Annotated in this window: 55 protein-coding genes (1 of these 55 cut by a window edge); 38 read left to right on the forward strand and 17 right to left on the reverse strand. The window is 66.5% G+C overall.

Going from position 1 to position 56218, the window contains the following annotated elements:
• From tsf to KTR40_RS06560, 5 genes are all read left to right on the forward strand, one after another.
• Window positions 1–47, forward strand: the final stretch of a protein-coding gene (tsf, locus tag KTR40_RS06540) for a translation elongation factor Ts (RefSeq protein ID WP_066274704.1). It extends 790 nt beyond the left edge of the window; 47 of the gene's 837 nt are visible here — the last part of the coding sequence; its start codon lies beyond the left edge, outside the window; it ends in the stop codon at window positions 45–47.
• Between the two features lie 141 nt (window positions 48–188).
• Window positions 189–926 carry a UMP kinase gene (pyrH, locus tag KTR40_RS06545; protein WP_139028662.1) on the forward strand — a complete coding sequence of 246 codons (738 nt, stop codon included), beginning with the start codon at window positions 189–191 and terminating at the stop codon, window positions 924–926.
• A 128-nt stretch (window positions 927–1054) separates the two neighbouring features.
• Complete coding sequence (frr, locus tag KTR40_RS06550; RefSeq protein ID WP_066274709.1) at window positions 1055–1612, forward strand: ribosome recycling factor; 558 nt, start codon at window positions 1055–1057, stop codon at window positions 1610–1612.
• On the forward strand, window positions 1612–2535 hold the full coding sequence (locus KTR40_RS06555) for a phosphatidate cytidylyltransferase (protein ID WP_228405660.1): 924 nt from the start codon (window positions 1612–1614) through the stop codon (window positions 2533–2535). Before frr ends, KTR40_RS06555 begins: the two co-directional genes overlap by 1 nt.
• An 89-nt stretch (window positions 2536–2624) precedes the next feature.
• Window positions 2625–3209, forward strand: a complete 585-nt coding sequence (locus KTR40_RS06560) for a DivIVA domain-containing protein (RefSeq protein ID WP_228405661.1) — start codon at window positions 2625–2627, stop codon at window positions 3207–3209.
• Window positions 3210–3265: 56 nt separating this feature from the next.
• On the opposite strand, the gene KTR40_RS06565 is transcribed toward KTR40_RS06560, so the two are convergent.
• Genes KTR40_RS06565 through KTR40_RS06580 form a run of 4 tightly spaced genes read right to left on the reverse strand, consistent with a single transcriptional unit; the run spans window position 3266 to window position 7057 of the window.
• Complete coding sequence (locus KTR40_RS06565; RefSeq protein WP_139028665.1) at window positions 3266–4732, reverse strand: cation acetate symporter; 1467 nt, start codon at window positions 4730–4732, stop codon at window positions 3266–3268.
• 7 nt (window positions 4733–4739) lie between these two features.
• Window positions 4740–5090, reverse strand: coding sequence for a hypothetical protein (locus KTR40_RS06570; RefSeq protein WP_139028666.1), 351 nt, complete (start codon window positions 5088–5090; stop codon window positions 4740–4742).
• Window positions 5087–5803 (reverse strand): LytTR family DNA-binding domain-containing protein, encoded by a 717-nt coding sequence (locus tag KTR40_RS06575; RefSeq protein WP_139028667.1) that lies wholly within the window; start codon window positions 5801–5803, stop codon window positions 5087–5089. The genes KTR40_RS06570 and KTR40_RS06575 overlap by 4 nt, the downstream gene beginning before the upstream one ends.
• Window positions 5804–5860: 57 nt before the next feature.
• A complete protein-coding gene (locus KTR40_RS06580; protein ID WP_139028668.1) occupies window positions 5861–7057 on the reverse strand; it encodes a sensor histidine kinase in 1197 nt (398 codons plus the stop codon).
• Between the two features lie 181 nt (window positions 7058–7238).
• On the opposite strand from KTR40_RS06580, the gene KTR40_RS06585 reads away from it, so the two are divergent.
• Entirely contained in the window at window positions 7239–7619 is a 381-nt protein-coding gene (locus KTR40_RS06585; RefSeq protein ID WP_139028669.1) for a DUF485 domain-containing protein, read from the forward strand.
• Window positions 7616–9232 (forward strand): cation acetate symporter, encoded by a 1617-nt coding sequence (locus KTR40_RS06590; RefSeq protein ID WP_139028670.1) that lies wholly within the window; start codon window positions 7616–7618, stop codon window positions 9230–9232. The genes KTR40_RS06585 and KTR40_RS06590 overlap by 4 nt, the downstream gene beginning before the upstream one ends.
• Window positions 9233–9372: 140 nt before the next feature.
• On the opposite strand, the gene KTR40_RS06595 is transcribed toward KTR40_RS06590, so the two are convergent.
• Both KTR40_RS06595 and KTR40_RS06600 read right to left on the reverse strand, forming a co-directional pair.
• Window positions 9373–9930 (reverse strand): hypothetical protein, encoded by a 558-nt coding sequence (locus KTR40_RS06595; protein WP_228405662.1) that lies wholly within the window; start codon window positions 9928–9930, stop codon window positions 9373–9375.
• A gap of 161 nt (window positions 9931–10091) precedes the next feature.
• Window positions 10092–10565, reverse strand: coding sequence for an Lrp/AsnC family transcriptional regulator (locus KTR40_RS06600; RefSeq protein ID WP_228405663.1), 474 nt, complete (start codon window positions 10563–10565; stop codon window positions 10092–10094).
• 195 nt (window positions 10566–10760) lie between these two features.
• Here KTR40_RS06600 and pdhA point away from each other — a divergent pair, with 195 nt between their 5' ends.
• The 3 genes from pdhA to KTR40_RS06615 are packed head-to-tail and all read left to right on the forward strand — an operon-like array spanning window position 10761 to window position 14358.
• The gene (gene pdhA, locus KTR40_RS06605; protein ID WP_228405664.1) at window positions 10761–11930 is read left to right on the forward strand and encodes a pyruvate dehydrogenase (acetyl-transferring) E1 component subunit alpha; all 1170 of its coding nucleotides are present in this window, start codon (window positions 10761–10763) and stop codon (window positions 11928–11930) included.
• Window positions 11930–12940 carry an alpha-ketoacid dehydrogenase subunit beta gene (locus KTR40_RS06610; protein WP_139028673.1) on the forward strand — a complete coding sequence of 337 codons (1011 nt, stop codon included), beginning with the start codon at window positions 11930–11932 and terminating at the stop codon, window positions 12938–12940. The genes pdhA and KTR40_RS06610 overlap by 1 nt, the downstream gene beginning before the upstream one ends.
• A gap of 8 nt (window positions 12941–12948) precedes the next feature.
• The gene (locus KTR40_RS06615) at window positions 12949–14358 is read left to right on the forward strand and encodes a 2-oxo acid dehydrogenase subunit E2 (RefSeq protein ID WP_228405665.1); all 1410 of its coding nucleotides are present in this window, start codon (window positions 12949–12951) and stop codon (window positions 14356–14358) included.
• A gap of 60 nt (window positions 14359–14418) precedes the next feature.
• Here KTR40_RS06615 and KTR40_RS06620 read toward each other — a convergent pair whose 3' ends face one another.
• Window positions 14419–15141: a TetR/AcrR family transcriptional regulator gene (locus KTR40_RS06620; RefSeq protein WP_304940893.1), complete on the reverse strand. Its 723-nt coding sequence runs from the start codon at window positions 15139–15141 to the stop codon at window positions 14419–14421.
• Between the two features lie 142 nt (window positions 15142–15283).
• Here KTR40_RS06620 and KTR40_RS06625 point away from each other — a divergent pair, with 142 nt between their 5' ends.
• From KTR40_RS06625 to KTR40_RS06655, 7 genes are read left to right on the forward strand one after another with little or no spacing between them, the layout of a single operon-like run.
• Window positions 15284–16891 carry a carboxyl transferase domain-containing protein gene (locus KTR40_RS06625; RefSeq protein ID WP_139028676.1) on the forward strand — a complete coding sequence of 536 codons (1608 nt, stop codon included), beginning with the start codon at window positions 15284–15286 and terminating at the stop codon, window positions 16889–16891.
• Between the two features lie 8 nt (window positions 16892–16899).
• Window positions 16900–19137, forward strand: a complete 2238-nt coding sequence (locus KTR40_RS06630; RefSeq protein ID WP_228405666.1) for a biotin carboxylase N-terminal domain-containing protein — start codon at window positions 16900–16902, stop codon at window positions 19135–19137.
• Between the two features lie 2 nt (window positions 19138–19139).
• Complete coding sequence (locus tag KTR40_RS06635) at window positions 19140–20315, forward strand: acyl-CoA dehydrogenase family protein (RefSeq protein ID WP_228405667.1); 1176 nt, start codon at window positions 19140–19142, stop codon at window positions 20313–20315.
• Window positions 20316–20364: 49 nt separating this feature from the next.
• The gene (locus KTR40_RS06640; protein ID WP_228405668.1) at window positions 20365–21174 is read left to right on the forward strand and encodes a CoA transferase subunit A; all 810 of its coding nucleotides are present in this window, start codon (window positions 20365–20367) and stop codon (window positions 21172–21174) included.
• A 2-nt stretch (window positions 21175–21176) separates the two neighbouring features.
• On the forward strand, window positions 21177–21944 hold the full coding sequence (locus tag KTR40_RS06645; protein WP_139028680.1) for a CoA transferase subunit B: 768 nt from the start codon (window positions 21177–21179) through the stop codon (window positions 21942–21944).
• Entirely contained in the window at window positions 21941–22483 is a 543-nt protein-coding gene (locus KTR40_RS06650; protein ID WP_228405669.1) for a MaoC family dehydratase, read from the forward strand. Before KTR40_RS06645 ends, KTR40_RS06650 begins: the two co-directional genes overlap by 4 nt.
• Entirely contained in the window at window positions 22480–23319 is an 840-nt protein-coding gene (locus tag KTR40_RS06655; protein WP_139028682.1) for a CoA ester lyase, read from the forward strand. Before KTR40_RS06650 ends, KTR40_RS06655 begins: the two co-directional genes overlap by 4 nt.
• 33 nt (window positions 23320–23352) lie before the next feature.
• Here KTR40_RS06655 and KTR40_RS06660 read toward each other — a convergent pair whose 3' ends face one another.
• Window positions 23353–24822, reverse strand: coding sequence for a lipase maturation factor family protein (locus KTR40_RS06660; RefSeq protein WP_228405670.1), 1470 nt, complete (start codon window positions 24820–24822; stop codon window positions 23353–23355).
• A 50-nt stretch (window positions 24823–24872) separates the two neighbouring features.
• On the opposite strand from KTR40_RS06660, the gene KTR40_RS06665 reads away from it, so the two are divergent.
• From KTR40_RS06665 to KTR40_RS06705, 9 genes are all read left to right on the forward strand, one after another.
• Entirely contained in the window at window positions 24873–25616 is a 744-nt protein-coding gene (locus KTR40_RS06665) for a TSUP family transporter (protein ID WP_228405671.1), read from the forward strand.
• A 121-nt stretch (window positions 25617–25737) separates the two neighbouring features.
• Window positions 25738–26922, forward strand: coding sequence for a 1-deoxy-D-xylulose-5-phosphate reductoisomerase (gene dxr / locus KTR40_RS06670; protein ID WP_228405672.1), 1185 nt, complete (start codon window positions 25738–25740; stop codon window positions 26920–26922).
• 17 nt (window positions 26923–26939) lie between these two features.
• Window positions 26940–28271: an RIP metalloprotease gene (locus KTR40_RS06675; RefSeq protein WP_228405673.1), complete on the forward strand. Its 1332-nt coding sequence runs from the start codon at window positions 26940–26942 to the stop codon at window positions 28269–28271.
• Window positions 28272–28328: 57 nt separating this feature from the next.
• Entirely contained in the window at window positions 28329–29027 is a 699-nt protein-coding gene (locus tag KTR40_RS06680) for a hypothetical protein (RefSeq protein WP_228405674.1), read from the forward strand.
• 68 nt (window positions 29028–29095) lie between these two features.
• Window positions 29096–29785 (forward strand): MarR family transcriptional regulator, encoded by a 690-nt coding sequence (locus KTR40_RS06685; protein ID WP_228405675.1) that lies wholly within the window; start codon window positions 29096–29098, stop codon window positions 29783–29785.
• Window positions 29782–30297, forward strand: coding sequence for a hypothetical protein (locus KTR40_RS06690; RefSeq protein ID WP_228405676.1), 516 nt, complete (start codon window positions 29782–29784; stop codon window positions 30295–30297). The genes KTR40_RS06685 and KTR40_RS06690 overlap by 4 nt, the downstream gene beginning before the upstream one ends.
• Before the next feature lie 77 nt (window positions 30298–30374).
• Entirely contained in the window at window positions 30375–30668 is a 294-nt protein-coding gene (locus KTR40_RS06695; RefSeq protein WP_228405677.1) for a YciI family protein, read from the forward strand.
• A 34-nt stretch (window positions 30669–30702) separates the two neighbouring features.
• Window positions 30703–31869, forward strand: coding sequence for a flavodoxin-dependent (E)-4-hydroxy-3-methylbut-2-enyl-diphosphate synthase (gene ispG, locus KTR40_RS06700; RefSeq protein ID WP_139028691.1), 1167 nt, complete (start codon window positions 30703–30705; stop codon window positions 31867–31869).
• A complete protein-coding gene (locus KTR40_RS06705; protein WP_139028794.1) occupies window positions 31832–32722 on the forward strand; it encodes a DUF4081 domain-containing GNAT family N-acetyltransferase in 891 nt (296 codons plus the stop codon). Before ispG ends, KTR40_RS06705 begins: the two co-directional genes overlap by 38 nt.
• On the opposite strand, the gene KTR40_RS06710 is transcribed toward KTR40_RS06705, so the two are convergent.
• Genes KTR40_RS06710 through KTR40_RS06720 form a run of 3 tightly spaced genes read right to left on the reverse strand, consistent with a single transcriptional unit; the run spans window position 32719 to window position 35011 of the window.
• Window positions 32719–33408 (reverse strand): TetR family transcriptional regulator, encoded by a 690-nt coding sequence (locus tag KTR40_RS06710; RefSeq protein WP_228405678.1) that lies wholly within the window; start codon window positions 33406–33408, stop codon window positions 32719–32721. The two genes, KTR40_RS06705 and KTR40_RS06710, sit on opposite strands and share 4 nt — an antisense overlap.
• Window positions 33405–34148 (reverse strand): ABC transporter permease, encoded by a 744-nt coding sequence (locus KTR40_RS06715; protein WP_228406046.1) that lies wholly within the window; start codon window positions 34146–34148, stop codon window positions 33405–33407. Before KTR40_RS06715 ends, KTR40_RS06710 begins: the two co-directional genes overlap by 4 nt.
• Window positions 34149–34159: 11 nt before the next feature.
• Complete coding sequence (locus tag KTR40_RS06720) at window positions 34160–35011, reverse strand: ABC transporter ATP-binding protein (RefSeq protein ID WP_228405679.1); 852 nt, start codon at window positions 35009–35011, stop codon at window positions 34160–34162.
• Between the two features lie 523 nt (window positions 35012–35534).
• Here KTR40_RS06720 and KTR40_RS06725 point away from each other — a divergent pair.
• Together KTR40_RS06725 and KTR40_RS06730 are read left to right on the forward strand one after the other, a co-directional pair.
• Window positions 35535–37346 (forward strand): proline--tRNA ligase, encoded by a 1812-nt coding sequence (locus KTR40_RS06725; protein ID WP_228405680.1) that lies wholly within the window; start codon window positions 35535–35537, stop codon window positions 37344–37346.
• A gap of 6 nt (window positions 37347–37352) precedes the next feature.
• A complete protein-coding gene (locus KTR40_RS06730) occupies window positions 37353–38156 on the forward strand; it encodes a TSUP family transporter (protein WP_139028695.1) in 804 nt (267 codons plus the stop codon).
• Between the two features lie 67 nt (window positions 38157–38223).
• On the opposite strand, the gene KTR40_RS06735 is transcribed toward KTR40_RS06730, so the two are convergent.
• From KTR40_RS06735 to KTR40_RS06745, 3 genes are all read right to left on the reverse strand, one after another.
• Window positions 38224–39267 (reverse strand): aminoglycoside phosphotransferase family protein, encoded by a 1044-nt coding sequence (locus tag KTR40_RS06735; protein ID WP_228405681.1) that lies wholly within the window; start codon window positions 39265–39267, stop codon window positions 38224–38226.
• Between the two features lie 49 nt (window positions 39268–39316).
• Window positions 39317–40018 carry a VIT1/CCC1 transporter family protein gene (locus tag KTR40_RS06740; RefSeq protein ID WP_139028796.1) on the reverse strand — a complete coding sequence of 234 codons (702 nt, stop codon included), beginning with the start codon at window positions 40016–40018 and terminating at the stop codon, window positions 39317–39319.
• Window positions 40019–40265: 247 nt separating this feature from the next.
• Complete coding sequence (locus tag KTR40_RS06745; RefSeq protein ID WP_228405682.1) at window positions 40266–41603, reverse strand: DUF4439 domain-containing protein; 1338 nt, start codon at window positions 41601–41603, stop codon at window positions 40266–40268.
• Window positions 41604–41707: 104 nt separating this feature from the next.
• Here KTR40_RS06745 and rimP point away from each other — a divergent pair, with 104 nt between their 5' ends.
• From rimP to rbfA, 5 genes are all read left to right on the forward strand, one after another.
• Window positions 41708–42322 (forward strand): ribosome maturation factor RimP, encoded by a 615-nt coding sequence (gene rimP, locus KTR40_RS06750; RefSeq protein ID WP_139028697.1) that lies wholly within the window; start codon window positions 41708–41710, stop codon window positions 42320–42322.
• Entirely contained in the window at window positions 42322–43302 is a 981-nt protein-coding gene (nusA, locus tag KTR40_RS06755; RefSeq protein WP_104997387.1) for a transcription termination factor NusA, read from the forward strand. Before rimP ends, nusA begins: the two co-directional genes overlap by 1 nt.
• Before the next feature lie 181 nt (window positions 43303–43483).
• A complete protein-coding gene (locus KTR40_RS06760; RefSeq protein ID WP_370633190.1) occupies window positions 43484–43825 on the forward strand; it encodes a YlxR family protein in 342 nt (113 codons plus the stop codon).
• Between the two features lie 152 nt (window positions 43826–43977).
• Complete coding sequence (gene infB / locus KTR40_RS06765; RefSeq protein ID WP_228405683.1) at window positions 43978–46920, forward strand: translation initiation factor IF-2; 2943 nt, start codon at window positions 43978–43980, stop codon at window positions 46918–46920.
• Between the two features lie 246 nt (window positions 46921–47166).
• The gene (rbfA, locus tag KTR40_RS06770; RefSeq protein WP_139028700.1) at window positions 47167–47676 is read left to right on the forward strand and encodes a 30S ribosome-binding factor RbfA; all 510 of its coding nucleotides are present in this window, start codon (window positions 47167–47169) and stop codon (window positions 47674–47676) included.
• 73 nt (window positions 47677–47749) lie between these two features.
• On the opposite strand, the gene KTR40_RS06775 is transcribed toward rbfA, so the two are convergent.
• Entirely contained in the window at window positions 47750–48883 is a 1134-nt protein-coding gene (locus tag KTR40_RS06775) for a ScyD/ScyE family protein (RefSeq protein WP_228405684.1), read from the reverse strand.
• Between the two features lie 180 nt (window positions 48884–49063).
• Here KTR40_RS06775 and KTR40_RS06780 point away from each other — a divergent pair, with 180 nt between their 5' ends.
• Together KTR40_RS06780 and trxA are read left to right on the forward strand one after the other, a co-directional pair.
• Window positions 49064–49549: a nucleoside deaminase gene (locus tag KTR40_RS06780; protein WP_139028702.1), complete on the forward strand. Its 486-nt coding sequence runs from the start codon at window positions 49064–49066 to the stop codon at window positions 49547–49549.
• A 2-nt stretch (window positions 49550–49551) separates the two neighbouring features.
• Window positions 49552–49989 (forward strand): thioredoxin, encoded by a 438-nt coding sequence (trxA, locus tag KTR40_RS06785; RefSeq protein WP_139028703.1) that lies wholly within the window; start codon window positions 49552–49554, stop codon window positions 49987–49989.
• A gap of 21 nt (window positions 49990–50010) precedes the next feature.
• Here the strand turns inward: trxA and KTR40_RS06790 are convergent, their stop codons facing one another.
• Window positions 50011–51168, reverse strand: a complete 1158-nt coding sequence (locus KTR40_RS06790; protein ID WP_228405685.1) for a pyridoxal phosphate-dependent aminotransferase — start codon at window positions 51166–51168, stop codon at window positions 50011–50013.
• Window positions 51169–51259: 91 nt separating this feature from the next.
• Between KTR40_RS06790 and truB the strand changes: the two genes are divergently transcribed.
• Genes truB through KTR40_RS06805 form a run of 3 tightly spaced genes read left to right on the forward strand, consistent with a single transcriptional unit; the run spans window position 51260 to window position 53032 of the window.
• Window positions 51260–52198, forward strand: coding sequence for a tRNA pseudouridine(55) synthase TruB (truB, locus tag KTR40_RS06795; RefSeq protein WP_228405686.1), 939 nt, complete (start codon window positions 51260–51262; stop codon window positions 52196–52198).
• Window positions 52199–52200: 2 nt separating this feature from the next.
• A complete protein-coding gene (locus KTR40_RS06800) occupies window positions 52201–52554 on the forward strand; it encodes a hypothetical protein (protein WP_228405687.1) in 354 nt (117 codons plus the stop codon).
• A 19-nt stretch (window positions 52555–52573) separates the two neighbouring features.
• On the forward strand, window positions 52574–53032 hold the full coding sequence (locus KTR40_RS06805; protein WP_228405688.1) for a hypothetical protein: 459 nt from the start codon (window positions 52574–52576) through the stop codon (window positions 53030–53032).
• Window positions 53033–53044: 12 nt separating this feature from the next.
• On the opposite strand, the gene KTR40_RS06810 is transcribed toward KTR40_RS06805, so the two are convergent.
• On the reverse strand, window positions 53045–55675 hold the full coding sequence (locus KTR40_RS06810) for a tetratricopeptide repeat protein (RefSeq protein ID WP_228405689.1): 2631 nt from the start codon (window positions 55673–55675) through the stop codon (window positions 53045–53047).
• Between the last annotated feature and the right edge of the window lie 543 nt (window positions 55676–56218).

A 56218-nucleotide genomic window follows, 5' to 3' on the forward strand; every position in this document is an offset into this window, starting at 1 on the left:
CCGGTGTCAAGGGAACCGCGTTCACGCGTTTCCGCGTCGGCTCCTAGCCGAAACAGCAAGGGGGTGGCCACTTCGGTGGCCGCCCCTTTTGCATGCGCGGGGGATGTCCCATACGGGACAGGTCCCGTATGGGACCTTTGGCCGCGCAGCAGGATAACCTTTTTAGAGTTCACCAACAGGAAGGCATCATGGAAGCCGTCAACACTGTAATCCAGCCAGAGAAAAGTCGACGCCGGGTCCTCCTGAAGCTCTCCGGTGAGGTCTTCGGCGGCGGGAAGCTGGGCGTTGACCCTGAGACCGTCCGCGATGTCGCCAAGCAGATCGCCGCAGCCGTCCCGCAGGTGGAGGTGGCCATCGTGGTTGGCGGTGGCAACTTCTTCCGCGGCGCCGAACTTTCCCAGAGCGGCATGGACCGCTCCCGCGCCGACTACATGGGCATGCTCGGCACCGTGATGAACTGCCTGGCCCTCCAGGACTTCCTGGAACAGGCCGGCGTCGAAACCCGCGTCCAGAGCGCCATCACCATGGGCCAGGTGGCCGAGGCCTATATTCCCCGCCGTGCCATCCGCCACATGGAAAAGGGGCGCGTGGTCATTTTCGGTGCGGGCGCCGGGCTGCCGTACTTCTCTACGGACACCGTCGCGGCGCAGCGGGCCCTGGAGGTCCACGCCGACGTCGTCCTGATGGCCAAGAGCGGCGTGGACGCCGTCTACACGGCGGACCCCAAGAAGGACCCCACAGCCGAGCGGCTGGAAACCCTCAGCTACGATGACGCGCTCCGCCGCGACATCCGCGTCATGGACCAGACGGCCATGACCATGTGCAAGGACAACAACCTTTCCATGGTGGTGTTCGGCATGGAAGGCGAAGGGAACGTCACCCGGGCCATCCTCGGCGAAAAGCTGGGCACGCTGGTCACCACCTAGCTGCGGCTAGGATGATTTCAGGACAGTTCTGTCCGCGCTTCTAGTGGCGGGGACGGACAGCAACAGAGAACCATGTTGTGTGCAGGGACCCGGGTACCCGGACTGCACCGGACCCTTCAGGAGAGACCGTGATCGAAGAAACCTTGCTCGAGGCCGAAGAAAAGATGGACAAGGCAGTAGAGGTAGCCAAGGAAGACTTCGCTTCCGTCCGCACCGGCCGCGCCAACCCGGGCCTGTACAACAAGGTCCTGGTCGAGTACTACGGCTCGCCCACCCCGCTGCAGCAGCTGGCATCCTTCGCCATCCCGGACGCCCGGACCATCCTCATCACCCCGTTCGACAAGACCGCCCTGCGCGACATTGAGCGGGCCCTCAGCGATTCCGAGGTGGGCGCCAACCCCTCCAACGACGGCAACGTCATCCGGATCACCATCCCGGAGCTGACGAAGGAACGCCGCAAGGAATACGTCAAGATCGTCAAGACCAAGGGCGAGGACGCCAAGGTGTCCATCCGCAACATCCGCCGCAAGGCCAAGGAAACCCTGGACAGGCTGGTCAAGGACGGCGAGGCCGGGGAGGACGAGGGCACCCGCGCCGAGAAGGAGCTCGACAGTCTCACCAAGGCCCACGTCGACGGCATCGATGAGCTGCTCAAGCGCAAGGAAGCAGAGCTGCTCGAAGTCTGATGGGCCAGGCAGATCAGGCCCCGGCAGCAAGGGCGCGCACACGGGGGAAGCAGCCCAGGAGCAACCCGACGCCAAAGGCCGGACGTAACCTTCCGGCCGCCGTCGTGGTGGGTTTGGCCATGTTGTTTGCCGTGCTGGGCGGCCTGCTGCTGCTCCCGCTCGGCTTCGTTGCGGTAACCACCACCTTTGCCATCTTCGGGGTGTGGGAGATCTACCGCGCCCTGGAGGCCAACGGGACCAGGATGCCCATCGTGCCGGTGATGACCGGCACGGTGGCCATGCCGTTCGCCGCGTACCTCGGGGGCATTGAAAGCCTCCTGTTTGCCATGCTGATGAGCTCGGTGGCCGTCCTGCTGTGGCGGTCCATCGAGAGTGCCGCCGGCTCGGCCAACAGCATCTTCGCGGGCGTCTTCACCCTGGGCTGGGTGCCGTTCTTCATCAGCTTCGCCGTCCTGCCCCTGCACGCCGCGGGAGGTGCAACGCCGCTGGGGCTGTGGCCGGGCGGAACAATCCCGCAGGGCGCCTGGCAGGTGGCGGTGATGCTCCTGCTGGTGGTCTCCAACGACACCTTCGGCTACCTTGTGGGGGCGTCCCTGGGCAAGCACCCCATGGCGCCCAAGATCAGCCCCAAGAAGTCCTGGGAAGGATTCGCGGGGTCCATTGGCGGGGCCATGCTCATCGGCATCCTTGCCTGCCTGTTCGTGCTCGACAGGCCGTGGTGGGTGGGCATTGTCCTGGCGGTTGGCCTGGTTGCCGCCTCCACGGCGGGGGACCTCGCTGAATCCATGGTCAAGCGCGAACTGGGCATCAAGGACATGAGCAGCATCCTGCCAGGGCACGGCGGAGTCATGGACAGGCTTGACTCGATCGTTTTTGCATCGCCGGCAGCCTTTGTCCTTTACGGACTGGTGGCCGGTGCCTGACACAAACGCCGCCTGAAAGGCGGACCACCCCCAGCACAAATAAGCTGGTGCGGAAGTACTACGGCTGAAGAGCATTGAAGGAAGCAAAAGTGGCATTGGACTTTCATCGGCAGATCCCGGCGTCCTTTGAGCGCGTGCAGCGCGGTGAGTATGGCTACAACGCCAAACAGGTGGACCAGTTCCTGCAACGTGCCAGGGTGTCACTGGAGACTCCGGAATCCGCGGCCCAGCCCGTCAACAGTTCAGATGTCAGGGCTGTCTCCTTCGACCCCGTCAAAGGCGGGTATTCGGCCACGGTGGTGGATGCCGCCCTGGACCGGCTCGAGGACGCCTTCGCCCGGCGGGAGCGGGACGAACTGATCGCAGCCCGCGGGGAAGAGGCCTGGCTGCGCGAGATCGGGAACCTCTCCGGCATCCTCCGCGGGCGCCTGCACCGACCTGATGGCGACCGCTTCCGCCGCCCCACCAAGAAGAAGGCGCGCAGTTACAACACGGCCGACGTCGACCGGCTGTGCCGCGAGCTGATTGCCTACCTTGAGCAGGACAAGCCGCTCAGCGTGGACAGTGTGCGCCGGGCAGTGTTCCGCCCTGCCGTGGGCACGGACGGGTACGAGGAATCGCAGGTGGACGCGTTCCTGGACCGCGTGGTCGAGCTGATGGCTGCCATCGACTGACGCCGCACAGCCGCCCGCGGACATGGCTCCGTTGTCCGCCGGCAGGGGAGCGGAGCTCAGCGTTCGGTGGCGAGCGGGCGCTCCGGCGTGTGCAGCCGGGTCATCACCCTGGCCATGGTTCCCGGAATCCGCCGCACCGTTGCACGGGACACGATGACCATCACCGCGAAGGCCGTGGGCACAGTCCACGCTGCCGGCTGGGCGAGCCAGCCCGGCGTGTTGGCTGCCCCGGCCAGGGCGCCCACGATCATTGCCCCGCCGCACAGGGCCCCGCCGGTCAGCATGCCGGCGATGGCGCCGGCGTCCGTAAGCCCCCGCCACCAGATCCCCAGCAGCAGCACCGGGCACACGGTGGAAGCCGTGAAGGCGAAGACCAGCCCGACGCTCCCGGCCAGGGCGAACGAGTCGGTCATGAACGCAAAGCCCAGGGGGACAACGGCGGAAATGACGGCGGCCAGCCGGAAACTGCCCACGCCCGCGCCCAGGACATCCTGGCTGATGACGCCGGCCAGGGAAACCACCAGCCCGGAGGTAGTGGAAAGGAACGCGGCGAACGCTCCCGCCACCACCAGCGCGGACAGCAGGTCTCCCGCCGTCCCGCCCACCAGTTCCCCCGGCAGCAGCAGCACCATGGCATCCGCCTGCCCGGCCCGGGCCAGGCCGGGCGCGAACATCCGCCCCACGAGCCCGTAGGCGGTGGGAAACAGGTAGAAAACGGACAGCAGGCCCAGGACGATCAGCGTGGTGCGGCGGGCGGACTGGCCGTCCGGGTTGGTGTAGAACCGGACCAGCACGTGCGGCAGCCCCAGGGTTCCAAAAAGCAGGGCCACCAGCAGCGACACGTTCTGGTACAGCCCGGCAGGGGGCACGCCGGTGGGGTTGACCGCAGGTGCCGCCAGCGCAGGGGCCCCGTTGCCCGCGAGCACGAAGATGATGAACAGGATGGGCACGGCCAGCGCTGTGAGCTTGAGCCAGTACTGGAACGCCTGGACGAACGTGATGGAGCGCATGCCGCCGGCCACCACAGTGAGGCAGACGACAATCACTACTGCAACGGACCCAACCCAGGACGGCAGCCCCGTGGTGATGCGGATGGTGAGCGCGGCGCCGTGGAGCTGGGGCACGATGTACAGCCAGCCCACCAAGACCACCACCAGGCTGGTGACTTTCCGGACCGGCCGCGAGTCAAGCCTTGCCTCGGTGAAGTCGGGGATGGTGTAGGCGCCGGACCGCCGCAGCGGGGCCGCCACGAAGAGCAGCAGCATGAGGTAGCCTGCCGTGTACCCCACCGGAAACCACAGTGCATCGGTTCCGGACAGCAGGATGAGCCCGGCGACACCCAGGAAGCTGGCGGCTGACAGGTACTCGCCGCCGATCGCGGACGCGTTCCACCATGGCCGTACAGTGCGGGACGCGACGTAGAAATCACCCGTGGTCCGCGAAATGCGGAGGCCGTAGAAGCCGATCACGGCGGTGGCCAGGGAGACGCCCAGCAGGGCAGCGACGGCAATGCCAGGGTTCACGCCTGCCTCACTGGTCCTCGGCCAGGTCCCGGTACCGGGCCTCGTTGCGCGCGGCCGTCCGGATGTACAGCCAGGCGCTCAGCCCAATAACCGGGTAGATGCCTGCCCCCAGCAGCAGCCAGGCGAACGGAATGCCGGCCACCCGGGTTTCAGCCAGCCCCGGGACCGCGGTGAGCAGCAGCGGAAACGCGCCAAGGATCACCAGGAACCCCCCGGCCACCACCAGCGCCAGCCGCAGCTGGGACCGGATGAGGGACCTCACAAAAACCTGGCCGACTTCGGAATCCTGGGCGGCTTCCCGCGTCTCCTTCGCCGGACGCACCGCAGTCCGCGGCGCCGTTACCCGCACCCTGGTCATGCAATGGGCCTGATCCGGGTGGCCTCGAGCTTCTCCCGCACCAGGGGCAGGTGGCGCCTGCTGATGGGCAGCCCCGCGCCCGCCACCGTGACGCTGGGACCGTCGGCGGCAAGCTTCATGGAGGTCACATGTTTCAGGGCCACCAGGTAGGAGCGGTGCGTCCGGATGAATCCTGCGTCAGCCCACTGCTGCTCAAGGTCAGCCAGCGGAACCCTGATCAGGTAGCTGGCCTCGGCGGTGTGGAGGCGCGCATAGTCGCCCTGCGCCTGGACGTACGTGACGTCGTCGCGCCTGATCATCCGGGTGGTCCCGCCCTGGTCAACCGTGATCATCTCCGGGGCGGCGCCGCCGTCGCGCAGTTCGCTGATTCGCCCCACGCAGCGGGCCAGGCGCTCCGCCCGCACCGGCTTGAGCAGGTAATCCACCGCGGCGAGTTCGAAAGCGTCCAGCGCGTGGTCCTCGTCCGCCGTCACGAACACCACGGCGGGCGGCCGGCTGCTCCCTGCGATGGCGCGGGCAATGTCCAGGCCGGACATCGCGGGCATGTGGATGTCCAGGAAGACGGCGTCGACCGGGGCGGAGGAGAGTGCGTGGAGGGCTTCGCTGCCGGAGGTGGCCCGGAGGACCGTTCCCACGCGGTCGTCCCTGCCCAGCAGGAACGCCAGTTCCTCAACGGCGGGCAGCTCATCATCAACGACGAGGACGTTAATCATGCTCCTAGGGTAGCTTTCCGGAGCCTGCCTAAAGCACCGGGCGCAGTCCGGGCAGGGTCACGCATCGTGGCCCGGCTGCGACTTGGGGACCCGCATGGTGATCAGGGTTCCTTCTCCGGGAGCGGTTTCGATCACCAGCCCATGGTCGTTGCCGTAGACCTGGCGGAGCCGGGCATCGACGTTCCGCAGGCCAACATGGTCGCCGTCGGTGTGCCCGGCCAGCATGGACTGGAGCTGGCCGGGGTCCATGCCCACGCCGTCGTCCTCAATGGTCACCTCGGCGAAGGCACCGGCGTCGTTGGCCGTGATGCTGATGTGCCCGGGCCCCTCCTTGGCTTCGAGCCCGTGCCGGACGGCGTTCTCCACCAGCGGCTGCAGGCTCAGGAACGGGATGACGGTGCTGAGCACCTCCGGCGCCACGCGGAGGCTCACCTGGACGCGCTCGCCGAACCTGGCCCGCTCCAGGAGCAGGTACCGGTCGATGCAGCGGAGCTCCTCGGCGAGCGTGGTGAAGTCGCCATGCCGCCGGAAGGAGTAGCGGGTGAAGTCGGCGAACTCCACCACAAGCTCCCTGGCGCGTGCCGGGTCCGTGTTGATGAACGATGCGATGGCGTTCAGTGAGTTGTAGATGAAATGGGGGCTGATCTGGGCGCGGAGCGCCCGCACCTCGGCCTCCATCAACTGGGTGCGGGACGCGTCCAGCTCCGCGAGTTCCACCTGTACAGCCACCCAGTCCGCCACTTCGCTGGTGGCCCGGACAAGCCCCGCACCCGCGGTCGGGGCGAAGGCAGCGACGGCGCCCACCACCCGGGTGCCGGCCCGCACCGGAGCGATCACAGCAGCGAGCGGACCCCCGGTAGTGTCTGTTGCGGGGCCGGCGTCCCCGGCGGGGAGCACGGCTGTCCGGCCGTTCGCCAGGACACCGGCAGCAAGGTCCATCATCCGGGGTTTCAGGTCCTCCCCCGCACCGTCCCAGGCCAGCACGCCGGAGGTGTCCATGATCGCCAATGCGTCGCAGCCCAGGAGGCCGCGCAACTGGCGGCTGGCCTTGGCGGCGCCGGCGGGGTTGAGCCCGCGGCGGAGGTGCTGGCCCGCCTGGGAGGCGGCGTGCAGCGTGTGGTAGGTGGCCCGCTCGGCGTCGGTCCCCAGGTCCCTGAAGGAGCGGAGCACCTTGAGTCCCACGCCGACGACGACGGCGATGGCCATGGCGATGACGGCCACGGCCGCGGCAGTCAGGAGGGGGGAGTCCGGCATGGTGCCCAGCGTAGCCGCGGGTGCCGTTTGTCGCAGCATCCCAACCGTTGAGCGACCGCCGGCAGGCAAAGTCTGGAATGTGGGACCCCCACGCAGCAGAGTGATTGCAGTCACATTTGCGGTACCCCATTCCCGGGACTGCCGTTTGGTGTGTCCAGGCAAGTCTCAACGAGGAGGAACGATGGGTAACGATGCCCACACTCCGGACGCAGCGGCGTCCGTGGACTTCGAGCAAGTCCAGTCGACCGGGCAGTTCAAGGAACTGCGCAAGCGTCACCGCAGCTTTGTCTTTCCCATGGCAGCAGCATTCCTGCTGTGGTACTTCGCGTACGTCCTGCTCGCCGACTACGCCGTGGGCTTTATGTCCACGAAGGTCTGGGGCAACATCAACGTTGGCCTGATCCTCGGCCTGCTCCAGTTCGTGTCAACGTTCGCGATCACTGGCTGGTACGTCCACTACTCCAACAAGCGGCTTGACCCCATCGCCAAGGAGATCCGGGACGAGATCGAGGGCCACGAATTTGATAAGCACGGAAACCGAGTAGGCGGAGCCACCAAATGATCACTATCGCTACAGCGGTGGACGTTGCCGCCCTCAAGGACACCACGCTGCTGAACATGGGCATCTTCGGCCTTTTTGTTGCCGTGACCATGGTGATCGTCTTCCGCGCCAGCCGGAACAACAAGACCGCGGCTGACTACTACGCGGCCGGCCGTTCCTTCACAGGCTCCCAAAACGGAACCGCCATCGCCGGCGACTACCTCTCGGCCGCCTCCTTCCTGGGCATCACCGGCGCCATCGCCATCAACGGCTATGACGGCTTTATGTACTCCATCGGCTTCCTGGTGGCCTGGCTCGTGGCGCTGCTGCTCGTTGCCGAACTCCTGCGCAACACCGGCAAGTTCACCATGGCCGACGTCCTGTCCTTCAGGCTGAAGCAGCGGCCGGTCCGCATTGCCGCGGCCATCTCCACCCTCGCCGTCTGCTTCTTCTACCTCCTGGCCCAGATGGCAGGCGCCGGCAGCCTGATTTCGCTCCTCCTTGGCATCAGCGACTGGGGCGGCCAGGCCCTGGTGATCATCGTCGTTGGCGCCCTGATGATCATGTACGTCCTGATCGGTGGCATGAAGGGCACCACCTGGGTGCAGATCATCAAGGCCATCCTGCTCATCGCCGGTGCCGCCGTGATGACCCTGTGGGTCCTGGCCATCTACGGCTTCAACCTGTCCAGCCTCCTCGGCGCAGCCGTTGAGACCGCCAACAACCCGGCCGTCCTCAACCCCGGCCTGCAGTATGGCAAGACGGAAACCTCGAAGCTCGACTTCATGTCGCTTGGCCTGGCCCTGGTGCTGGGCACTGCCGCGCTGCCCCACGTGCTCATGCGCTTCTACACCGTCCCCACGGCCAAGGAAGCCCGCAAGTCCGTGGTGTGGTCCATCTGGCTGATCGGCCTGTTCTACCTCTTCACCCTGGTCCTCGGCTATGGCGCAGCCGCTCTGGTTGGCGCCGAAACCATCAACTCCGCCCCGGGCAAGGTCAACTCCGCTGCCCCGCTCCTGGCCTTCTACCTGGGCGGGCCGCTGCTTCTGGGCTTCATCTCGGCCGTGGCGTTCGCCACCATCCTCGCCGTTGTGGCCGGCCTGACCATCACCGCTGCCGCCTCCTTCGCCCATGACATCTATGCCAGCGTCATCGCCAAGGGCAAGGCCGACGCCGACACGGAAGTGAAAGTGGCCCGGCGCACCGTTGTGGTCATCGGGGTCCTGGCCATCCTGGGCGGCATCCTCGCCAACGGACAGAACGTGGCGTTCCTTGTGGCGCTCGCATTCGCCGTGGCAGCCTCCGCCAACCTGCCCACCATCATCTACTCCCTGTTCTGGCGGAGGTTCACCACGCAGGGCGCGGTCTGGAGCATGTACGGCGGCCTGGGCTCGGCGATTGTCCTGATCATCTTCTCGCCGGTGGTCTCCGGCGCAGCAACCTCGATGATCAAGGACGCGAACTTCGCGCTCTTCCCGCTGAGCAACCCCGGCATCGTATCCATCCCGCTGGCGTTCCTCCTGGGCTGGCTGGGAACTGTCCTCGACAAGAAGCGCGAGGACACCGCCAAGCAGGCCGAAATGGAAGTCCGCTCCCTCACCGGGGTCGGCGCCGAAAAGGCCACCAGCCACTGACCTGCAGCAACCGCTGACCTGCAGCAACCGCTGACCTGCAGCAACCGCTGGTGGGCCACTGAACAGCGAAGAGCCTCCGTACCGGGAACGTCATTCCCGGTACGGAGGCTCTTCCGTTCCCTGCAGGCCTTCGGGCGCTGCTAGCCTGCGGGCCGCAGCTTGATGTTGGTCATCTTGAGCTCGTCGGGTCCCTCGAAGCGGTAGGCCAGGTCCACCACTTTGCCTTCGCAGGTGATGAGTCCGGCAATGTCTGCCGACTTGATTCCGTTCTCCGTGCCCACCTTGAGGTCCCGGTAGTCCGGCTTGCAGTTCTTGTCCATCTCCAGGCTCTCGACGCCGGAAATGAAGGCCTCCTTGGACAGCTGCTCCTGCAGGGCCGGATCAAGGTACTCGTCGTAAGCCCGGGAGTTCTCCCCAGCCAGGACCAGCCTGGTGAACCCGTCAGCCAGGCCTCGCGCCTGGTTGGTGGCGCTGCCCGCTATGTTGACCAGAATGACGATCCCAAGGATCACCAGCAGCAGGACACCCCCGACGCTGGCCAGGATAATCCACAGTTTCCGCCGGCTCCTAGGCGGCGGCTGTCCCGGAAGCCCGAAGGGTGCGGGCTCCGAATCCTGACCGAAGGGGGGCTGCTGCGGCAGTTGCCGGGACCCGAGGCTGGAGTGGCCCGGCTGGTACGGTTCCTGAGGAGCGCTCAAAATGGAGCCTTTCGGGAAAAGTGGTGCTTCGCACCGCTTGGTGGCGGGGATCGTGGTGCCGGTCCCGCCAGTTAACTGGCACCAGCCTATAGCGCGGGCCGCCGGCGTCGTACTCCAGCCCGCTTCCCGCCGTCGTACTTCCGTTGACGCGGGACAGCCTGCTAGCCGCGTTCGGAACCGCGGTCCAGCAGGGGCTGCACGCGGAAAGGGATGAGTTCTCCCATGGCCAGCGCCGTGTCTGTCCTGTCCACGCCGGCGCACGCCAGGATCTTCCCGTTGATCCGGAACAGGTCTTCGGCGTCCAAGGCAACCACCCGCAGCAGCAGGTCCGCCGAACCTGTCAGGCCGTAGCCCTCAAGGATCTCGGGGATATCGGCCAGTTCCTTCGCCAGCTGGGTGAGCCGCTGCTGCTGGACGTGGACGGAAATGAACGCCATCAGCGGGTAGCCAAGCGCGGCCGGATTAATCCGCCGCTCGAAGGACAGGAAGACGTGCCTCTTCTCCAGCTGCGCCATGCGCGCCTGCACGGTGTTACGGGAGAGGCCAAGCTTCTGGGCCAGCGCCACCACTGTCTTTCGGGGGTCCTGGGCCAGGACCGAGAGCAGGCGGGTATCGGTGCCATCCAAGGCTTGCATAATGCGCAACGTTAGCACGGTCCAGTACCGCCCCGCAGAGCATTTTGCTCAATGATCGCGCCGGTGGTTGTACCTCCTGAGCATTGTGAGTAGGGTCACAAATATCCGGGGCAAAGGTGCCCGGGCGGCCAGCGGCCAGCGGGACCACAAGTCCCAAAACTGCGGGTCAACCACGTGAGAAGATTGCGGGCTATCGTGTCTACAGACGAAACGGGCCAGGGCGGATCAGCCGCCTCCACCAGCGCGGGGCACCCCCATGGCCAGGGACGGGACCTGGTCCAACTGGTTACCCCATCCGGGGAACGGGTCAGCCATCCGGAGTTCGATTACTGGGTCAAGGACATCACCGACGAGCAGTTGTGTTCCCTTTTTGAGGACATGACCGTCATCCGGCGGATCGACATCGAAGCTACCGCCCTGCAGCGGCAGGGAGAACTCGGGCTGTGGCCGCCGCTGCTGGGACAGGAAGCAGCGCAGATCGGCTCGGGCCGGGCGCTGCGCAGCGATGACTTTGTTTTTTCAAGCTACCGCGAGAACGGGGTGGCTTACTGCCGTGGAGTGGACCTGACGGACCTTGTCCGGGTGTGGCGCGGCAATGCCTCCTCAGGCTGGGACCCCTACACCGTCAACATGGCCACCCCGCAGATCATCATTGGCGCCCAGACGCTGCACGCCACCGGCTACGCCATGGGCATCCAGAACGACGGCGCTGATTCGGTGGCCATGACCTATTTCGGTGACGGAGCCACCAGCGAGGGCGACGTCAACGAGGCCATGGTGTTTGCCGCGAGCTTCCAGGTGCCCGTGGTGTTTTTCTGCACCAACAACCACTGGGCAATCTCCGAGCCCGTCCGGCTCCAGTCCCACATCCACCTCGCGGACCGGGCTGCCGGGTTCGGTATTCCCAGCCTGCGCGTGGACGGTAACGACGTCCTGGCCGTTATGGCGGCAACGCGGGTGGCCCTGGACCGGGCACGGCGCGGCGGCGGCCCCACCTTCATCGAGGCGGTCAGTTATCGGATGGGCCCGCACACCACGGCGGATGACCCCACCCGCTACCGCGACGCCAACGAACTTGAGGACTGGGCTGCCAAGGACCCCATCAGCCGGATTGCCGCCCTTTTGGACCGGAAGGGCCTGCTGACCGAAGAATTGCAGCAGCAGGTGAAGGACAAGGCCGACGCCGTGGCGCGGGGGATCCGCACGGGGTGCACCACCATGCCGGACCCGGAGCCCATGGACGTCTTCAAACACGTCTACAGCACACCCAATTCCTGGCTGGACCGGCAGCAGGACCACTACGCCCGTTACCTGGCCTCCTTCGGTGATCCCGCAGGGGCCGTTTCAGAAGAAGGTGCACGCTGATGACCCAGATGACCTTTGCCCGCGCCATCAACGCCGGCCTGCGGAAGTCCCTCGAGAACGATCCCAAAGTGGTCCTCCTTGGTGAGGACATCGGCACCCTCGGCGGCGTGTTCCGTGTGACCGACGGGCTGCAGAAGGACTTCGGAAAGCACCGGGTGGTTGATACGCCGCTGGCGGAATCGGCCATTGTGGGCACCGCCGTCGGCCTCGCCTACCGCGGCTACCGCCCGGTGGTGGAAATCCAGTTCGACGGTTTTGTGTACCCCGCGTTCGACCAGATCGTCAGCCAGGTGGCCAAGATCCACTACCGCACCGGCGGAGCGGTAAAGATGCCCATCACCATCAGGGTTCCGTTCGGCGGAGGCATCGGCTCACCCGAGCACCATTCCGAATCGCCGGAGGCCTACTTCACCCACACGTCCGGCCTTCGCGTGGTGACGGTTGCGGACCCCCAGGACGCGTACACCGTGATCCAGCAGGCAATTTCCTGTGACGACCCCGTACTCTTCTTTGAACCCAAGCGCCGGTACCACGACAAAGGCGAAGTGGACGAGGCCGTTGACCCCAACGCCGCGGTGCCCATGGGCCAGGCGCGCGTGCTGGCCAAGGGCGGCGACGTCACGCTGGTGGCCTACGGCCCGCTGGTCAAGACGGCCCTCGATGCCGCTTCCGCGGCCGCCGACGAAGGGATTTCCATCGAGGTCATCGACCTTCGGTCCCTGGCGCCGGTGGACTATGACACCGTTGTGGCCTCCGTCCGCCGTACCGGGCGCCTGGTCATCACCCACGAGGCCGGGCAGTCGGGCGGCCTGGGCGCAGAGGTGGCAGCGAGCATTACCGAGCGGTGCTTCTACTACCTGGAAGCCGCGCCGGTCCGGGTCACCGGTTTCGACATTCCCTACCCCTACTCAAAACTTGAAATGCACCATCTGCCCGGCCTGGACCGAATCCTCGACGGCGTGGACCGTGCCCTTGGCCGGCCGAACTCCCTCAGCGGGCTGGAAGGATGAGCGCCACCATGATCAAGGAATTCCGGTTACCGGACCTGGGCGAGGGACTCACCGAATCGGAGATCCTCAGCTGGAAGGTGGGAGTCGGCGACACCGTCAGCCTGAACCAGGTGATTGCCGAGGTTGAAACGGCCAAGGCAGTGGTGGAGCTACCGTCCCCGTTCGCCGGGGTCATCAAGGAACTGCACGAACAGCCGGGCACCGTCGTGGAGGTGGGCAAGCCCATCGTCTCGTTCGAGGTAGCGGACGACGCCGGGACGGCACCTTCGGAGGGAACGGGCGAGGCTGCGTCCGGGGCGGAGTCCGGGCCGCCGAAGAGGGAACCAAACCTCGTGGGGTACGGCGCCGTCGTCGAAAGCACCAGCCGGCCCGCGCGGCGGCCGCGGAACTTCCCGGCGGCCCAGCCTGCCGAATCCAGGCGAGTCGACAGCAGTCCTGCCGAAACCCGGCCCTTGGTGGTGGAGCCTGCCGAAACAGGCCCCGTCCAAACCAAGCCTGCCGGGGTTGCTGCTGACCGCCCCCGTTCCACGCCCCCGGTCCGGAAGCTGGCGAAGGATCTCGGGGTGGACCTGGCGGATGTCGCCGGGACCGGTCCGCAGGGGCTGATCACCCGCGAGGACGTGCAGGACTTCGTGGAGGGCACGTCCGCTGGCGTCGGTGCAGTCGCTGGCGTGGGCCACGAAGCAGCTGCTCCTACGGCGGCCGCGCGGCCGGGCGGGCGGGAGAGCCGGACCCCCATCAAGGGCGTCCGGAAACTCACGGCTGCTGCCATGGTGCAGAGTGCGTTCACCGCGCCGCATGCCACGGAATTCCTGACTGTCGACGTCACTCCGTCCATGGAACTGCTGGCCAGGCTCCGGGACAGCAGGGAATTCGCGGGCCGCAAGCTGACTCCGCTGACCCTCGCTGCGAAGGCAGTGCTTGTTGCCCTCCGGCACAATCCGTCGCTCAATTCGCGCTGGGACGAGGAAAACCAGGAGATTGTCACGTTCGACTACGTGAACCTCGGCATAGCGGCTGCAACCCCCAGGGGCCTCACGGTGCCCAACATCAAGGACGCGGACTCTCTGTCCCTGGCACAGTTGGCGGAAGCACTGACAGCGCTCGCGGAAACCGCCCGCGCCGGCAAGACCCCGCCCGCGGACCTGTCCGGAGGCACCATCTCCATCACCAATATCGGCGTCTTCGGGATCGACGCCGGCACGCCCATTCTGAATCCCGGGGAAGCGGCGATCCTTGCCCTGGGGGCCGTGCGGAAGATGCCGTGGGAGTATCGCGGCGAGATTGCCCTGCGCCAGGTGATGACCCTGAGCCTGTCCTTTGACCACCGGCTGGTGGATGGCGAACAGGGCTCGCGTTTCCTCGCAGGAGTGGGTGCCATCCTGGCCGATCCAGGCATGGTCCTGACCATGGTCTAAATCCAGCGGTTACCTGCAGGGGCGGCCCTGGACCGCTTGAGCGTTGCTGCCCGGCACCGCTTAAGCGGTCCAAGGCCGTTCGTGCTGGGGGCCAGGGGAGGCGTCAACCAGCAACGCGGCCAGTGCCATGCTCTCGAGCAGCGGGCGGGCGGTTCCGGCTGCCACCTTCCGGCCGTGGCTGCGGACCGAATGGGGGGTGGAGTTGATCAGGCCAAACGTGGCATGGGCACGCATCCGGAGCTCTGAAATGTCGGTTGCGGGATGGAGCCTCGCCAGGACATCCACCCAGACCTCCACGTAACTGCGCTGGAGGGTCCGCACCGCGTCCTGGTCCTGTTCAGACAGGCTGCTGAAGTCCCGGTCCTGGACCCGGATCACGTCCGGCTTGCCCAGGGCAAAATCCACCTGGAACTCCACCAGCCCCCGAAGCGCGGCCAGGGGGTCCGCATTGGCCGCCACCACCCGGCGCCCGCCGTCCAGCAGTTCCTGGCTGACGGTGACCAGCAGGTCGGCCAGCACCGCCTGCTTGCCCGGGAAATGGCGGTATACGGCCGGGCCGCTGACGCCCGCGGCAGCACCGAGGTCTTCCAGGGAAACCCGGTTGAAGCCGTGCAGGGCAAACAGCGAAGCGGCAGCGGACAGCAGCGCCCGGCGGCGGTTCTCCTTCGCCCTGCTGCGCTGGGTTGTACTGCTGGACTGGGTTGTACTGCCGCGCTGCTGGGTACTGCTGGGCTGCGCTGGACTGCTGCGCTCGCCAGCCGGCGCGGCGTTGGTGCTTGGCACAATTCCTCCTCGGACCCGGTGAGTCTAGCAAGGCAGCCCTGTGTTGGACATCACAGTTAATCGAGACTAACCTGAATTTCAGTTACTCAGCACTAACCGAGTTGGCTTCGCCCGCCGGTCCGAACATGAACAGGATGCGTCAATGGAGACCATTGCCAGCCGGCTCGATCCCTCGAGCGGGGCCTTCGTGGAAAACCGCGAAGCACAGCTGCAGCTGGTGGCGGACCTGCGGAAAAGGCTTGCGGACGCAGCCCTGGGCGGCCCGGAGAAGTCCAGGCAGCGCCACGTGGCCCGGGGAAAGCTCCTGCCCCGCGAGCGCATCGACCAGCTGCTCGACGACGGCAGCCCCTTCCTCGAAATCGGCCCGCTGGCCGCGAACGGGATGTACAACAACGAGGCCCCCGGTGCCGGCGTCATCGCGGGCATCGGGCTGGTCCATGGGCGCCACGTGCTGGTCATCTCCAATGACGCCACGGTCAAGGGCGGCACCTACTATCCGCTGACCGTCAAGAAGCACCTGCGGGCCCAGGAGATCGCCCTCGAAAACCGGCTGCCCTGCATCTACCTGGTGGATTCCGGCGGAGCGTTCCTGCCCAAGCAGGACGAGGTGTTTCCGGACAAGGAGCATTTCGGGCGTATCTTCTACAACCAGGCACGGCTGTCCGCGGCCAAGATTCCCCAGATCGCCTCGGTCATGGGTTCCTGCACCGCCGGCGGCGCCTACGTGCCGGCCATGAGCGACGAAACGGTCATCGTCCGGAACCAGGGCACCATCTTCCTGGGCGGGCCGCCGCTGGTAAAGGCCGCGATCGGAGAGATCGTCACTCCGGAAGAGCTTGGCGGCGGGGACGTCCACTCAAGGATTTCGGGCGTGACGGACCACCTTGCCGAAAACGACGAACACGCGCTGCAGATCATCCGCGACATCGTCTCCACCCTCCCGCCGCCGGCGCGGCCGGCGTGGGACGTAAGTGCCGCCGTCGAACCGTCAGCAGACCCTGACGGGCTGTACGGTGCCGTGCCCACGGACGTCAACGCCCCGTATGACGTCCACGAGGTGATCGCCCGGCTGGTGGACGGCAGCCGGTTCCATGAATTCAAGAAGGAGTACGGCGCCACCCTGGTAACCGGCTTCGCCAGGCTGCACGGCCACCCTGTGGGCATCGTGGCCAACAACGGCGTGCTCTTCAGCGAGTCATCCCTCAAAGGCGCGCACTTCATCGAACTCTGCGACCAGCGCGGCATTCCGCTGGTCTTCCTGCAGAACATCTCCGGCTTCATGGTGGGCAAGGACTCGGAGCAAGGAGGCATCGCCAAGAACGGCGCCAAGATGGTCACGGCCGTGGCCACCGCCCGGGTGCCCAAGCTGACGGTGGTCATCGGCGGCTCCTTCGGCGCCGGCAACTACTCCATGTGCGGCCGCGCGTACTCACCCCGGTTCCTGTGGATGTGGCCGGCAGCCCGGATCTCGGTCATGGGCGGCAACCAGGCGTCCAGCGTGCTGGCCACCGTGAAGCGGGACCAGTTCGAGGCCGCGGGCCAGAAATGGTCCGCCGAGGACGAGGAGGCCTTCAAAGCGCCCATCCGCCAGCAGTACGAGGACCAGGGCAGCCCCTATTACTCCACGGCAAGGCTGTGGGATGACGGCGTGATTGATCCAGCCGATACCCGCACCGTGCTGGGGCTGGCGTTGGATGTCGTGTCCCGCACGCCGCTGCCGGAAACCTCCTTCGGCCTCTTCAGGATGTGAGCCCGCACATGACTACTCCTTCCTTCGCCGGTATCTCCACGGCAAACAGGCCCCTGTTCAGCACTGTCCTGGTGGCCAACCGCGGTGAGATCGCCTGCCGCGTGATCCGCACACTCGGCGCGCTGGGAATCCGGTCGGTGGCCGTTTACAGCGATGCCGACGCCGGTGCGCGCCACGTGCGCGAGGCTGACGCTGCCGTGCGGATCGGCCCCGCCGCGGCCACGGAGAGCTACCTGAAGATCGAAGCCATCATCGAGGCCTGCCGCACGGCCGGTGCGGAAGCTGTGCATCCGGGCTACGGCTTCCTGAGCGAGAACGCGGACTTCGCCCGCGCGCTGGACCAGGCCGGCATCGCCTTCATCGGCCCCGGCGTTGACGCGCTGGACATGATGGGGGACAAGATCCGCTCCAAGAACCACGTGGCGGGCTACGGCGTCCCCGTGGTGCCAGGCGTGGCGGAGCCCGGCATGACGGATGGGCAGCTGGTACAGGCAGCCGACGCCGTAGGGTTTCCGCTGCTGATCAAGCCCTCTGCGGGCGGCGGCGGCAAGGGCATGCACGTGGTGGAACGGCCGGAGGATCTGCCTGCGGCATTGGCCACCGCCCGGCGCGTGGCCGCCAGCGCCTTCGGCGACGACACCTTGTTCCTGGAACGCCTGGTATCCACTCCGCGGCACATCGAGGTGCAGGTGCTGGCGGACACCCACGGCAACGTCATCCACTTGGGCGAGCGTGAATGCTCGCTGCAGCGGCGGCACCAGAAGGTCATCGAGGAGGCGCCGTCGCCCTTGCTCGAAGCGCACCCGGACGGTGCTGCCCTCCGTGCCCGCATCGGCGAGGCCGCCTGCAATGCCGCCCGCAGCGTCAATTGCAGCGGCGCCGGGACCGTCGAGTTCCTCGTCTCAGACGACGAACCGGAGCAGTTCTACTTCATGGAGATGAACACCAGGCTGCAGGTGGAGCACCCGGTCACTGAAATGGTCACCGGCATCGACCTCGTCGAGTGGCAGGTGCGGATCGCCGCCGGCGCGGAACTCACCGTCCGGCAGGACGACGTCGAACTTAATGGCCACGCCGTGGAGGCGCGCGTTTACGCGGAGGTGCCGGAAAGGAATTTCCTGCCCTCTACAGGGAGGGTGCTCCTGCTGCATGAGCTGCCCGGCCCGCGGCAGCGGCCCAGCGCGCCGGAGCGCACCGAAGTGGTGGCCGCCCGGGGCAGGGTCCGCGTGGACTCATCGCTGATCGAAGGACTGGAGCTCTCGTCCAGTTACGATCCGATGATCTCCAAGGTCATCGCCTGGGGCAAGGACCGGACCGATGCCCTGGATACGCTGGACGAGGCCCTCACCGGATACACGGCCCTGGGCGTGCACACGAACGTTGAGTACCTTCGCCTGCTGATTAACGACGGCGACGTCCGGGCCGGGCGGCTGGACACCGGCCTGATCGGGCGCAGGATGCCCGAACTCGCTTTCCGCCGGGCAGGCGCCTTCGAATTCGTGGCAGCCGCGCTCTATGCGGCCGAGCTGGAACGCCAAAACACACCGCTCCCGCCGGCCGGCCCCTGGCAGCGGCAGGACGGTTGGCGGGTGGGCCAGGCAGCGCCGCGGCGCATCAGCATCGGAACGCCCGACGGCGGCGTGGCCACCGTGGCAGTCAGCGGCCTGGAGGTGCCGGAGGGCCTGGCCCGGGCCTCTGAGCCGATCCAGGCATCCGTCCAGGTGGACGGCGGGCGCCTGCGCCGCGTCTCACTGTCCCTCGCATCACGGAGCAGCCTCCGGCTGGAGCTCGACGGCGAGGCCAGGGAGTACTCGCTGGCCCCGGTCTACACCGGACCGGCGGGCCCCACGTGGACCAACCCGCTGCCCGGCGCTCCGTCGGAGCTCTTCCTCGGCCATGAAGGCTGGTCCTGCCGGCTGGAAGTCCTGACCCGCGAAGCGCGGCTTGAGCGGGTCCTTGCGGCGATACAGCGGGAGGAGGGCGCTGCCGATCCGGCCGTGCGCTCACCCATGCCGGGAACCGTGGTGTCCGTCCCGGTCAGCGACGGGGACATGGTGAAGACCGGCCAGGTGCTGGTTTCGGTGGAGGCCATGAAGATGGAGCACCAGCTGCTGGCTCCCCTGGAGGGGACGGTACACCTGAGCATCCGTCCCGGAGACCTGGTGAAGGCGGACCAGGTCCTGGCCACGGTCCATCCCCTGATAGATACAAACACCCCTAACGATCCCAACGGCGAAGGAGCCTAGACATGGCAGGGTTTGAACTCAGCGAGGAATACCAGGACCTCAGCCACACCGTCCGGGACTTCGCGGACACCGTGGTGGCACCCGTTTCCGCGAAGCACGACGAGGAGCACAGCTTCCCCTACGAGGTGGTGAAGCAGATGGGGGAGATGGGGTTGTTCGGCCTGCCCTTCCCCGAGGAGTTCGGCGGAATGGGCGGCGACTACTTCGCCCTGGCCCTCGCCCTGGAGCAGTTGGGCCGGGTGGACCAGTCCGTGGCCATCACCCTCGAAGCGGGGGTTTCCCTGGGCGCCATGCCCATCTACCGGTTTGGTACGGAAGCGCAGAAGCAGGAGTGGCTGCCCATGCTGGCGTCGGGACAGGCACTCGCAGGCTTCGGCCTCACCGAACCTGAGGCAGGATCGGACGCGGGCGGCACCAAGACCCACGCCCTGCGGGAGACTGCCGGCGACAGGACAGAGTGGGTGGTCAACGGGAACAAGGAGTTCATCACCAACTCCGGAACGGACATCACGCGCCTTGTCACCGTCACCGCCGTCACTGGCCAAAAGGACCGCGGTGACGGCACACTGCAAAAGGAAATCTCCACCATCCTGGTGCCCACCGATACCCCGGGTTTCAAGGCGGAGAAGCCCTACAACAAGGTGGGCTGGAACGCCTCGGACACCCATCCGCTGACCCTGAAGGATGTCCGCGTCCCGGAGGCCAACCTGCTGGGGGTGGAGGGGCGCGGCTACGCCAACTTCCTGTCCATTCTGGACGAGGGCCGCATCGCCATCGCGGCACTGGCCACCGGTGCAGCCCAGGGTTGCGTGGACCTGTCGGTCAAGTACGCCAGCGAACGCAGCGCTTTCGGGCAGAACATCGGGAAGTACCAGGCCATTTCGTTCAAGATTGCGCGCATGGAAGCCCGGGCCCATACCGCCCGCCTGGCCTACTATGATGCGGCGTTCCGCATGCTTGCCGGCAAGCCGTTCAAGACGCAGGCGGCCATCGCTAAGATGGTCGCAGGCGAGGCAGCCATGGACAACGCGCGGGATGCCACCCAGGTATTCGGCGGCTATGGCTTCATCAACGAGTTCACCGTGGCACGCCACTACCGCGACTCCAAGATCCTTGAAGTGGGGGAGGGCACCACGGAGGTCCAGCTGATGCTGATCGCCCGCGAGCTGGGCCTGTAGCAACGGGTCTGTAGTAACTTCGGAGTTAGCCGGCCTGAGAGGATCACTGATGATTGACAAGGTTGTTGCCAGCGCTGACGAAGCTGTCGCGGACATACCGGACGGTGCCTCCCTGGCGGTGGGCGGGTTCGGTCTCTGCGGCATCCCGGTCACCCTGATCGACGCGCTGCACCGGGCCGGAACAGCGGAGCTGGAAACCGTCAGCAACAACTGCGGTGTGGACGACTGGGGCCTGGGCATCCTGCTCCGGGACGGCCGGATCCGCCGCACCATCAGCTCCTACGTAGGCGAGAACAAGGAGTTCGCGCGGCAGTACCTGGCCGGCGAGCTCGAGGTGGTGCTCACCCCGCAGGGCACCCTGGCCGAGAAACTGCGCGCCGGCGGCGCCGGCATCCCGGCTTTCTACACCAAGGCGGGCGTTGGCACGCAGGTGTCCGAGGGCGGACTGCCGCAGAAGTACGACGCCGAGGGCGGGATTGCGATCGCATCGGCACCAAAGGAGGTCCGCTCCTTCGCCGGGGTCGACTACGTGCTGGAGGAATCGTTGACGCCGGACTTCGGGCTGGTGCACGCCTGGAAGGGCGACCGCCACGGAAACCTGGTGTTCCACGCCACGGCAATGAACTTCAACCCGCTCTGCGCCATGGCAGGAAAGATCACCATCGCCGAGGTGGAGGAACTGGTGGAGCCGGGCGAACTGGACCCGGAACACATCCATACTCCAGGAATCTTCGTCCAGCGGGTGGTGCTGGCCGCCAACGCGGAAAAGCGCATTGAAAAACGCACCGTTGCCCTTCCCCGGCCAGGCAGTGGAACATCCGGGAACGAGGCCGGCACCCACCGGCAGGCAGGAGCATAGCCATGGATCCCAACAGCCCCTACGCTCCACGGCCCGAAGGCGTCCGCCCAGAATACCGCCGGGCGGCCGCCCAACAGCACGACATGACTGGCGACGCCGCCGGCACCAAAGGCTGGACCCGGAACGAACTCGCCGCCCGCGTGGCCAGGGAACTCAGCAACGGGCAGTACGTCAACCTGGGGATCGGCATGCCCACGCTGATCCCCAACTACATCCCCGACGGCGTGGAAGTGGTGCTCCACTCCGAAAACGGAATCCTCGGCGTCGGACCTTATCCTGCGGAGGACGCCGTTGACCCGGACCTCATCAACGCCGGCAAGGAAACCGTCACGGTCAACAAGGGCGCCGCCTTCTTCGACTCCGCGTCATCCTTCGGGATGATCCGCGGGGGCCACGTGGACGTGGCAGTCCTGGGTGCCATGGAAGTTGCCGCCAACGGCGACCTGGCGAACTGGATGATCCCGGGCAAGATGGTCAAGGGCATGGGCGGCGCCATGGACCTGGTGTTCGGCGCCAAGAAGGTGATCGTGATGATGGAGCACGTGGACCGCAACGGAAACCCGAAGATTGTCCAGCAGTGCTCCCTGCCCCTGACAGGCAAAGGCTGCGTGGACCGCATCATCACGGACCTGGCGGTTATCGACGTCGTCGCGGACGAGTCCGGTTCCCGGCTGGTACTGCGGGAACTGGCGCCCAACGTCTCCGTGGAGGACGTGGCAGCCGCCACCGGCGCGGACCTTTTCGAAGAGGACCGGGAACTGACCGTATGACCGGCGCCCAGGGCGAGCCGCGCGTCATTGAGCAGCGCGGGCTCTATTTCGACGAACTGGAAGAGGGGGTCACGTACGCCCACCGCCCCGGGCGCACGGTGACGGAAGCGGACAATGTCCTGTTCACCACGCTCACCATGAACACACAGGCACTGCACCTGGATGCCGCCTGGAGTGCCGGCCAGCCGTTCGGCCAGCGGCTCATGAACTCGATGTTCACCCTGGCCACCATGGTGGGCCAGTCCGTTTCCCAGCTGACCCAAGGCACCATCATTGCCCAGCTGGGCCTGGCCGACGCCTCATTCCCGCATCCGCTGTACCACGGCGACACCCTGTACACCGAGACCGTGATCAGCGGCAAGAGGCTGTCCGGATCGCGGCCGGGGCAGGGGATCGTGACCATGGAGCACACAGGCCGGAACCAGGACGGCACGGTGGTGGCACTGGCCACGCGGAGCTGCCTGATGTGGACACGGGAAGCCCACCAGGCGCACCTCCGCGGTGGACAAGCCGACGGACAGGAGACAATGCCGGTATGACTTTTGTGATGGGCTCCGCCCTGCTGTTCTGCCCTGCCGACCGGCCGGAGCGCTACCAGAAGGCCGCCGACCGTGCCGACGCCGTCATCCTGGACCTTGAGGACGCCGTGGCGCCGGCGGACAAACAGCGCGCCCGGGGCGCCATCCTTGCCCAGGTGGGCGCAACGGGCGACGTGCCGGAGCTGGAGCCCAGCAGGACCATCATCAGGATGAACCCGGCAGGAACCGAGGAATTCGAGAAGGACCTGCACTGCCTGAAGCACACGCCGTACCACACTGTCATGCTGGCCAAGACGGAAACGGCCCAGCAGCTTGAGGCACTTGAGGGCTACCAGGTGATCGCGCTGTGCGAAACAGCACTGGGGGTGCTCAATGCCCCCGCCATTGCCGCCGCCCCCAACGTCGTGGCACTGATGTGGGGAGCCGAGGACCTGCTGGCAACGCTCGGCGGGACCTCCAGCAGGAAGGACGACGGCGGCTACCGGGCCGTGGCCCTCCACGCCCGTTCGTCGGTGCTGCTCGCCGCGCGTGCCCACGGCAAGGAAGCTGTGGACGCCGTCTATACCAACATCCCGGACCTGGCCGGCCTCGCAGCGGAAGCTGCCGACGCCGTGGCTTCCGGTTTCAGCTCAAAAGCCTGCATCCATCCCAGCCAGGCGGCCGTGGTCCGTGCTGCCTACGCACCATCCGGTCCAGAAGTGGCCGCGGCTGAAGCCCTGCTTGAGGCTGCGGCGTCAGCAGGCTCGGGAGTGTTCCAGTACCAGGGAAAGATGATCGACGGTCCAATCATCAAGCACGCGCAGGAAATCATCCGCCGCGCCCAGGCCCTGGGTTAGCTGACCGTTTCATCACAGCCGCCCGGGCGAGCCTCAGCCCAGCCGGCCCGGCGAGCGCCGCAAAGACAGCGGCGGGATCGGCTCGTACAGCAGCCGCCGCACCCATCGGTCCCCGGTCTCCCGGAACTCCTTGCGGCTGGCGAACCGGTAATGGTAGCTGCGCACGCGCACCCAACGCGGCGCGGCGCCGTCGAACGGGTCATGGCGGAGGAGCCGCAACGTCTGCCGGTCCGCCTCCAGGAGCTTGCCGAGGAAGGCGTAGAACCACTCCTCGTGGACAGTCCGCAGCGGCAGGAACCACATCAGCCAGTCCAGGCGGAGGTGGTAGGGCGCCCACTGCCGCGGGAGCCTGCGGACGTCGCCAGGCTTGCCCTTGAAGCCGTACTCGCGCCACTCGGAGGAGTCGTCCGGCTCCTCGTCGAGGGTACCTTCAACAACAATTTCAATCCGCTGCTTGGTGACCGTGCCGAACGCGCCGTAGGTGTTGACCAGCTGCCACCGGTTGAAGCTGGCATTCATCAGCTGCCGGCGGGAGAAGAGGTTGCGCAGCGGCCAATAACTGAGCACCACCAGCAGCAGTGTGGCGGCCAGGGTGATGGCCAGCCACCACAGCGGCGTTTCCCGGTCCACGCCCGGCGCTCCGTGCCAGTCCAGCGGAATGGCCGGCAGGACGGCGTGGGCCACGGGGTCACTGACCGCGGCAAAGGCCAGCACGATGGCAATCCAGTTCAGCCACGCGAAGTTGCCCGTGGCCACCAGCCAGAGCTGGGTGGCGATGACAATGCCTGCCGCGACGCTGGCAACAGGCTGTGGAGCAAACAGGAAGAACGGCACCACCAGCTGGGCGAAGTGGTTGCCCAGCACTTCCACCTTATGCAGGGGCTTGGGCAGCAGGTGCGCCTGCCGACTTAGCGGCCCCGGCATGGGCTGAGTCTCGTGGTGGTAGTAGAGGGCAGTCAGGTCGCGCCATTCCCGGCCGCCGCGGATCTTGATCATTCCGGCACCGAACTCCAGCCGGAACACCAGCCACACAACCAGGATCAGGATGGTGCGCGGCGGGTCTGTCTGGTCCGAGCCCAGGAAGGCCACCGTGAACCCGGCCTCCAGGAGCAGCATCTCCCAGCCGAAACCGTAGAACGTCTGGCCCACGTTCACGATGGACATGTACAGCAGCCACAGAACAAGGAACGCGACCAGGGGAACCCACGGCGGGCCCTGCTGCGGGATGCCGGCCACGAGCAGCGCCGATACCAGCAGCCCGACGGTACAGACCCACCGCAGCAGCTGGTCAGAATACCGCCAACGGAACAGGGAGGGCCGGCGCAGGCGGCTGAAGCCGGAAAGATACTCGGGCACCGGAAGCAGGCCGCGCTCACCCAACAAACCCGGGAACTGGTTCAGCGAGGACAGGAACGCAACGAAATACAGTGCCGCCACGCCTCGCTGCAGCACCTGCCGGGCGAACTCGTATTCCGGCGCATCAAACCAGGAGAGCCAGTCCACGCAGTCCACGTTACGCCCGCTCCCAACGGACCTGCCACTAGGATCGAGGGATGTTTGTGCTGGTGCTGATCGCCGTTGTTGCAGGCGCCCTGGCCCAGCGGATTGCCGGCCTGGGTTTTGGGCTGCTCGTGTCCCCGGTGCTGGTGGTGCTCCTTGGCCCCTTCGACGGCGTCATGATCATCAACCTCTGCGGCGCGTCATCGTCCCTCCTCATCCTTTCCCGGGTCTGGCGGCACGTGGCCTGGAAGAAGTATTTCGGCCTGGCGCTCGCCGCCCTGGCGGGCGTCCTGCCCGGGGCCTGGCTGGCCAGCAACGTGCCCGAAGCCCCACTGGAGATCTGCATCGGCCTCCTGCTCATCGCCGCCCTGCTCGCATCCCAGCGGCTGACCAGGAGTTCATGGCGTGCCAGCGGCCCGGTACCCATGATGTCCCTGGGGTTTTCCAGCGGCCTGATGAACGCCGCCGCCGGAGTAGGCGGGCCTGCCGCTACGGCCTATGCCATTGCCACCCGCTGGGAGCAGAAGAGCTTCAGCGCCACGCTGCAGCCGTACTTCATCACCACCGGTTTTACCTCGCTGACCAGCAAATATGTGCTGTCCGGCGGTCACGTTCCCGCCCTGGAAGGCTGGCAGTGGCTGGCGATCCTGGCGGCAATGGTCACCGGAATCGTTGCCGGCGACCTGCTCTCCGGCCGGGTGCGTCCGTCCTCCGCCCGGCGCATCGTCACGGCCATCGCCTACCTGGGAGCTGTGTCCACCCTGGCCAAGGGCCTGGTGGAACTGGGAGCAGCCTAAGCGGTGCCGCCAGCCGTGACCGTGCCTGCGCTGCGTGTCCAGCCCCGCTCATCCTGCCCTTCTTGCGGCAGAGGGTGTCCGCGAGCGGTTGTCCGGCAGCGCGGTGCGGGATACTTAAGCAATGCAGCCACGCAGAATCGTCCTCCTCGGATCCACCGGTTCCATCGGCACCCAGGCGATTGACGTCGTCGACGGCGCCCCGCACCTTTTCGAAGTGGTGGCCCTCAGTGCCGGGGGAGGCAACCTGGAACTCCTGGCGCGCCAGGCGGTGCACACGGGGGCCCCTGTCATTGGCATCGCCGGCGGCGACCCCGGACAGCTGGCCTCCTTGGTGGCCGAAGCCGCAGCAGCGGCCGGCAAGCAGGGTTACCGGCCGGAAATCATTGCCGGCCCGGACGCGTCCACCCGTATTGCCGGTGTAGAGGCCGACGTGGTCCTTAACGGAATCACCGGTTCCATCGGCCTGGCGCCCACCTTGGCGGCGCTCAAATCCGGCGCCATGCTGGCGCTTGCCAATAAGGAGTCCCTTATTGTGGGGGGCTCACTGGTGAAGGCCGCTGCCCGCGAAGGCCAGATCGTGCCCGTGGATTCCGAACATTCGGCGATCGCCCAGTGCTTGCGTTCCGGGTCTGTCGCGGAGGTGGAAAAACTGATCCTCACCGCCTCCGGCGGCCCGTTCCGTGGCAGGAGCAGGGACCTGCTGCACGGCGTGACCCCGCAGGAGGCTTTGGCCCATCCCACCTGGGACATGGGCGTCATGGTCACCACCAACTCGGCGACCCTCGTCAACAAGGGCCTGGAGGTCATCGAGGCGCACCTGCTGTTCGATGTTCCCCTGGACCGGATCGACGTCGTGGTGCATCCGCAGTCCGTGGTCCACTCAATGGTGCAGTTCATCGACGGGTCCATCATTGCCCAAGCCTCTCCGCCGGACATGCGCCTGCCCATCGCCCTGGGGCTGGGCTGGCCGGACCGGGTGCCCAAAGCGGCCGCAGCCTGCGACTGGACAAAAGCCGCCACGTGGACGTTCGAGCCGCTGGACAGGGAGGCCTTTCCCGCCGTCGGACTCGCCAAGGACGCCGCGAAGCAGGGCAGCACGTTCCCCGCCGTGTTCAACGCAGCCAACGAGGAAGCGGTGACAGCCTTCCACGCCGGGCGCATCAGGTTTACAGACATCGTGGACACCATCGAGTCCGTCCTCAGCGAACATTCAGGCTCCTCCGGGCTCACGGTGGAGTCAGTGCTGGATGCTGAGGACTGGGCACGCTCCCGCGCCCACGAACGTTTAGCAGTCAGCAGTCTCTAGGAAGCAGCAGCACGACAATGACCCCCGTTCTCCTCTTTGTCCTCGGCGTCGTCTTTGTGGCGATCGGCATCGCTGCCTCCATCGCGCTCCACGAAGTGGGCCACCTGGTGCCGGCCAAGCTCTTCAAGGTCCGCGTCACCAAGTACATGATCGGCTTCGGCCCCACGCTCTGGTCCCGGCGGAAAGGCGAAACAGAGTACGGCGTCAAGGCCATTCCGCTGGGCGGCTACGTGTCCATGATTGGCATGTACCCGCCCAACAAGGAAGACGGCTCGGTCCGCCCCTCCAGCACGGGCATGTTCCAGACACTGGCTACTGAAGCCCGGTCCGTGGCCCATGAGGAAGTGGGTCCCGGCGACGAGCACCGGGTTTTCTACCGGCTGCCTGTCTGGAAGAAGATCATCGTGATGCTGGGCGGGCCTGCCATGAACATGGTGCTCGGCGTGCTCCTCACCGCCGTCCTGCTGATGGGCTTTGGCGTCGCCACGGCCACCACCACCATCTCCGACGTCTCCAAGTGCCAGGTGGCGGCAGGGGAGACCGTGGACCCGGATTCCGCGGACTGCCGGCTCACGCCCGCCGCCGCGGCAGGACTCAAGCCCAGTGACAGGGTCATCGCCTTTGACGGAAAGGCCGTGGACAGCTGGGACCAGCTGACGGAATGGATCCGGGCCTCCGCGGGGCGCGAGGTAACCATCACCGTGGAGCGGGACGGCGCCCAGGTGTCCACCAACGTGACTCCGGTGCTGTCGGCCCGTCCCGTTATTGGGGCGGACGGACGCCAGGAAAAGGACGACGCCGGCAACCTTCGTTACCAGGATGTCGGCTTCCTGGGCATCGGTTCCCGGACTGAACTGGTGGCCCAGCCGGCGTCGTCCGTTCTTCCGATGGCGGGGGAGAACATCCGCCAGGTGGCAGGGGTGGTCTTCAACCTGCCCGCACGCGTTGTGGGCGTGGCGAAGGCTGCCTTCAGCGAGGAGCCCCGCGACCCCAACGGCCCCATCAGCGTGGTGGGCGTGGGAAGGGTGGCCGGTGAAGTGGCCGCCATGGAAGAAATCCCCGTCCAGTCCCGCCTGGCAGCACTGATCGGCCTCCTGGCAGGGCTGAACTTCGCGTTGGCGGTATTCAACCTGGTCCCGCTGCTGCCCCTGGACGGTGGACATGTTGCCGGCGCCCTGTATGAGGGCGCGCGGCGCCGGGTGGCCAGGCTGCTCGGCAAACCTGACCCGGGAGCCTTCGACATTGCGAAGCTGCTGCCGGCGACCTACGTAGTGGCCGCCTTGCTCATGGGCATGAGCGCGCTCCTCATCTATGCCGACATCGTGAAGCCGGTGAACCTCTTCGGCTGACGCCTGTGACTCCATCGAGAGGCGGGCCCTGCAGCCACCTCGAGAAAGGATGAACACATGAACTCCCGGAACATCGGACACTGGATCCGGGCGGGACTTTGGGCATTGCCGGCGGCGTGGCTGGTCACCGCGTGGTCCAGCCTGGAGCCCCAGCCGGACCAGGACAAGGACCCGGCCGCCTGGGCCCGGTTTGTCAGCTCCGACTCCTACCAGACCGGCCACCTCGTGGGCAGCACGCTGGGCACCGTCGTGGCAATCTTCGGGATCTTCGCCCTGGGCTGCTGCCTGGCCAACAGCCGGGCGGGACGGCTGGCGCTGGGAGCGATGGTCACTGCTGCCATGGGCACCGCCCTGCTGCTGGTGCCGGCAGTAATTTCTACCTTTGTCACACCCGCTGTTGGAAGGGCCTATCTTGCAGGGAACCAGCAGGTGATGCAGCTGGAATTTCCTGGCTCCATGACCGGGACTTTCCTGCTGGGCCTCGTGCTCGCGTTTGTGGGAACGGTATTACTGGGCATCGCAGCGTGGCGTTCCCAACGGTTGCCCCGTCCGGCCGCGGCGCTCTGGGTTGCCGGGGCTGTGCTGTTCTACGCCCTCGGCGTTGTCCTGGGCCAGGCCACCACGGGGAGCAGCCTGCCTACCCAGGCCGCAGGAGCCGTGGCGATGGCGGTGGCCGGAGGATGGTTCGCGCTAAGCGGCACCCGTCAGGTGGCAGGTCCTGATGCTGTCCAGGGTGATCGGCGTCTATCAGCCTAATACGGCTGATATTTACTAATCAGCCATTGATGGTTGATTCGGCGGGATCAGCTGCCTAGGGTGGGAACATGTACGTTCTCACCATTGACCAGCGGGGCAGCACCTCGGACGTGGACCGCGTCCCGGACCTGATCGCCGCGCTGCGGAACCTGACACCGGTTCCGTTCGAACGCTCAGTGGGTGACGAACTCCAGGGCGTCGTGGAACACGCTGCGGACGTGGTGGACATCGCCTTGCATGCACTGCGCAGCGGGTACTGGTACGTGGGGATCGGCATTGGCGGCGTCCAGCTCGCTCCGGGTGCCAGTCCCCGCGAAGGGTCCGGAAGCGGCTTCGTGGCGGCGCGCAGGGCGGTGGAACTGGCCAAGGGCGCAGCAGGCCAGGTCCCGTTGTCAGTGGTACCCGGCACCATGGTTCGTGGCAAGGACATCCGGTCCCCGCAACAGAAGAATGCAGCACAGGAGGGCATCACGGCCTGCTCAAACGCCCAGGCGGTGCTTCGGCTGATCGGGCGTCTGGTGCAGCAGCGCACGGAGGCCCAGTGGCGGGTGGTGGACCATCTGCGTGCGCAGGGGGAGGGAAGGCACGGCAGCCAGAAGCAGGTGGCCCAGGAACTGGGAATCACCGAGCAGTCGGTGAGCCGTGCCGTGCTGAGGTCCGGATGGCAGGAAGAATGGGCGGCGAGGCCCGCAGCGGCCATGCTACTTGACCACGCGCAGTCCCTGATTGCCCGCACCCCGACAGAAGGAAACCAGTGAACGCACTCTGGATCACGGTTGCGCTGCTCGTGGCAGGATTCGCCGGCTGGCCTGTGACAGCACTGGTGTTCCGGCTCGCCAAGACCATTGATGACAAGGCAGACGCCGCCAAGGCGGCCGAAGAAGCCGGAAGGGCAGCCGATGATCCGTCCGCGGACGTGACCGTCGACCCCCCGACTCCACCCGGGGCCCAGAGTGTGGACGATGAGCTGACCGCCCGGGCCGGCACGCCGCCGTCGGGCAGTCCTGGCTCCGAGCCCGCGGCTCCCACCCAGCGGATCCTCCGTGGTGGTGCCATCATCGGAATCCTTGAGCGGCTGGGAGTATGCCTTGCCATTCTCACCGGCCAGCCGGTGGCCATCGCCTACATCGTGGCCATCAAGGGCCTGGGCAGGTTCGCGGAGCTGAAGGAAACCCCCGTGGCCGCCGAACGGTTCATCATCGGAACGCTGACGTCCATGCTGTGGGCCGCCGGAACGGCGGCGGCCGTCAAGGTCACCTTCCTGGCGTGATGAAAAAGGGGCGGCGGATCCATGGCAGGCTGCCGGCCGGATGCGTGCGAAGGCAGGCGGGGCGATAGGGTAGCGGTATGACAGTTTTTGCCGTTGAGTACGTTTATGCCGCCGAATCCACTGAAGAACGCAATGCCGTCCGGCCGGCGCACCGTGAATGGACCGCGGGCCTGGCCCAGGACGGCGCCATCCTGGCCAGCGGGCCGTACGGTGACGGTGCCGGGGCGCTGCTGATTTTCAAGGCCGCTGATGAGGCCGCCCTCAACTCGATCCTGAAGCAGGATCCGTTCGCAGCAGCGGGAGTCATCGCCGGAACCCGCATCACCGAATGGTCACCAGTTACCGGCATGCTGGCCGGCCTCGCCGCATAAGCCGCCTCCACTTTTCGAATCTCTAGGAGTCCTCGTGACCTCGGTCAGCCTGGGAATGCCCTCAGCACCGCCACCCGTCCTTGCCCCGCGCCGCAAGACGCGGCAGATCAAAGTTGGCTCCGTCGGAGTCGGTTCGGATTCGCCCATCAGCGTGCAGTCCATGACCACCACGCCCACCACGGACATCAACGCCACCCTCCAGCAGATCGCCGAACTCACGGCCTCGGGCTGCGACATCGTCCGCGTGGCCTGCCCGTCCGCTGACGACGCGGAGGCGCTGCCCATCATTGCCCGGAAGTCCCAGATTCCCGTGATCGCGGACATCCACTTCCAGCCAAAGTACGTCTTCGCGGCCATCGAGGCCGGCTGCGCGGCGGTGCGGGTCAACCCCGGCAACATCCGCAAGTTCGACGACCAGGTCAAGGAGATCGCAGCGGCCGCCCGCGATCACGGGACCTCCATCCGCATCGGCGTGAACGCCGGCTCCCTGGAGCCCGGAATCCTGAAGAAGTACGGAAAGGCCACCCCGGAGGCACTCGTGGAGTCTGCCGTCTGGGAGGCCTCCCTGTTCGAGGAGCACGGCTTCCACGACTTCAAGATTTCCGTGAAGCACAACGACCCCGTCATCATGGTGGCGGCGTACGAGATGCTGGCAGAAAAAGGCGACTGGCCCCTCCACCTTGGGGTCACCGAGGCCGGACCGGCCTTCCAGGGCACCATCAAGTCCGCCACCGCCTTTGGCGCGCTCCTGTCCAGGGGCATCGGCGACACCATCCGGGTATCCCTCTCCGCCCCGCCGGTGGAGGAAATCAAGGTAGGCAACCAGATCCTGCAGTCCCTCAACCTGCGTCCCCGCAAGCTGGAAATCGTCTCCTGCCCCTCCTGCGGCCGCGCCCAGGTGGATGTCTACACGCTGGCCGAGCAGGTCACAGCCGGGCTGGAAGGAATGGAGATCCCGCTGCGCGTGGCGGTCATGGGCTGCGTGGTCAACGGCCCGGGCGAGGCCCGCGAAGCAGATCTTGGCGTTGCCTCCGGCAACGGCAAGGGCCAGATCTTTGTGAAGGGCGAGGTCATCAAGACTGTCCCCGAAAGCCAGATTGTTGAGACACTGATCGAAGAGGCCATGCGTATCGCGGAAGAGATGGGGGAAACCGATGGCGAAGATGCTGTCAAGGGTAGCCCCGTGGTTAGCGTCTCGTAAGGATGTCCCCGACCCGCCGGGGATTTCCGTGCGCGCCCTGGAGCGGGAGGACACTGCGGCGCTGAGGGTCCTGGCGCAGCGTGATCCGGTGACCAACGTGTTCATCCTGGCGCACCTGCGTACTGCGGGTTCCGCCGCGGCCACCAGCGGCGGCGCGGGGGTCCTGGGCGTGTTCGACGACGGCGTCCTGGCAGGTGCGTGCTGGGCAGGGGCCAACCTGGTCCCCGTCCAGCTGGACCCGGCCCTGGCCGGCGTGGTGGCTGCGGCGGCCAGTGCGTCGGGACGCCGCTACGCCTCCGCCTTCGGCCCCGCCCATTCCGTGCTGGCCCTTCATGCCGAGTTGGTTGAGCTGGGGCACCGGGCCCACGAGGTGCGCCCGGACCAGCCTTTGATGACTATCGGCGGGCCCCCGTCCGTTGAGCCGAACCCCGGGCTGGGGCTCGGAAACCTAGCTGATTTTGACCGCATCCTGCCGGCGTGCGCCGCGATGTTCGAGGAAGAAGTGGGATATTCCCCTTTCCTGGGCGGGCGGGAGTTCTACAGCCGCCGGGTGGAAAGCCTGATTCGGCAGGGCCATTCCCTCGTGCACCTGAACGACGCCGGCGAGGTGGTGTTCAAGGCCGAACTCGGTGCCGTCACCTCTGACGTCACGCAGATCCAGGGCGTCTGGATGAACCCCCTCTACCGCGGCAAGGGGCTGAGCTCCGGATACATGGCGGCGGTGGTGGAGCAGGCGCAAAAGGTGGCGCCCACCACCAGCCTCTACGTCAACGGCTTCAACACCCGCGCACGGGCCACTTACGAGCGGGTCGGCTTCCAGCAGGTGGGGACCTTCGCCACCGTTCTTTTCTAGGACTGCCCATCCCCGCCGGGCTCCCGCTTCCGGCCTTGCTCCCGCTTCCGGCCTTGCTCCCGCTTCCAGCCGCCCAGGTCTCCCGTGAGGTAGCGCTGCACATTGGGCGCTACCAGCCGCACCACATCCTCCGGGGCGGCGGACGCCAGCGGTTCCAGCCGGACCACGTAGCGGACCATCATCAGTCCCACCATCTGGGTCGCCACCAGGTCGCCGCGGAGCGCCACGTCCTCCTTTGTCCCGGGCACCCCCACCATGATCCGGCTGATGATGGCGCGGGTGACGGTCTCCCGCAGGAGGGCGGTCTTCGGCTTTGAGCCTATAGTCCCGCGCAGGAAGGCCACCAGGCCTGGCTGGGCAGGGCTCTCCCACAGGCGCAGCACGGCCCGGACGATGAGTTCGGCCCGCTCCCCGGGGGGAGCATCCTCCACGCCGGCCAAGACCTCCTCGGGGTTGGCCGGAAGCTCCACGCTGAGGGCGAAGAGTTCGTCCTTGCCGTTGAAGAAATGGTGGATCATGGCCGGGTCCACGCCTGCCGACCGGGCCACCTGCCGCAGGCTGGTCCCCTCGAAGCCGTGCTCGGCGAACAGCCGCCGGGCCGCCTCCAGGATGTGGCCGCGCGACGCGTTTGTCCCGCCCCGGCGTCCCCGGCGTACAGCCGGTGGCTGTCCGTCCGCTGCGCTCACGCGCTCTGCCTGCGCAGGGTGAGTGAGGCCAGCACCAGGACTCCCACAACAATCGCCACCATGATCCCGGCGTCCTGCCACAGCTGTTCCGTGGCTTCCGTGTTGGCGGCTATCTCCTGCAGAGCGTCCACGGAGAACGTCAGGGGAAGGACGTTGGAGATTGCCTCAAGGACGTCATTCATGCGGTCGCGGGCCACGAACAGTCCGCACAGCAGGATCTGGGGCACCACGACGACGGGCATGAACTGCACTGCCTGGAATTCCGTCCTTGCGAAGGCTGAGCACAGCAGTCCCAGCGCCACCCCCAGGACCGCGTTGATCACGGCGATCAGGACCACGTAGCCGGGGGACCCCTGGATATCAAGATCGAAAATCCAGTAGGCCACGGCGGTGGCCACCAGCGACTGCAGGGCGGCCATGATCGAAAACGCGAGGCCATAGCCAAAAAGGAGGTCGGCTTTGTGCACGGGCGTGGTGAGCAGCCGTTCCAGCGTTCCGGAGGTGCGCTCACGCAACATGGTGATGGAAGTGACCAGGAACATCACCACGAACGGGAAGATGGCCAGCATCATCAGTCCAACCCTGTCGAAGGTGCGGGGGACCCCCGGGGGCAGCGTCTCGTTTTCATACAGGAAGTAGACCGCCGTGAGCAGCAGCGCAGGCACCACCAGGATCAGGGCGATGCTTCGGTGGTCATGGCGGAGCTGGTCCAGCACCCGGTGCGTCGTGGCGAGCATCATTCGGACGTCCATCACCGCACGCTCCTTGTCCGTGCCTTGGTTTCCCCGATGGCGGCAGTTGGCTTCCCGGACCTTTGAGTCTCCGTCCCCGTGGTGGCATCGTCCGCCGCCGTCGCCGCTTCCTGGATGATGTGGAGGAATGCCTTCTCGAGGTCGCTGCTGTGTCCGCGCCGGCTGAGTTCCCCGGGCGTCAACTGGGCGAGCAGTTTTCCCCCGCGCAGGAGCAGCAGGCCGTCACACCGGCCGGCTTCCTCCATCACGTGGCTGGAGACCAGGAGGGTGGTTCCGGCCTCGGCCATGGACTGGAACCGGCTCCACAGGTCCGCCCGCAGTACCGGGTCCAGGCCTACGGTGGGTTCGTCCAGCACCAGGAGCGGGGGATGCGCCACCAGCGCGCAGGCGAGGGAGGCGCGGCTGAGTTCGCCCCCGGACAGGTCGGCCGTCTTTTGCCGGGCCTGGCGTTCAAGCCCGACGGCGGCAATCGCCTCCGCTGCCTCGGCCTTCCTTTTCCGGTGCATGGCTCCGAAGTAGCGGACGTTCGCTTCCACCGTGAGGTCCGGGTACAGGCTCGGTGATTGGGTCACATAGCCCACCTGGTGCCGCAGGGCAGCGCTCCCGGCGGGCAGGCCCAGGACCTGCACCGTTCCGGAGGCCAGCCGCTGCACCCCGACGATCGCCCTCATGAGGGTCGTTTTTCCGCTGCCGGACGGTCCCAGCAGTCCCGTGATCCTGCCGGCCGGAATGGTGAAGTCCAGTGAGCGAAGAACGGAAACTTTACCGCGCACCACATTCAGGCCGGCGGCGGCAATAGCGTCTCCGGCCGCGCCGCCCTGGAGTCCGGTTAGTGCTGCCGCATGGGACATGATCGCCCTCCATTGTCAGGAGCAGGCTGCCGGCACCTGCTGGCACCGTAATTCATCACCTGATGAATTAAAGCTAGGACGCCGGGAAGGGCCGGTCAACAGCAGGAACGGGTCCACAGCAAGAAATGGGAAACACTTGTAAACGTGGCTGTCATCACATAGGTTCGATCTAGCTGCGCTGGAGTGGCGTGGGCGGTCTCACCAGTCCTCACCAGTACTTAGGCGATAACGGCGTCGAGCCACGCCCGGATGCGATGACCAGCCTCATGGGGGGCCAGGGGCTTTGCATGTCCGGGCGTGGCTCAACTGTTTCCCGGGCCTGTTGGCGGGAGGGCAGTGCCCGTTGGCAGGACGCAGTGCCTGTTGGCAGGACGCAGTGCCTGCCCCCGGGCGCCCGGTGGCCCACATGCGTCGGCGGGGAGTGGGCCTGACAGCCGGGAGTGGTCCTGCCAGCCGGTAGATTAGTACCAGACGAAATCCCGGCCCTGCTCTCCAGCACTTCCCCAGAAACGGATATCCACCCGTGGTTACAAGACTGTCCCAGCTATTCCTGCGCACGCTCCGCGAAGATCCCGTCGACGCCGAGGTGGCCAGCCACCGGCTCCTGGTCCGCGCAGGCTACATCCGCCGTGCGGCCCCCGGCATCTACACGTGGCTGCCGCTGGGACTGAGCGTCCTGCGCAAAGTGGAAGCCGTCATCCGTGAGGAGATGGCCAACATCGGAGCGCAGGAGGTCCACTTCCCGGCGCTCCTGCCGCGGGAGCCCTATGAAGCCACCAACCGCTGGACAGAGTATGGCGAGGGCCTGTTCCGGCTCCAGGACCGCAAGGGGGCCGATTACCTGCTGGCCCCCACGCACGAGGAAATGTTCACGCTGCTGGTCAAGGACCTGTATTCCTCGTACAAGGACCTGCCGCTGAGCCTCTACCAGATCCAGAACAAGTACCGTGATGAGGCGCGCCCCCGCGCGGGCCTCCTGCGCGGCCGCGAATTCATCATGAAGGACTCCTACTCGTTCGACGTGGACGACGCCGGCCTGGACGCCAGCTACGCCGCCCACCGCGGGGCGTACCTGCGCATCTTCGAGCGCCTCGGGCTGGAGGTCATCCCGGTCACCGCGACGGCCGGCGCCATGGGCGGCTCCAAGAGCGAAGAGTTCCTGCACCCCACCGACATCGGCGAGGACACCTTCGTCCGCTCGGCGGGCGGCTATGCAGCCAACGTTGAAGCCGTGACCACCGTGGCCCCGGCTGAGATCGACTTCACCGGCGCTCCGGCAGCCGAGGTGCTCGACACCCCGGACACCCCCACTATCGACACCCTGGTGGCAGCGTCCAATGTCCTTGCCCCGCGCAGCGATGCCGACGGCGGCGCCTGGACTGCCGCCGACACGCTGAAGAACGTGGTGCTCGCGGTCACCCTGCCCACCGGGGAGCGCCAGCTGGTGGTCATCGGGGTACCTGGCGATCGCGCCGTGGACCTGAAGCGCGTCGAAGCGAACATCGGGTCCTTCCTCCCCATCGGCGGCGAGATCGGCCTGGAAGCGGCCAACGACGACGACCTCAAGAAGCAGCCGCTCATCGTCAAGGGCTACCTTGGCCCGGGGCTGTCGCTGGACGAGCCCCTGCTGGGAGCCGAAAGCACCACGAAGCTCCTGTACCTGGTGGATCCCCGGGTGGTCCGCGGCACAGCGTGGATCACCGGCGCAAACGAGGCCGGCAAGCATGTCTTCGGCCTGGTGGCAGGCCGGGACTTCACGTGGGACGGCGTCATTGAGTGCACCGAGGTCCGCGAAGGCGATCCCGCCCCGGACGGCTCCGGCCCGCTGGAGACCGCCCGGGGCATCGAGATGGGGCACATCTTCCAGCTTGGCCGCAAGTATGCGGAGGCCCTGGAGCTGAAGGTCCTGGACCAGAACGGCAAGCAGGTCACCGTAACCATGGGCTCCTACGGCGTGGGTGTCACCAGGGCTGTGGCGGCGCTGGCTGAGTCGAACCACGATGCCAGGGGCCTGGTGTGGCCGCGCGCTGTTGCGCCCGCAGACGTCCACGTGGTGGCCGTGGGCAAGGGCGAGGAGATCTTTGCCACCGCCGAGCGGCTGGCAGCCGACCTTGAGGCAGCGGGCCTGGATGTCCTGCTCGACGACCGGCCGAAGGTTTCGCCCGGGGTCAAGTTCGGTGACGCTGAACTTGTAGGCGTTCCCACCATCCTGGCTGTTGGCCGCGGCCTGGTGGACGGTGTGGTCGAGATCAAGGACCGCCGTAGCGGTGACGCGGAAAACGTGGCGGTGGACAAGGCAGTTGACTACGTAGTCAACGCTGTCCGCACCAGCTGACCGGCAGTGGAGTCCGGACTCGAATCCCTCGGGCTGACAACGCTCCTCTTGATTGTGCTGGCCGGTTTCGCCGCCGGGTGGGTTGATGCAGTGGTGGGCGGGGGCGGGCTGATCCAGCTCCCGGCCCTGCTGCTGGTCCCGGGGATCACCCCCGTCCAAGCCCTGGCGACGAACAAGATGGGGTCCATCTTTGGCACCGCCACCAGTGCTGCCACCTACTACCGGCGGGTGGGTCCGGACCTCAGGACGGCGCTGCCCATGGCCGTGATCGCCTTGGCGGGAAGCTTCGGCGGCGCCGTCCTGGCAGCTACCCTGCCCGCCACTGTCTTCAAGCCAATCATCGTCACGGCGCTGGTCGCCGTCGCGCTTTTCACGGCACTGAAGCCGGACGTTGGCGGCGTCACCGCGTTGCGTCATGATGGCCGCACGCACTACGTGGTTGCCTGCCTGATCGGGGCCGTCATTGGTTTTTACGACGGCCTCATTGGCCCGGGGACAGGCTCGTTCCTGGTCATCGCCCTGGTCTCGGCGATGGGCTACGCCTTCATCGAAGCCAGCGCCAAAGCCAAGATCGTCAACATGGCCACCAACGCGGGCGCACTGCTGTTCTTCCTGCCCCACGGCTCCCTCCTGTGGGGCCTGGGCCTGCTGCTGGGGGCGGCCAATATGGCCGGCGGATACCTGGGAGCCAGGACAGCCGTGAAGCAGGGGAGCCGTTTTGTCCGCGTGGTCTTCCTCCTGGTCGTGTCCGCCCTCATCATCAAGCTTGGCCACGACGTCTGGCAGGAAAACTTCGCCCAACAGGGGTAGCGGGGAGCCGCGTGGCCGCGGGACGGCGCGGCGTCGCATGCGGTTACGCCACATGGCAGAGCCGGAGTCAGCCGGCACCCACCGCTGCGCCGGGCTCCGGCAGGGCGCGGGCTGGCGGCAGTCCTTCCAGGGTTCGCCCGGCAAGGGTGCTGGCTACCCACAGTGATCTCGCCAGGTCGCCGCGGTGGCCGGGCTTCCCTGCGTACCACAGCGCATTGGCCACTTCCCTGGCCACGGCCCATTGCCGGGCAACTTCGGGATCCAGGCCGGCGGCGGAGCTGAAGTCCGCGCAGCGGTCACGCAGGCCGGATTCGGGCTGGTTCAGCGGCAGGTCCTGCAGGCGGTTCCATAACAGCGGTGCCACGCCGAACTCCGGCTCGCCGATCATCGGCTGGGGGTCAATGGCCGCGAACCCGTCCGGCGTCGGCTTTCCGTCGGTTCCACCCAAGCCAGGCCTGGCCAAGATGTTCAGGTAGTGCAGGTCTGCATGGACCAGGACGTCCCGCGCCGACCGGCGGCCCACCGCGCCGCGGGTCTGGCAGACTTCAAGGGCCGCCTCCAGCAGCCAGCGTGGAAAAGGGCGTCCCAGCAGGTCCCAGTCCGCCGGCAGGTCATCGCTCCACTGCTCGGCACGCGCGGCGATGTGCTCGAATTCCCGCCACTGTGGCCGGTCATCGGGAAGGATACCCAGCTGTTTGACCAGTCCGCCCCACACCACCATGGCGTCAGCCATCGGCGCGTTGCTGAGCGGGCGCCCGGCGTCGAGCCTTTCGAGGAGCATGGAACACGTGGCAGCATCCGAGGCTTCCAGCGCAACCGCGCCCTTCCCGTTCCACAGTTCCAGCGCGTGCCGCTCCACCCTCGCTTCGTCGTGGGGGAAGGCGATCTTCAAGGCAGCGGGGGAACCGTCCTCCCGGACCACCGGAATGACCACCGCGCCGTGGCCGTTCCAGGGCACAACGCCGGGACGAAGGCCGGAGGCAAGCCGCCACCGGGCCAGGAGGCTTTCGGCGATGCCGGGCAAGGAAGCCAGCCAGGTCCGGCCTTCAGCGGTGCCGCGGTAGCGCGCCGCGAGGTCCGGAGGGATGGGAAGTTCCGTTGCTTGGCTCATCACGTCCAGCCTACGGGCACGGCCCTGCCCTCCCGGAAGAGGGTGGGCCCTACACGACGCCCGTAGCGCCGAGCAGGCTGCCAATGCTGAACGTGGCCGCGAGGGCCAGGGCGCCGCCCACCACCACCCGGACCGCAGCCCTGGACTTTGAGCCGCCGCCAATCCAAGCGCCCAGGGCTCCTGTCAGGGCCAGCGCCACCAGGACAGCGGCGAAGGTCAGGGGGACGCGGATTTCCGGCGGGGGAAGGAGGATTGCCAGCATTGGGAGGACCGCGCCGATGATGAAAGCCGCGGCTGAAGCGAAGGCCGCATGCCAGGGGCTCACGATGTCCGTTTCGTCGATGTTGAGTTCGGCGGACAGGTGCGCGGCCAGGGCATCGTGGGCCGTGAGCTCTTCAGCGACCTTGCCGGCAGTTTCGGGGCTGAGCCCCTTGGCGAGGTAGATGGCGGTAAGTTCTGCCAACTCCTCTTCCGGTTCCTCAGCCAGCTCCCGGCGTTCCTTCTCTATCAGCGCCCGTTGGCTGTCGCTCTGGCTGCTCACCGAGACGTACTCGCCCAGTGCCATGGAGACCGCTCCGCCTACCAGCCCCGCAGCCCCCGCGGCGAGGATGGGACCGGACTCGGCAGTGGCCCCTGCCACGCCAACCACAATCGCCGCCACCGAGACGATGCCGTCGTTGGCACCAAGGACACCCGCCCGCAGCCAGTTCAGCCTTTGGGCAATGTCGTTGCCGTGCGGCTCGGTCTCCATATGGCGGCGAAGTCCGGGGCTCCCAGCGTCCGCTGTTCCCTGCTCCGTTGCTCCCTGCTCCGCCGGTTCGTGTGCGTCCATGCTCTTCAGCAAACCATCAGAAGCCTTCCGGGGCCACCCGGCCCGGACAGGAAGCGACGCTGCAGGCCGGTCCGGCGGCTTCGGGGGCTGCGGAGGTTGCCTTGGAGTCCCGTAATTGGAAGGAGTATTGCCAGGCCCTGCCGGAGTTTCAGGGTGGGGCTGGAGGTCAGGGCGCTGCCGGCGCGGGTGTGGGGCTGGCCGGAAGATCCGGCAGTTGGTCCTGCTCGAGGAGGATGCCCGGAACCGGGCCCGGATCGCCGCCCCAGTGGGCGGCGCGCCGTGCCGCGGACTGTAGCGCGGCTATGGCCCAGGCCCGCGTGCCGCCGCCGGCAAGGGCAATGACGTCGCCGAAGGCAGGCAGCGACGCCAGCTCCAGGCGGGCAAGCCCGGCACTCGGGACGGCGAGGAAATCGGGGGCCAGTACGTAGCCGGGCTGCTGTGCCTGCGCGGCATCGCATGCGGCCAGGGACTGTGCCGCGGCTTCTTCAGCCAGGTCCTCATGCTCAGCAAGGAAGGCTCCCGCCGGACCGGCGTCGTTGGCTGTGAGCCGGGGCAGTGCCGCCTGGTAGGCATAAACGCTTTGCTGTTCGGCTGCCACGGCTGCTGAGAGCGCAGTGGCAACGGCTGCACCCATCCCGGTTCCGGGTGTGCCCTGTGCAGTTGTTCCCTGCCCCGTAGTTCCCTGCCCAGCAGATGCAGGAACTCCAGCTGGTGCCGGAACCTGGGCCGTGGGAGGCCCAGCGGGCGCCTCTAGAAGGGACGGGCAGGCGGAGGAAGTGGGCGGGGACGTGGGGCTGGCCGCGGGTGCGGCTGCTGTGGTGGATGGGTCGGTGGTTGGGGCGTTGCCGGGTGTCCCTGCGGCTCCGTGGGGCAGCGTCTCCACTGCGATGCCGCCGGCGGCGGCCACGTCCTCCGCGGCCAGCAGCTGGGCGGTGCCGGCACCCGCCAAAAGGCGTGCCATGCCGCCGTCGGCCTTTGCTGCGTCGGCGAGGCGCTGCACTCCGCTGGCGGAGAGCGCGGAGGCGAGCTTTGCAAGGCTGGGCGGCGGGGCCGCTGCCGGCGCAACCGGGGACGCCGTCGCTGGGGACGAGGCCGCGGGAGGCGCCGGCGCTGGGGACGCCGTCGAGGGTTGGGGGAGACCGGAGGGCGAAGCGGGGGCTGGTGCCTCCTGTGCGGGGGAGGATTCCGACGGCGAAAGGAGGGCGCGTGCCTGCAGCGTCAGCAAAGTCACAGTCGAGTCCACGGCGGCTGTTTTTCCGGCAGCATCCGGGGCCGCGCCCACTGCGGCCGCAGCCCCCAGCCGCTCGGCGGCTGCCCGCAGCTCCAGCGCATCGTGCAGGGCGGCCCTCCTGGCCTGCTCGGAGAACGGCGGATCCGCGGGCGGCGGCGGTTCCGCGGGGATCAGGGCAAATCCAAGGCTGAGGACAAGGAGGGCTGTGAACGAAATAACGGCGTACCGGAAATAGCGCAGCTTTGGGCGGTTTTCCCGATTGTCGTCTTTCACAACAGACCATGGTGTCACGTCGAGGGGGAATCCTCGTCCCGCCGGACCGGTAAAATAGCTACGCTAGTACACACAACATCATCTATAGGGAGGCGGCGGGCATCGTGAGCAATTCAGAAGCTACGGCTTCATCGGACCTGACCGGAACGGGTAAGGCTGATGCTTCACCCGCAAACAACCCGGAAGCTGCCCGGCTCCGCGCGCTCCTTGAACCCGCGGTGCAGGCGAACCGCCTGTACCTCGAGGACGTAGCCATCGTGGCGGGTTCCCACCGGGTGGTCCACGTTGTGGTGGACCTGCCCCAGGAGGAAACCGGCGGCGTCGGCCTGGATGTCATTGCGGACATCTCGAAGGTGCTTTCCGACGTGCTGGACAACGACCCCAATGACGACGGCCGCCCGTACGATCTCGAGGTTTCCTCGCCCGGCGTGGGACGCCCCCTGACCGAGCCGCGCCACTGGCACCGCGCCAAGGGCCGCATGGTCAAGGTCAATGTTGTCCAGGGGGACAACGTCACCGGCCGCATCCAGTCGGTGGACGACGACGGAGTGACGATCATCCCGGAGATCGCCGTGAAAAAGGGGATGAAGCCCAAGCAGGGCGATCCCATCAAGCTTCCTTTCGACAGGATCCGCAACGGAAAAGTCGAGATCGAATTCAGCCACCTCTCTGGGGACGGTCTGGAACCGGAACACAATGGACCTTCTGAGGAGGCCTGATGGATATTGACATGAGCGCACTGAGACTTCTGGAGCGTGAGCGTGAAATTCCGCTGGACCTCCTGATCCCCACCATCGAGCAGGCGCTCCTGGTGGCCTACCACAAGTCGCCCGGCGCCTTCGAGAAGGCGCGTGCCGAACTGGACCGCAAGAGCGGCCACGTGACCATCTGGGCTGTGGAGATAGACGACGACGGCGCCCCCATTGGTGAGTTCGAGCACACCCCTGAGGGGTTCGGCCGGATCGCCGCCAGCACCGCGCGCCAGATCATCCTGCAGCGCCTGCGCGACGTTGAGGACGACAACGTACTGGGCGAGTTCAAGGGCCGTGAAGGCGAACTGGTGTCCGGCACCATCCAGCAGGGCAACAACCCGCACATGATCCAGGTCAACCTGGGCTCCGTCGAAGCGCTGCTGCCGCCGCCCGAGCAGGTTCCCGGGGAGAAATACATCCACGGCAACCGGCTGCGCGCCTTGGTCATTGACGTCCACCGTGGTTCAAAGGGCCCGTCCGTCACCCTGTCCAGGTCCCACCCCGGCCTGGTCCGCAAGCTCTTTGAACTGGAGGTGCCGGAGATCGCCGACCGCTCCGTCGAAATCGTGGCGCTGGCCCGGGAAGCTGGCCACCGCACCAAGATCGCGGTCAAGGCAAACGTCCCCGGCATCAACGCCAAGGGTGCCTGCATCGGCGAGATGGGCTCGCGGGTCCGCGCCGTCATGAATGAGCTCAACGACGAAAAGATCGACATCGTCGATTTCAGCGAAAATCCGGCTACCTTCATTGCCAGCGCGCTGTCGCCGTCGCGAGTGAATTCGGTCACTATCACCGATGAGGCGACCCGGTCTGCCCGTGTTGTGGTTCCGGACTACCAGCTCTCCCTGGCAATCGGCAAGGAGGGCCAGAATGCCCGGCTCGCGGCGAAGCTGACCGGCTGGCGCATCGACATCGTCTCCGACGCCGCCCAGGCCCGGGACAACTAAGCAGTTCCCCGAGGGCCCTCCCGCGCCGGAAACGCCCCCGCAGTTTCGGGCAGAACGGCCGGGAGGGGCTAGAATAGTAAAGACCGCGCCTAACGGCCGGCAGCCGTGCGCCTTGGGCGTGCCCATTCCGTTCACCGCGGAGGAGGCCCGTTCGCGGCCAGCAAGTATGAACGTCAGGAAGATGACCGTGCCAGTAGCAAGCGGGAATCAACCGGAGCGTACCTGCATCGGATGCCGAAAGAAGGGGCTGCGGTCTGAGTTACTCCGGCTCGTCGCCGAAGGCAGTGGATCAACCGCTGTCCTGGTGGATGAACGACGCCGGATGGCTGGCCGGGGTGCATGGCTGCATCCCAGCGAATCGTGCCTGGCTCTGGCCATTAAGCGGCGTGCATTCGGACGTGCCCTGGGGGGCGCAACCGGTACCGCCGCCGTCGAACGCCGGATCAAGTCAGGTGCGGCCGTTGCAGGTGTTCCGGCAACTGCAACACCAACCGTCCAACCTGAAAGCGGGTCAGAAATCTGATGGAAACCCGATGAGTTCCCAGCGATGAGTGCGTAACGATGACAACTTTGTTGCGCTCTGCAATGGGCCCTGCTGCAGTAAACGCGGCTGGGGCCCGCAGTAAGAAGTAGACGGTTCGTGCCTGGCTCGGTGCGGACCGAGACAGGAGAAATGTGGCCAAGGTCCGCGTACACGAGCTCGCCAAAGAGCTCGGTATTACTTCCAAAGATGCAGTGACAAAACTGCAGGAACTGGGCGAATTTGTTCGCTCCGCCTCTTCCACCATTGAGGCCCCCGTTGTGCGGAAGCTGCGCAACGCCTTCCCGGATGCAGCCCCCAAGGCGGCAGCTCCGGCAGCAACACCGGCAGCCGCCCCCAAGGCTCCGGCCCCGGCGGCAGAAGCACGCCCGTCAACCCCCGCTCCCGGACCGGCCGCCCCCAAAGCGCCCGCCCCGCAGGCGCAGGCACAGGCCCCCGCTGCTCCGGCAGCACCGGCACAGCCGGCTGCCCCGGCAGCACCCGCTGCCAGCGCACCCGCAGCTCCGGCCGCCCCTGCCCAGGCAGCTCCGTCCACCGGGGCAAAGCCCGGTGCCCGGCCGGCCCCCAAGGCTGAAACCCCTGCTGCGCCCACCCGCTCCGGCTCAGGCCAGGGTGGTTCGGCGGGCAGTTCTGCACCCCGTCCCGGCGGCCCCCGTCCGGGCAACAACCCCTTCGCTACGTCCCAGGGCATGCCCCGCGGCCGTGGCGGCGACGGTGAGCGCGCTCCCCGTCCCGGCAACAACCCGTTTGCCACCTCCCAAGGCATGCCCCGTCCGGGCGGAAGCCGTACTGACGGCGACCGTCCCGGCGGTCCGCGCCCCGCAGCAGGTGCCGGCGGCCCCCGTCCCGGCGGTCCCCGCCCCGCAGCAGGTGCCGGTGGGCCGCGTCCCGCAGCAGGTGCCGGTGGCCCGCGCCCCGGTGCCGGTGCACCGCGCCCCGGTGGTGCCGGTGGCAACCGTCCTTCTCCGGGCATGATGCCCAACCGCACTGAGCGTCCGGCACCCGCCGGTGCAGGACGCCCCGGTGCCGGTGGCCGTGGTCCCGGACGCCCGGGCGGCGCTCCCGGAACCGGTGGTCCCGGTGGCGGCGGCGGTGCTCCCGCGGGCGGTGGCTTCGGCAAGGGCGGCCGCGGACGCGGCGGCACCCAGGGTGCCTTCGGCAAGGGCGGCGCCGGACGTGGCAAGCAGCGCAAGTCGAAGCGTGCAAAGCGCCAGGAACTTGAGCAGATGAGTGCACCGTCGCTGGGTGGCGTGAGCGTACCCCGCGGCGACGGCAACACCGTTATCCGCCTGCGCCGCGGCTCGTCCATCACGGACTTCGCCGACAAGATCGAGGCAAACCCCGCCGCGCTGGTAACTGTCCTCTTCCACCTCGGCGAAATGGCCACGGCCACCCAGTCGCTGGATGAAGAGACCTTTGCCCTGCTCGGCGAGGAGCTTGGCTACAAGCTCCAGGTCGTCTCGCCGGAGGACGAGGAGCGCGAGCTGCTCTCCACCTTCGACATCGACTTTGATGCAGAGCTCGAAGCCGAAGGCGATGAAGACCTCGAGGCACGTCCTCCGGTTGTCACCGTCATGGGCCACGTTGACCACGGTAAGACCCGGCTGCTCGACGCCATCCGCAAGTCCGACGTCATGGCGGGCGAGCACGGCGGCATCACCCAGCACATCGGTGCCTACCAGGTCACGCACAACCATGAAGGCAGCGACCGCAAGATCACCTTCATCGATACCCCGGGCCACGAGGCGTTCACCGCCATGCGTGCCCGTGGTGCGAAGGTCACCGACATCGCCATCCTGGTGGTCGCAGCGGACGACGGCGTGATGCCCCAGACCGTTGAAGCCCTCAACCACGCTCAGGCGGCCAACGTGCCGATCGTCGTGGCCGTGAACAAGATCGACAAGGAAGGCGCCAACCCGGACAAGGTCCGCGGCCAGCTGACCGAGTACGGCCTGGTTCCCGAGGAATACGGTGGCGACACCATGTTCGTTGAGGTTTCTGCACGCCAGAACCTCAACATTGATGAGCTGCTCGAGGCAGTCCTGCTCACCGCGGACGCTGCCCTGGACATGCGCGCCAACCCGAACAAGGACGCCCGCGGCATCGCGATTGAAGCCAACCTGGACAAGGGCCGCGGTTCCGTGGCCACCGTCCTGGTGCAGTCCGGCACCCTGCGCGTCGGCGACACCATCGTGGCAGGCACGGCCCACGGCCGCGTCCGTGCGATGTTCGACGACGACGGCAGCGCCCTGACCGAGGCCGGCCCGTCCCGCCCCGTGCAGGTGCTGGGCCTGTCCAACGTTCCGCGTGCAGGCGACACATTCTTCGTGACCGCTGACGAGCGCACCGCCCGCCAGATCGCCGAGAAGCGTGAAGCTGCGGACCGCAACGCCGCCCTGGCCAAGCGCCGCAAGCGCATCAGCCTGGAAGACTTCGACCAGGCCGTCGCCGAAGGCAAGATCGACACCCTCAACCTCATCCTCAAGGGTGACGTGTCCGGTGCCGTGGAAGCCCTCGAAGACGCCCTGCTCAAGATCGACGTCGGCGAAGGCGTGCAGCTGCGCGTCATCCACCGCGGCGTTGGTGCCATCACGCAGAACGACGTCAACCTGGCAACAGTGGACAGCGCCGTCATCATCGGCTTCAACGTCAAGCCTGCCGAGCGCGTTGCCGAACTGGCAGACCGCGAAGGCGTGGACATGCGCTTCTACTCCGTCATCTACTCGGCAATCGATGACATCGAGATGGCGCTCAAGGGCATGCTCAAGCCGGAATACGAAGAAGTCCAGCTGGGCACCGCCGAGGTCCGCGAGGTCTTCCGCTCCTCCAAGTTCGGAAACATCGCCGGCTCGATCGTCCGCTCGGGTGTTATCCGACGCAATTCGAAGGCCCGCATCAGCCGCGACGGCAAGATCATCGGTGACAACCTCACCGTTGAGACGCTCAAGCGCTTCAAGGACGACGCCACCGAGGTCCGCACGGACTTCGAGTGTGGTATCGGCCTTGGATCGTACAACGACATCAACGAAGGCGACATCATCGAGACCTTCGAGATGCGTGAGAAGCCGCGCGTCTAGGTTGTTCGTTTAGGCGGGGCTGCCTCCGAGTTTGGGGGGCGCCCCGCCCCTACGCTGGGCGGCAACGGATCTGCGATCCCTTGCCGCCCAGCTTCGGCAGGCCCGATGCCACTCCCGGGCGCCCCCCAAACTCTCCGGCATCGTCCCTGGCTCACCACGGTGCGCGGCCGCGGCGGCAACGTACAAGCCGAACTGTCCCTGCCGCCGTCGTACGTCCCATATTTTTTCTTCTTTTAGGAGTTGTTCATGGCTGATCCGGCACGTGCTGCCAAGTTGGCGCAGCGGATTAAGGTTGTTGTTGCTGAGGCCCTGGGCCGGAAGGTTAAGGATCCCCGGCTGGAGGGCATTACTGTTACCGATGCCCGGGTGACCAACGATCTGCAGCATGCCACCATCTACTACACCGTCTTCGGCGACCAGGCTGTCCAGGCTGATGCTGCCAAGGGACTGGAGAAGGCCAAGGGTGTGCTTCGGCAGGAGGTCGGGCGGAACATTACCGTCCGGCTGACGCCAAGCCTTGAGTTCGTGGCCGACCAGGTTCCCGTGGTTGCCTCCAACCTGGAGGAGTTGCTGCGGGAGGCCAAGAAGCGTGACGCCGAGGTTGCCGCACTGGCTGCCCAGGCCAAGCACGCCGGCGACGCCGATCCGTACAAGAGTGACGCGTCCGCCGATGTGGAGATCGACGAGGACGACTTCGACGAAGAGGACCTCGACCTCAATGACAGCGGGGAACTCGACGAAGACGGCCACAAGTAACCGTCAGCACAGCAGAAGGCCCGGACCGCCACGTGGTCCGGGCCTTCTGCTTCCCAGAAAACTGTTCCGCCGGCTAGCGAAGGTCAGCTTCGATGACCTTGCCGGCCGGGGGCCCTGCGGGCGCCCCGCCGGGACCCGGTGGGGGGCCACTCAGTGCGTTGGCTGTGGCGTACAGCGTGCCGCCGCGGATTTCGACGTCGGCCGGCGATTCCACAGCGAGGAATTCGGTCCGGTGTCCCTTCGATGCGATGAACCTCAGGATCTGGTTGCCGAAGAGCGATGCAGCATACACGTCGCCGTTATTCGCCACCGCCAGCCCTGTCGGGCTGAGGATGTAGTCGACCCAGAGCTTCGTCTTGCCGGTCCACGGATTGACCTTGAAGATCGCGCCGCGGTCACCCAGCGATGGAACCTCGGGGCCGCCGGGCAGGGACGAAACGTACAGCCAGCCATCCGGCCCCATCTCCACATCCGTCGGAACAGGTTCAAACGCGTACTCGAACCCTGCGCAGGCTGGTGCGCCCAAGGTATCCGCAGCCTTTGCCGTAAGCACTGCGGGCCGGGGCGGCAGGACCGCCAGCGTGGTGACGTCGCCCGAGCTGATGTTGACCTTCAGGATCGCGTTGGCTCCGGCATCGGCGACATACGCCGTGTTGGCCTGGACATAGGTTGCGTACGGGTTTGAATCCAGCGCGCCTGTGTACTGCGGCGGTGGGGCGTCCGGGATTCCTGCGGCTTCCTTAAGGCATTGCTCGCTCGTGCCCGGGGCGAAGCCGTAGTGCTGGGCTGCGTCGGGGTTGGTGCTCCGCTCGTACTCTGCGAGGTTAGCTATTGTCTTTGCCTCGCCCCGCGGGCTGATCGACTTCAGGTAACCTCCCAATTCGGCAGGTACACCTCGGCCGGCGCCCTTGGCTTCAAGGAAGAAGGCCGTGGCGCCGCGTGTTTCCACCCCCGCCACGCCCCAGCCTTTCGGAGCCTCGTAAACGGTTTCAACCGTCTTGTCCCGGCCTATGCGGCTGAGCTTCCCTGCGAAGTCCTGGGTGACATAGACGGACTTGTTTGTTCCTACGGCCAGATGCAGGGGCGAAACGAGGCTGTCTGCCAGGGTGTCATAGTCCTGGGCCTCGTCGCGGGCCCAGGACGGAGCCGCCGGTGCGATGACGGCTGCAGCCGCCACGCAGGCGATGATGGCTAGCTTTCTCTTCATTGAGTACTCCGGGGTTGGCGCCCAGTAGCGGGCCGGGTTAAGAAGCCTCGGTAGAGGTAATAATTCGGGGACCCCTGGCCGCCAGAGTATGCCTCCTCCAGCCGGTTTGTCGCCGCGATTTCCCCCTATTCCGCCCCCTATTTCGTCCCCTAACGCCAGCCCCTTGGCTAGGATCTAGCTATGACCCAGCCGAATGACACTGACCACACCGCGAAGTACTTAGAACAGGCCGTGGAACTGGCCACCCGGAACGTCGGCGAAGGAGGAGGGCCCTTCGGTGCGCTGGTGGTCACGGCGGACGGGCGCGTGCACGAAGGCGTCAACCGCGTCACCCGCGACAACGATCCCACCGCGCATGCCGAAGTGGTGGCCATTCGGGCTGCAGCCGCGGCCATCGCCAACTATGACCTTCACGGCGCGGTGCTCTATGCCAGCTGCGAACCCTGCCCGCTCTGCCTGGCCTCCGCGCTCTGGGCCAGGATCGACCGCGTCTATTTCGCCGCGGACCGCCATGGCGCCGCGGCGGCCGGTTTCGACGACGCCGTCTTCTACGACTACTTCAACGGGACCCGGCCGGAACTGCTGCCGGTCACCAGGGGCGACATCACGTCGTCGGACGCGCCGTTCCAGGCGTGGGGGGCGTTCGCAGACAAAAAGGAGTACTAGGAATGGACGTTGCACTCACCACCTGTCCGGCCTGCGGGAAGACCAACCGGGTCCCGGCGCAGGCGGCCGGCCGGCCGCGGTGCGGCAATTGCAAAGCGGACCTGCCGTGGATCGTGGCGGCGGGGGACGCGGACTTTGCCGCGGTCGCGGAGCAGTCACCCGTTCCGGTGCTGGTGGACTTTTGGGCGGACTGGTGCGGCCCCTGCCGGATGGTCAGTCCTGCGCTGGACAAGCTGGCCAGGGAACGGCCGGGCCGGATCAAGCTCGTCAAGGTGGATGTTGACAAGTCACCGGGCTTGTCCCGCAGGTTCGACGTGCAGGCCATTCCCACGTTGATGGTCCTGGTGGACGGCAAGGTGGCAGCGCGCCAGGCCGGGGCAGCCCCCGCGGAGGTATTGCGGACGTGGCTGGACGGGGCGCTGTCCGGGACCCGGAGCTAGCGGGCTGCACTGCCCGGCCCTTCAGCCGTGGCGGCCGGGCAGCCGGTTCAGGCCCTCCACAAGGTCCTCCTGCTTTCCGCACAAAGCAACCCGGACCCAGCCCTCGCCGATGGAACCGAATGCAGTCCCGGGCGCCAGGGCAACGCCCGCGTCCGCGAGGAAGCGGCGGACCCAACTGCGGACGTCCCCTCCGCTGGCGTGGGAAACATCCGCCCATAAATAGAAAGCGCCCTGTGCCTTCAGGTAGGGGATTCCCTTGGCATCGAGAACCGCACATGCGGCGTCCCGGTTCGCCCGGTAATGGCGGTGCGCGTGCTGGACATAATCCTGCGGCCCGGTCAGGGCAGCGAGCGCGGCGTACTGCGACGGTGATGCAACGCAGGAGACGATCGCCTCCATCACGTTATCCATCTCCTGCTTAATCCCCGGCGGGCAGATCAGCGCCCCGATCCGCAGCCCGGTGAGCCCGTACGTCTTGGACAGGGTCAGCGAAGTGAACACGCGCGCATCAGCCGGCGTGTCGCCGTCGAACCTGGCGGGGCTGATGTGCGGCACGTCGTAGGTGAACGCCTCGTAGCACTCGTCTGAAATGACCCACAGGTCATGCCGGCGTGCCAGGACCATCAGGTCGCGGGTCAGGTCCTCGGCCAGCACGGCGCCGAGCGGGTTGGAAGGGGAGTTGAGGACCAGCACCCGGGTGCGGTCCGTGACCAGTGCCTCGATGTCGCCGGGCCTGGGCTGGAATCCGTGCTCCGGGTACAGCGGGTAGCCCACGGGAACAGCGTTCAGGAGGCGGCTGGTCATGGCAAACGTGGGGTAGCCAGGATTGGGGACCAGGATTTCGTCACCGGGGGAGAGCAGCAGGCTCATGGCGAAGTGCAGGCCCTGCTGCGCCCCGTCCACCACGTAGACCCTGTCAGCGGCAACATCAATGCCCTGCTGCTCCCGGAAGCGGGCCGCGAAGGCCTCGCGCAACCCCGGGATGCCCGCGTTGGGCGTGTAGTTGGTCTCGTCCCGGTCCAGGCAGGCCATGCCGGCGTCCAGGACGTGGCGGGGGAGCGGAAAGCCGGGTTCACCGATGCTGAGCACCAGGGCACCGGGAGTCCGCCACGCGGCCTCGGTAATCTCGCGGATCTGGTTGACGGGCACGTCGCGGACATGGGCGGCAAGCTCAGGCATGCCTGCCATCCTAGCTGGCGCCAGGTTTGCCGCACGGCCCTGGCGTCGCGGGTGCGCGGGGGCGCCAACCAGCGCCGATATACTGGGAGGCGTGCTTTCTGGACTGGTGATAGTGGACAAGCCGCAGGGATGGACCAGCCATGATGTGGTTGGCCGGATGCGGCGCCTCGCAGGTACCCGGAAAGTAGGGCATGCCGGAACCTTGGATCCCATGGCCACGGGCGTCCTGGTAGTGGGCATCAACAAAGCCACCCGCCTGCTCACGTATATCGTGGGCACTTCCAAGACCTACACCGCCACCATCCGCCTGGGCCAGTCCACAGTCACGGACGACGCCGAGGGCGAGGTCACCGCGACGGCAGGCACATCGGCGGTAAGCGAGCAGGCAATCCACGACGGCGTCGCAGCGCTTACCGGGGACATCCAGCAGGTGCCCAGCAGCGTCAGCGCCATCAAGGTCAACGGGGAACGGGCCTATGCGCGGGTCCGCTCCGGTGAGGACGTGAAGCTTGCCGCCCGCCCCGTCACCATCCACCGCTTCGAGGTGCACGCCATCCGCCGGGACCGGGAAGCGGACGTCATGGACCTGGATATCACCGTGGAATGCTCCTCCGGGACCTACATCCGCGCCCTTGCCCGCGACCTGGGCAACGCGCTGGGAGTGGGCGGACACCTCACCGCGCTCCGCCGGACGCACGTGGGCCCGTACTCCTTGGAGCAGGCGCGAACGCTGGAACAGCTTGCCGAGGAGCTCAACGTCCTGGACATGGCCGACGCCGCACGGGCGCTGATGCCCAACCGCGAGCTCAGCCCTGAGGAAACCACCGAAATCTCGTTCGGACGGCGGATCGCTGCCGGCGCCGCCCCCGGCAGCCCCGCCGCGGCCACCGCCGACCACCCCGCAGCCGCCTTCGCGCCAGACGGAAGCCTGGTAGCGCTCCTGGCCGATGCCGGCAACTTCGCCAAGCCCGTGCTGGTGTTTGCCCCCGGCAACGGCAGTGCCACGGTCCAGGACCTCGGTGAACGCTGACCGTGGACGCGTATTTCTACATCATCCTGGTGGTGGGGCTCCTGTCCACGGGCGTGTGCCTTGCGGCAGGAATCCTCAAAAAGGCGCCGAACGACGTCACGATCCTGTCCGTGGCCGCGGTGGAGGTTGCCCTCCTCGTGTACCTGGTGGGCTCCATTATCCGGGTCATCGCCGGCGAACCCATCGCCGGTGAGGCATGGGAATTCTGGGGCTACCTGGTCACGGCAATGCTCCTGCCGCCGGCCGCCGTCTACTGGTCCATCCTGGAGCGGACCAGATGGAGCAACTTTGTCCTGGCCGCCGTCGGCGTCACCGCGCTGGTGATGGCCGCCCGCATGAACCAGATCTGGTACTGAAGTGGAAGAAGCACGCAACATGAAAGACCAGCGAACAACAGACGCCGGACAAAACACCACGGGCAACAGCCGAGCCGCCGCCAACAGCCGCAACACCGGCCCCGGCCGCCTGCTGATCGCCGTGTATGCCGTGTTCGCCATCTCGGCGTCCGCCCGTGCCGGATACCAGATCCTCACCAAGTTTTCCGAAGCTCCGCTGGCCTACCTGCTGTCCGCCTTCGCGGCCCTTGTATACGTGGTGGCCACCATCTCGCTCGCGAAGGCCGGAAGCACCTGGTTCAAGGTTTCGGTGGCCGCGGTGCTGGTTGAACTGGTGGGCGTGCTGGTGGTGGGCGCCCTGAGCCTCTTCGATCCCGTCCAGTTTCCGCACGAAACCGTCTGGTCGCTGTTCGGCAGGGGCTACGCCTTCATTCCGTTGCTGCTGCCGATCCTGGGCCTGGTGTGGCTGTACCGGCGGCGCCCTGACCGTGTTGCCTAGAAGCCGTTCCGCCTATTTCTCAGTCAGGGCCCACAGAACGGCCTGAAGGGTCTTCAACAGCTGGTCGGTCGCGGCGCGGGATTCCGGGTGGTGGTGTCCGTAGGTGCTGTGCAGTTCGGCTACATTCAACCTCTCAAGTTCGATAGCGTCTTCGTAGCGGAAGGGATCCGGCAAGGTTCTGCCCAGCTCAAGGTCACTAAGGTGGTCGGGGAACGGGAGTTGTTCCGACAGGATGCCAAGCACGTGTCGGTATGCTGCGGGTACGTGTTCAGGCCGCCCGCCGTCGCGCAGGGCTTCCGCGAGTGTCTGCAGCATAGGGAGAACGCTGTTCAGTCCACCGCCGGTCCGGGCATGGTCGTCGACGGCAGCCTCGAGGATCTCCCCGGCTTCCCGTGCCTGACCATCGTCGAGGAGTGCTGTTGCGAGGCTGCACCGGATTCGTATGGTGTCGCTGTGTTCCGCTCCCAAGAGCCGGGTCGACTCCACAACGTTCCACCGCAGCAATTCGAAAGCCTCCTCGCGCCGGTCCTCTTCGTAGAGGCTGCCGGCATAGTCGTTACGAGCCGCCAGAAGCCTCACATCGTCGGGGACAAGCTGTTGGGCCAGCTCGTAGTTTGAGCGGAACGAACTTTTCGCCTCGAGGCTTCCCAGTTCCTGCTGGAGGTGAGCCAATTCCATGCGCGATTCCAGGGATTCAGGGGTGTCGGCTCCGTCAATGTCCACCTGCGCAGCGATCAGGGCCTCATAGTGGGCCACAGCATCACCTGGTTTGTCGGACCGAAGGCATAAGCGGGCCAGGGACTGCCGGATGGGGACGGTTTGCGGGTGCGCCAAGCCCACCGCCGCCTCCTGGCCTGCGAGCAGCAGGCTGAAGCGTATTATGGCTTCCTCGTCCTTGCCGGCGGAAGCCAGGGTGTCGGCTAGGGCAAACTGATGGTCGGCGATAATCGCGCTGTCACTCGATTCCATTTGGACCCGGTCCAAGGCCTGGCGCCGCAACGAGACCAGGGCTTCCCACTCGCCCTGCAGCTCAAGCAGGTTGGCGAGGGTTGCCTGCGATTCAAGTGCCTTCTCGTGGAGGTAGCCAAGCCGCTGTCGGCGGTCTTCGTTGAAACTGGTGGCTTCCTGCGTGGCCGCCCGGGTCTCCCCGAACATTATGTGCGCCGCAATGACGGAGGTCTCGGCGTCAATCGACTCGTTGCTGTCCGGACCGCTCGCTGAACGCCATGCCTGAAGCAGACGGTGCCGGACCGCCAATGCCTGCTCCGGAACCTCCAAACCCTCGCACCACTCAGCCAGGTCATTCATCGCGTCGATAGTCTGCCGGGCAGATGCACCGAAGGCTGACTCAACCCGATCTACCCAGCATGTGGTCAGCGCCAGTGCCGATTCCCAATCGCCCGACTCGTATACGTTGCGGGCGTAGAGCGAGAGCATTTGGAGGCTTTCGGCATCACCTTCGCCGTACGCAGCTATCTGGGTTTGCAGCACGTTGCGCAAAGCGGGCAACGCACTTTCGTGCTCCCCGGCCTTGAAAAGTTGCCGGGCTGCGCTCCAACTGTTCTTAATGACTGCCCGGTCCGATTTCCCCCGCTTCCTGGCTAAGAGGCGCGCAACGTAACTGTACTGATCGGCCGCTTGACGGTGCTGCTTCAACCAGCCAAGGGCGTGGGCCACCACTGTCTCTGAATCCACCGTTGCCTGGTGATCATCACCCAGGAAGCGCCGGCGCCCATCCGCAGCGAGGAGGGCAAATTCCAGGCACTCTTGATGTTCCTTCGCCCAACTCAGGCCGGCGGCCAGGATGTGGTGGGCCCAGTACCTCATCAGGTGCCCGTCACCAAAAGCGTCCATTGCCGTCCCGTGAATCCTGCGCCTCAGCACTGTTGCGGCTGGTATCTGGCCTGTCTCGACGAGCCGTTCGGCCAGTGACTCCTGGCAAAACAGCGTAGTGGGGTGCGCATGACCATACGCTTCAACGCAGTCTTCGCTGATTTTGGCATGGAACTCCAAGGCTTCCTGCTTTGAGCCCGACAGCCAAAGGTGCGCGACAAACTCCAGCCTCGCCTCCGTCACCTGCGCATGCCTGCCGCCCAGGATGCCGGACGCGGCGTCAATGGCTTCTTGGAGGATGGCCATAGCCTCGCGGTATTCCCCGATTTCCCTCAGTTGGAGGCAGAGGTTTGTGGCCGATCTCAAAGTCGACAACTGCCCGGGGCCGGATGTCCGCAGCCGGGCACCGTACACGTCCCGATGGAGTGCTGCACTTTCGGCATACCGCCGAACGGCGCCCAAGGCGTTTGCGTAGTTGTTGCGGAAGCTCAAGAGGGCAGAGGAATCAGGTTCATAAATGCCGACGGCTGCAAGGAGCAAATCCTCATAAAGCCTAATGGCTTCGTCGTTCCGGCCAAGGGCGGAAAGAGCCATTCCCACGCCGTTGCGCGCAAGCAGGGTTTCCCGGCGTCCGGGACCGCTCAACCGAAGTCGGGCGTGGTAGAGCTGTTCATAAATGGATAGAGCAGCCGGGCCATCGGAGAGGGCGCGGTGCCGCGCGCCGATGCTGTCCAGGCTCTCCAAGGTGTCGTCATGGTCCGGGCCGAGCGCTTGCATGCGCAGCCCGTGTATCTCCTGGTGGAGCTTCAAGGACTCCACGTCGCGGGACACCGCACCCAGGGCTTCAGCGTGTTCATTGCCCAAAGTAAGGGTGAGCGGGTGTTGCGCACCCAGCACTTCCCTTGCCAGGCTGAAGAGCTGTTTCGAGGGGGCAACCAACGTGTGCCTGAGTCCGGCTTCACTGGTGACGGTAAGGAGCGCAATTTGGGCGGTGAACACATCGGGGTGTTCCGGGCCATGCTGTGCCGTAAGCATGCGGACCCTCTTTTGCGCCCGTTCCATAGCATCCACGATTGGCCCCCAAATCTATGTGTGTGCGCGACCCGTACCAGGGCTCCGCTAGCTCAGTGCAACAGTAACTGAACTGAAACCCTGGACCGCTGCACCTGGGCGCCCTCGCCTGTCGATGCCAGCGGAAGCGGTGGCTTGCGACAAGGAGGACTGCCGTCGTGACTCTTGGCCGTCTTCGTTCAGGCTTCCCTGCGCCCCGAATGGACGCTTTGGGTGCGTTTGATGCTGAAGCTTGCCGAAATACATGAACTCTGCTTCACTATTGCGTGTGGAGGGGAGTAT

This window comes from Pseudarthrobacter sp. L1SW (assembly GCF_020809045.1).
Taxonomy (GTDB): Bacteria; Actinomycetota; Actinomycetes; order Actinomycetales; family Micrococcaceae; genus Arthrobacter.

Bases quoted from the DNA above. Each gene is read 5' to 3' on its own strand.
- KTR40_RS06600 (WP_228405663.1), bottom strand. From the start codon at position 10,565: ATGCAAGCCTTGGATGGCACCGATACCCGCCTGCTCTCGGTCCTGGCC.
- KTR40_RS06640 (WP_228405668.1), top strand. From the start codon at position 20,365: ATGATTGACAAGGTTGTTGCCAGCGCTGACGAAGCTGTCGCGGACATA.
- KTR40_RS06705 (WP_139028794.1), top strand. From the start codon at position 31,832: ATGCTGTCAAGGGTAGCCCCGTGGTTAGCGTCTCGTAAGGATGTCCCC.
- KTR40_RS06780 (WP_139028702.1), top strand. From the start codon at position 49,064: ATGACCCAGCCGAATGACACTGACCACACCGCGAAGTACTTAGAACAG.
- KTR40_RS06760 (WP_370633190.1), top strand. From the start codon at position 43,484: ATGACCGTGCCAGTAGCAAGCGGGAATCAACCGGAGCGTACCTGCATC.
- pyrH (WP_139028662.1), top strand. From the start codon at position 189: ATGGAAGCCGTCAACACTGTAATCCAGCCAGAGAAAAGTCGACGCCGG.
- KTR40_RS06580 (WP_139028668.1), bottom strand. From the start codon at position 7,057: ATGCCGGACTCCCCCCTCCTGACTGCCGCGGCCGTGGCCGTCATCGCC.
- KTR40_RS06720 (WP_228405679.1), bottom strand. From the start codon at position 35,011: ATGTCCCATGCGGCAGCACTAACCGGACTCCAGGGCGGCGCGGCCGGA.
- KTR40_RS06610 (WP_139028673.1), top strand. From the start codon at position 11,930: ATGACCCAGATGACCTTTGCCCGCGCCATCAACGCCGGCCTGCGGAAG.
- KTR40_RS06675 (WP_228405673.1), top strand. From the start codon at position 26,940: ATGACCCCCGTTCTCCTCTTTGTCCTCGGCGTCGTCTTTGTGGCGATC.
- KTR40_RS06715 (WP_228406046.1), bottom strand. From the start codon at position 34,148: ATGATGCTCGCCACGACGCACCGGGTGCTGGACCAGCTCCGCCATGAC.
- KTR40_RS06650 (WP_228405669.1), top strand. From the start codon at position 21,941: ATGACCGGCGCCCAGGGCGAGCCGCGCGTCATTGAGCAGCGCGGGCTC.
- KTR40_RS06590 (WP_139028670.1), top strand. From the start codon at position 7,616: ATGATCACTATCGCTACAGCGGTGGACGTTGCCGCCCTCAAGGACACC.
- KTR40_RS06630 (WP_228405666.1), top strand. From the start codon at position 16,900: ATGACTACTCCTTCCTTCGCCGGTATCTCCACGGCAAACAGGCCCCTG.
- KTR40_RS06645 (WP_139028680.1), top strand. From the start codon at position 21,177: ATGGATCCCAACAGCCCCTACGCTCCACGGCCCGAAGGCGTCCGCCCA.
- KTR40_RS06695 (WP_228405677.1), top strand. From the start codon at position 30,375: ATGACAGTTTTTGCCGTTGAGTACGTTTATGCCGCCGAATCCACTGAA.
- KTR40_RS06805 (WP_228405688.1), top strand. From the start codon at position 52,574: ATGAAAGACCAGCGAACAACAGACGCCGGACAAAACACCACGGGCAAC.
- dxr (WP_228405672.1), top strand. From the start codon at position 25,738: ATGCAGCCACGCAGAATCGTCCTCCTCGGATCCACCGGTTCCATCGGC.
- KTR40_RS06635 (WP_228405667.1), top strand. From the start codon at position 19,140: ATGGCAGGGTTTGAACTCAGCGAGGAATACCAGGACCTCAGCCACACC.
- KTR40_RS06625 (WP_139028676.1), top strand. From the start codon at position 15,284: ATGGAGACCATTGCCAGCCGGCTCGATCCCTCGAGCGGGGCCTTCGTG.
- KTR40_RS06655 (WP_139028682.1), top strand. From the start codon at position 22,480: ATGACTTTTGTGATGGGCTCCGCCCTGCTGTTCTGCCCTGCCGACCGG.
- KTR40_RS06615 (WP_228405665.1), top strand. From the start codon at position 12,949: ATGATCAAGGAATTCCGGTTACCGGACCTGGGCGAGGGACTCACCGAA.
- rbfA (WP_139028700.1), top strand. From the start codon at position 47,167: ATGGCTGATCCGGCACGTGCTGCCAAGTTGGCGCAGCGGATTAAGGTT.
- KTR40_RS06740 (WP_139028796.1), bottom strand. From the start codon at position 40,018: ATGGAGACCGAGCCGCACGGCAACGACATTGCCCAAAGGCTGAACTGG.
- KTR40_RS06680 (WP_228405674.1), top strand. From the start codon at position 28,329: ATGAACTCCCGGAACATCGGACACTGGATCCGGGCGGGACTTTGGGCA.
- KTR40_RS06775 (WP_228405684.1), bottom strand. From the start codon at position 48,883: ATGAAGAGAAAGCTAGCCATCATCGCCTGCGTGGCGGCTGCAGCCGTC.
- KTR40_RS06585 (WP_139028669.1), top strand. From the start codon at position 7,239: ATGGGTAACGATGCCCACACTCCGGACGCAGCGGCGTCCGTGGACTTC.
- KTR40_RS06570 (WP_139028666.1), bottom strand. From the start codon at position 5,090: ATGACCAGGGTGCGGGTAACGGCGCCGCGGACTGCGGTGCGTCCGGCG.
- KTR40_RS06735 (WP_228405681.1), bottom strand. From the start codon at position 39,267: ATGAGCCAAGCAACGGAACTTCCCATCCCTCCGGACCTCGCGGCGCGC.
- KTR40_RS06790 (WP_228405685.1), bottom strand. From the start codon at position 51,168: ATGCCTGAGCTTGCCGCCCATGTCCGCGACGTGCCCGTCAACCAGATC.
- KTR40_RS06555 (WP_228405660.1), top strand. From the start codon at position 1,612: ATGGGCCAGGCAGATCAGGCCCCGGCAGCAAGGGCGCGCACACGGGGG.
- trxA (WP_139028703.1), top strand. From the start codon at position 49,552: ATGGACGTTGCACTCACCACCTGTCCGGCCTGCGGGAAGACCAACCGG.
- KTR40_RS06685 (WP_228405675.1), top strand. From the start codon at position 29,096: ATGTACGTTCTCACCATTGACCAGCGGGGCAGCACCTCGGACGTGGAC.
- nusA (WP_104997387.1), top strand. From the start codon at position 42,322: ATGGATATTGACATGAGCGCACTGAGACTTCTGGAGCGTGAGCGTGAA.
- KTR40_RS06665 (WP_228405671.1), top strand. From the start codon at position 24,873: ATGTTTGTGCTGGTGCTGATCGCCGTTGTTGCAGGCGCCCTGGCCCAG.
- KTR40_RS06575 (WP_139028667.1), bottom strand. From the start codon at position 5,803: ATGATTAACGTCCTCGTCGTTGATGATGAGCTGCCCGCCGTTGAGGAA.